This window comes from Dysgonomonas sp. GY75 (assembly GCF_015234155.1).
GTDB lineage: Bacteria > Bacteroidota > Bacteroidia > Bacteroidales > Dysgonomonadaceae > Dysgonomonas > Dysgonomonas gadei.
Window position 1 is genome coordinate 115,343 of record NZ_JADCLQ010000052.1, and the last position, 57,671, is coordinate 173,013.

General features: G+C 43.1%; 38 protein-coding genes (2 of these 38 running past the window's edge). 10 read left to right on the forward strand and 28 right to left on the reverse strand.

What is annotated here, in order from left to right; genetic code table 11:
* From IR083_RS19860 to IR083_RS19870, 3 genes are all read right to left on the reverse strand, one after another.
* Positions 1-6,377 carry the 5' end (the start) of an LPD38 domain-containing protein gene (locus IR083_RS19860; RefSeq protein WP_194225610.1) on the reverse strand. Its footprint begins 8,500 nt before the window's first position, so the window shows 6,377 of its 14,877 coding nt (coding positions 1-6,377); it begins with the start codon at positions 6,375-6,377; its stop codon lies off the left edge, out of view.
* A gap of 14 nt (positions 6,378-6,391) precedes the next feature.
* The gene (locus IR083_RS19865; protein ID WP_194225611.1) at positions 6,392-7,867 is read right to left on the reverse strand and encodes a hypothetical protein; all 1,476 of its coding nucleotides are present in this window, start codon (positions 7,865-7,867) and stop codon (positions 6,392-6,394) included.
* Between the two features lie 241 nt (positions 7,868-8,108).
* On the reverse strand, positions 8,109-8,687 hold the full coding sequence (locus tag IR083_RS19870) for a hypothetical protein (protein ID WP_194225612.1): 579 nt from the start codon (positions 8,685-8,687) through the stop codon (positions 8,109-8,111).
* A 197-nt stretch (positions 8,688-8,884) separates the two neighbouring features.
* On the opposite strand from IR083_RS19870, the gene IR083_RS19875 reads away from it, so the two are divergent.
* Positions 8,885-9,196: a hypothetical protein gene (locus IR083_RS19875; protein WP_194225613.1), complete on the forward strand. Its 312-nt coding sequence runs from the start codon at positions 8,885-8,887 to the stop codon at positions 9,194-9,196.
* Positions 9,197-9,210: 14 nt separating this feature from the next.
* Here the strand turns inward: IR083_RS19875 and IR083_RS19880 are convergent, their stop codons facing one another.
* The 6 genes from IR083_RS19880 to IR083_RS19905 are packed head-to-tail and all read right to left on the reverse strand — an operon-like array spanning position 9,211 to position 12,865.
* Entirely contained in the window at positions 9,211-11,019 is a 1,809-nt protein-coding gene (locus tag IR083_RS19880; protein WP_194225614.1) for a bifunctional DNA primase/helicase, read from the reverse strand.
* A gap of 5 nt (positions 11,020-11,024) precedes the next feature.
* The gene (locus IR083_RS19885) at positions 11,025-11,849 is read right to left on the reverse strand and encodes a DUF6291 domain-containing protein (RefSeq protein WP_194225615.1); all 825 of its coding nucleotides are present in this window, start codon (positions 11,847-11,849) and stop codon (positions 11,025-11,027) included.
* Positions 11,842-12,126 carry a hypothetical protein gene (locus IR083_RS19890; RefSeq protein ID WP_194225616.1) on the reverse strand — a complete coding sequence of 95 codons (285 nt, stop codon included), beginning with the start codon at positions 12,124-12,126 and terminating at the stop codon, positions 11,842-11,844. Before IR083_RS19890 ends, IR083_RS19885 begins: the two co-directional genes overlap by 8 nt.
* A gap of 20 nt (positions 12,127-12,146) precedes the next feature.
* Entirely contained in the window at positions 12,147-12,386 is a 240-nt protein-coding gene (locus IR083_RS19895; protein ID WP_194225617.1) for a hypothetical protein, read from the reverse strand.
* Between the two features lie 7 nt (positions 12,387-12,393).
* Positions 12,394-12,621: a hypothetical protein gene (locus IR083_RS19900; RefSeq protein ID WP_194225618.1), complete on the reverse strand. Its 228-nt coding sequence runs from the start codon at positions 12,619-12,621 to the stop codon at positions 12,394-12,396.
* Positions 12,622-12,628: 7 nt separating this feature from the next.
* Positions 12,629-12,865: a hypothetical protein gene (locus tag IR083_RS19905; protein ID WP_194225619.1), complete on the reverse strand. Its 237-nt coding sequence runs from the start codon at positions 12,863-12,865 to the stop codon at positions 12,629-12,631.
* Between the two features lie 203 nt (positions 12,866-13,068).
* On the opposite strand from IR083_RS19905, the gene IR083_RS19910 reads away from it, so the two are divergent.
* Positions 13,069-13,713, forward strand: coding sequence for an XRE family transcriptional regulator (locus tag IR083_RS19910; RefSeq protein ID WP_194225620.1), 645 nt, complete (start codon positions 13,069-13,071; stop codon positions 13,711-13,713).
* 111 nt (positions 13,714-13,824) lie between these two features.
* Here IR083_RS19910 and IR083_RS19915 read toward each other — a convergent pair whose 3' ends face one another.
* The 6 genes from IR083_RS19915 to IR083_RS19940 form a co-directional block, all read right to left on the reverse strand.
* Entirely contained in the window at positions 13,825-14,280 is a 456-nt protein-coding gene (locus IR083_RS19915) for a hypothetical protein (protein ID WP_194225621.1), read from the reverse strand.
* 120 nt (positions 14,281-14,400) lie between these two features.
* Positions 14,401-15,000: a hypothetical protein gene (locus IR083_RS19920; RefSeq protein ID WP_194225622.1), complete on the reverse strand. Its 600-nt coding sequence runs from the start codon at positions 14,998-15,000 to the stop codon at positions 14,401-14,403.
* Positions 14,997-15,695, reverse strand: coding sequence for a hypothetical protein (locus tag IR083_RS19925; RefSeq protein WP_194225623.1), 699 nt, complete (start codon positions 15,693-15,695; stop codon positions 14,997-14,999). Before IR083_RS19925 ends, IR083_RS19920 begins: the two co-directional genes overlap by 4 nt.
* 189 nt (positions 15,696-15,884) lie before the next feature.
* The gene (locus IR083_RS19930) at positions 15,885-16,439 is read right to left on the reverse strand and encodes a hypothetical protein (protein ID WP_194225624.1); all 555 of its coding nucleotides are present in this window, start codon (positions 16,437-16,439) and stop codon (positions 15,885-15,887) included.
* Between the two features lie 22 nt (positions 16,440-16,461).
* On the reverse strand, positions 16,462-23,736 hold the full coding sequence (locus IR083_RS19935; RefSeq protein ID WP_194225625.1) for a glycohydrolase toxin TNT-related protein: 7,275 nt from the start codon (positions 23,734-23,736) through the stop codon (positions 16,462-16,464).
* A 19-nt stretch (positions 23,737-23,755) separates the two neighbouring features.
* Positions 23,756-24,178, reverse strand: coding sequence for a T9SS type A sorting domain-containing protein (locus tag IR083_RS19940; protein ID WP_194225626.1), 423 nt, complete (start codon positions 24,176-24,178; stop codon positions 23,756-23,758).
* A gap of 829 nt (positions 24,179-25,007) precedes the next feature.
* Between IR083_RS19940 and IR083_RS19945 the strand changes: the two genes are divergently transcribed.
* The 4 genes from IR083_RS19945 (at position 25,008) to IR083_RS19960 (ending at position 28,112) form a co-directional block, all read left to right on the forward strand.
* Entirely contained in the window at positions 25,008-25,706 is a 699-nt protein-coding gene (locus IR083_RS19945; protein WP_194225627.1) for a DNA alkylation repair protein, read from the forward strand.
* Positions 25,703-26,926, forward strand: coding sequence for a M16 family metallopeptidase (locus IR083_RS19950; protein ID WP_194225628.1), 1,224 nt, complete (start codon positions 25,703-25,705; stop codon positions 26,924-26,926). Before IR083_RS19945 ends, IR083_RS19950 begins: the two co-directional genes overlap by 4 nt.
* Positions 26,927-26,958: 32 nt before the next feature.
* Positions 26,959-27,663, forward strand: coding sequence for a porin family protein (locus IR083_RS19955; RefSeq protein WP_044216837.1), 705 nt, complete (start codon positions 26,959-26,961; stop codon positions 27,661-27,663).
* A gap of 143 nt (positions 27,664-27,806) precedes the next feature.
* On the forward strand, positions 27,807-28,112 hold the full coding sequence (locus tag IR083_RS19960) for a hypothetical protein (RefSeq protein WP_006801476.1): 306 nt from the start codon (positions 27,807-27,809) through the stop codon (positions 28,110-28,112).
* Positions 28,113-28,157: 45 nt separating this feature from the next.
* Here IR083_RS19960 and IR083_RS19965 read toward each other — a convergent pair whose 3' ends face one another.
* The 3 genes from IR083_RS19965 to IR083_RS19975 all read right to left on the reverse strand — a co-directional run bounded on the left by IR083_RS19965 (position 28,158) and on the right by IR083_RS19975 (position 33,118).
* Positions 28,158-29,939, reverse strand: coding sequence for a L,D-transpeptidase family protein (locus tag IR083_RS19965; protein ID WP_194225629.1), 1,782 nt, complete (start codon positions 29,937-29,939; stop codon positions 28,158-28,160).
* 303 nt (positions 29,940-30,242) lie between these two features.
* A complete protein-coding gene (locus IR083_RS19970; protein WP_194225630.1) occupies positions 30,243-32,336 on the reverse strand; it encodes a M3 family metallopeptidase in 2,094 nt (697 codons plus the stop codon).
* A gap of 143 nt (positions 32,337-32,479) precedes the next feature.
* Positions 32,480-33,118: a nitroreductase family protein gene (locus IR083_RS19975; protein WP_194225631.1), complete on the reverse strand. Its 639-nt coding sequence runs from the start codon at positions 33,116-33,118 to the stop codon at positions 32,480-32,482.
* A 266-nt stretch (positions 33,119-33,384) separates the two neighbouring features.
* Here IR083_RS19975 and ruvA point away from each other — a divergent pair, with 266 nt between their 5' ends.
* From ruvA to IR083_RS19995, 4 genes are all read left to right on the forward strand, one after another.
* Positions 33,385-33,966, forward strand: a complete 582-nt coding sequence (ruvA, locus tag IR083_RS19980; protein WP_194225632.1) for a Holliday junction branch migration protein RuvA — start codon at positions 33,385-33,387, stop codon at positions 33,964-33,966.
* A gap of 74 nt (positions 33,967-34,040) precedes the next feature.
* Positions 34,041-41,534, forward strand: a complete 7,494-nt coding sequence (gene sprA, locus IR083_RS19985; RefSeq protein WP_242052492.1) for a cell surface protein SprA — start codon at positions 34,041-34,043, stop codon at positions 41,532-41,534.
* A gap of 158 nt (positions 41,535-41,692) precedes the next feature.
* Positions 41,693-43,273, forward strand: coding sequence for a sensor histidine kinase (locus tag IR083_RS19990; RefSeq protein WP_006801483.1), 1,581 nt, complete (start codon positions 41,693-41,695; stop codon positions 43,271-43,273).
* A 22-nt stretch (positions 43,274-43,295) separates the two neighbouring features.
* The gene (locus IR083_RS19995; RefSeq protein WP_006801484.1) at positions 43,296-44,009 is read left to right on the forward strand and encodes a response regulator transcription factor; all 714 of its coding nucleotides are present in this window, start codon (positions 43,296-43,298) and stop codon (positions 44,007-44,009) included.
* Positions 44,010-44,059: 50 nt separating this feature from the next.
* Here IR083_RS19995 and IR083_RS20000 read toward each other — a convergent pair whose 3' ends face one another.
* From IR083_RS20000 to IR083_RS20045, 10 genes are all read right to left on the reverse strand, one after another.
* Complete coding sequence (locus tag IR083_RS20000) at positions 44,060-44,962, reverse strand: DMT family transporter (RefSeq protein ID WP_194225633.1); 903 nt, start codon at positions 44,960-44,962, stop codon at positions 44,060-44,062.
* 2 nt (positions 44,963-44,964) lie between these two features.
* A complete protein-coding gene (locus IR083_RS20005; protein WP_194225634.1) occupies positions 44,965-46,338 on the reverse strand; it encodes an aminopeptidase P family protein in 1,374 nt (457 codons plus the stop codon).
* A 488-nt stretch (positions 46,339-46,826) separates the two neighbouring features.
* Positions 46,827-47,321, reverse strand: a complete 495-nt coding sequence (locus IR083_RS20010) for a hypothetical protein (RefSeq protein WP_006801487.1) — start codon at positions 47,319-47,321, stop codon at positions 46,827-46,829.
* A gap of 187 nt (positions 47,322-47,508) precedes the next feature.
* Positions 47,509-48,093 (reverse strand): hypothetical protein, encoded by a 585-nt coding sequence (locus IR083_RS20015; RefSeq protein WP_194225635.1) that lies wholly within the window; start codon positions 48,091-48,093, stop codon positions 47,509-47,511.
* Positions 48,094-48,158: 65 nt separating this feature from the next.
* On the reverse strand, positions 48,159-49,457 hold the full coding sequence (locus IR083_RS20020) for a phenylacetate--CoA ligase family protein (RefSeq protein ID WP_194225636.1): 1,299 nt from the start codon (positions 49,455-49,457) through the stop codon (positions 48,159-48,161).
* Positions 49,458-49,464: 7 nt separating this feature from the next.
* Positions 49,465-51,126 (reverse strand): C45 family autoproteolytic acyltransferase/hydolase, encoded by a 1,662-nt coding sequence (locus IR083_RS20025; RefSeq protein ID WP_194225637.1) that lies wholly within the window; start codon positions 51,124-51,126, stop codon positions 49,465-49,467.
* Positions 51,119-52,606, reverse strand: a complete 1,488-nt coding sequence (locus IR083_RS20030) for a phytoene desaturase family protein (RefSeq protein WP_194225638.1) — start codon at positions 52,604-52,606, stop codon at positions 51,119-51,121. Before IR083_RS20030 ends, IR083_RS20025 begins: the two co-directional genes overlap by 8 nt.
* The gene (locus IR083_RS20035) at positions 52,599-56,459 is read right to left on the reverse strand and encodes a trifunctional MMPL family transporter/lysophospholipid acyltransferase/class I SAM-dependent methyltransferase (RefSeq protein WP_194225639.1); all 3,861 of its coding nucleotides are present in this window, start codon (positions 56,457-56,459) and stop codon (positions 52,599-52,601) included. Before IR083_RS20035 ends, IR083_RS20030 begins: the two co-directional genes overlap by 8 nt.
* Before the next feature lie 225 nt (positions 56,460-56,684).
* The gene (locus IR083_RS20040; RefSeq protein WP_317174775.1) at positions 56,685-57,017 is read right to left on the reverse strand and encodes a hypothetical protein; all 333 of its coding nucleotides are present in this window, start codon (positions 57,015-57,017) and stop codon (positions 56,685-56,687) included.
* Between the two features lie 51 nt (positions 57,018-57,068).
* Positions 57,069-57,671, reverse strand: partial view of a DUF2062 domain-containing protein gene (locus tag IR083_RS20045; RefSeq protein WP_006801495.1) — the 3' portion only. It continues 597 nt past the right edge of the window; only the last 603 of its 1,200 coding nucleotides appear in the window; its start codon lies off the right edge, out of view — the gene reads right to left on this strand; its stop codon occupies positions 57,069-57,071.

Sequence of the window (57,671 nt, forward strand, 5' to 3'; positions counted from 1 at the left end):
TCCGGCATCAGCCCGAAAAAATTTCCCGTGCCGAGTGCAGGCTCCAGTACCTTCCCGCCTTTAAATCCCAGCCGTCCGGCCAGCTTCCACATTTCACCGGCAATACCGCCGTCGGTATAATGGGCGTTGATGGTCGAGTTTTCAGCTGCCGTAAATTCTTCGGGGGTGAGTAAGGATATGATTTTATCATGGTACTCCCCGTATTTGTCCTGCCAGGAGGAGTCCCCTTTGCGCGTGGTGTTTAAAACTTCGGCCAGGCCGCCCCAGCCGGAGTATTGGGAAAAAATTTGCTTTTCATCATCCGTGGCATCCCTGCCTTCTTCTTCGAGCTTCTTGAGCAGCCCGATGGCCTTTATATTGGCCCTGATCTTTGAAACGACCCCTTTGGGAACGATATTGTCGGTATCGCCGATCCGGAAGTTATTCAGGTTTAATACAGGAAGATCTCCAGGTATTCCTCCACTTCCCGTATCTTCTCGTGGCTCAGCGGTTCGCCCTCCGGTTCCGGCTCTTCCGTCTCCGTCAGGTCGTAGGGTAGTCCCACTTTGTTGATTGCCAGGTACTCGGCTTCTTCCGGGCTCATGCCGCTGTTTATCATCTGCCTTTCCGCCCTCATCCCGTCCTGTCCGATTTTGTTCAGGAAGCCTTTCAGCGTATCGTCCTGCATCATCCGGTACAGTTCCTCCGGCTGGTGCACGATCATCCATTCCACCCGCGCTTTGGCGCATACCGTCTGGTAATCTTCCAGCGTTATTATTGTTACTGTCTTGTCTGCTTTGTACATTTCTTTCAGGTATTTTTCCAACGACAATATGATCCTTTATAAAATCGTTGTTGTTTAATATATCTGTTCCGTTCAGCGGCTTTTCAGCATCAAAAGCGGGAGCAGGCTGTTGCCCGCCAGCCGGACGAACGGCTGTTTCCGCCTCCGCTTTCTCTGTATCCAAGCCGCTTCTAAGGTAATAATTGTTCAGCTCTTTTACAATAATTCCCGCAAATTCTTTTGCCGTAATACCGGGGTTTACATAGTGGTTGTCCAATCCCCTGTATTTATCCTGCCGGGTGGTCAGCCGCCATAGCATCCGGTTCATAAAATCGAAGCCGTTCGCCGGTTGCGGTATCCGGTAGTTGTCGTAACCATTGCCGCCATAATCAGGCCGGTAGGGGATGGATACATAGACGCCAATACCGGGATGCAGCCTGCTCCACAGGATAAAGGTTACCTCACCGCCTGCCGGCGCGATATTGACCCGGCAGGTTTCTTTTTTGCCTTTCCGGTCGGTATCGAAGTCCAGGTTAGCGAATTTAGCGATAGCCTTGACAAACTTTTCGACATCTTTTTTGATGTCCCTGGATAGGACATCTATGGGATAATCGGCGGTAATCCCCTCTGTCGAATAAGGCTTGTCGTTAAGCCTTGTATCTGCCTCTACAGGTTCGGCAGCCGCGGTATTTCCTGTAACGGGTTTTTGATTTTGTTTTTTATCTCCGTATCCGTCTAAAAGTGATCTGACCCTGTTTTTTAACTCACGGCTAAAATCTTCATTCTCTACGAATTGTTTGTATAGAGGAATATGCTCTTTCCGGTGGTTCAGCATGGCAGAACCGAACATCGTATCAAAGGCTATATCCCGTTTCTGTCCGTCATTATTGAAATATTTTTCAATATTGTCCGGAAAGGATAATATTTCATCCGCCAGTACCCCGGCAAATGAATCCGTTTCATCCGGTCTGATTGGAATTTCAGCAGCCTCTTTCCCGATGCTGTCCACATCAAAAGAGTTTACCGTATTAAAACTATCCATTTCCTCACGCAATGTCTCCATACCCGGCATTTGCCGTGCGCCTTCATAGAAGGACTTTAGAAAAGGACGGATATTGCCGCCCAGGTCTTCTATCATCCTGCCTGCGAAATCTGCAAATTTCCGCGCTCCGGCTTCTATATGGTACATGGCCATTTGTGTGCCGATGGTGAATAGTTCCGGATCGAAACCACTGTTCAGGTTATTCAGCTTATCACGCATCCGCTTTTTAAGCTCTTCGTATTTTTCTGTTGGGATAAGCGTATTGGATGACCCGTAAGCGAGAGCAGATTCTTCCTGCATTCCCTGTTTCCTGTCACCTGCCGCTTCAATAACGTCCCTGTAGTTGCTTAAAGACGGTATATTGGAAACAGATTTTAATAAATCGTTCATACGGATGTCAAACAGTTCATGCCTTCCGCTTTTTAGGCTCCGCATAAACCAGTCTAACAGTCCGGCTTGCTCCTTTAGCAACTTCCCGGCCTTATCGTCATTCCATATCTGCCGGATGATAGCGGATGCCTTGTTGAAGTCATATGCAGGATGGGCGGATGATCCGGTTTCTTCCTGTGATTCGGTGGGATTAGTATTGGTTTCCGGTTCGGCTATTTTATCAGGTACGGAAATATTTCCGGGATTGAAAGGCTTTTCTCCTAACTCCTCCCTTTTCCTGTTATAGTATTGTATTAATTCCCCGTCGCTGTTATCCTGAGTTGTCAGCAGGGGCGTACCGCCAAAGTACCATGCTATTGCCTGTTGTTTCTTATCCGTATATTCTCCGCTCAACGCATATTTAAAACTTCTGAAATCAATATCGGAGAAAGGATGCCTTTTAACAAACCCTACCCATGCCGGTATGTCCCACAAATAAACGGGCTGATCCCTTTTTAAGCGTATTTCAGCCCCGGTTGCCTCCGTGTAATACCTGCGGTCATTCGGGTTTGTAGTTCTTGTTTCTCCTGTCGCTGTCTCCCGCAGGGTCGATAATCCCCTTCTTTCAGGCTCTATTATCTCATACTGGACACCGGAATATATGTCTGTAATGACATCCCCTTTTTTCCGGTTGCTTATGGAATGCAGGATGATCTGGTTTTCTGCCTCTAACGGTTCAACATCTTTTGCAGGGCTGACATTTACATCTGTCTCCGCTTGTGCAGGTGTTACAGGAATATCAATACTGCTTTCTTCTACGGTTTGTTGCACCTGAACCGGATTCAATCCTCCGGCAGTATTCGATTCAGATATATCGGAAATAGTTACACTGTTATTTTGCCCCGGTACTTCTGTTGCTGTATTATTTGTTCTTTCATTGTCTATTGGAGTTTCCTGTCCGGATAATTGTTCCGTAATCTGTTGCTTAACAGGCTTCCCTGCTTGTATAGCTTTCCTGACATCCTGCCAATACGAAAGACGGCTGTTCAGTTCTTCCAGTTGTTTGTTAGCTGCGCGTTTATTGGCAATGTCTTTATTAATATCCCCGGTAGGCTTCGGAGATTTAGCCTTATCAATCTGCTTACCTGTATTACTTATCGTAGCATCCACTACACCCAGTAATTCGACAATATCGTTATATACCTCACCCAGTACCCTGACCGTTGCTTCAACCGGAACCTGCTCGAATAATAGGTTGCCTTTTTCATCTTCCGGTATCCGGCCTGTTGGTAATAAATTGTCCTGTTCTTCCGCTGTAACATCCCTGTTCTGCTGCCCTGTTGCTTGCAAATTGTTCGCATTTTCCGGGGCGGTTGCTTTCAGATTGTCAGATTCCTGTGCCGGCTGTTGACTGCTAACTGTTAACTGACCGGACAATCCGATAACATCAGTAACAGGCACAACATTCCCGTCAATATCCATCATTCCCTGCGGACGTAATCCGTAAGCATCATTAACAGTACCTTCCACCGTTTCGCCTTTCCCATTCCTGTATTCGACAAGGGAGCCGTTCTCCACGCCCCGGATATTGTCCTGGTCGATTATCCGGCGGGGTTCTGCTTCTACCTGCTCCCCTGTGGTCGGGTTTACGATGATATAGTTGCCTGATGGGGTTGTACCTGTTACCTCTCCTGTAAATGTAATGCCGTTACCCAATATATCCGCCGTTACGGTTTCTCCGGGTTGGTACTCCCTTATTTCCTCATTCTCCTGCCTGGAGAGGATATTTGCGGTTTCCATTTCCGTCAGCCGGGCAACCGCATCCTGTACGGGGATATTCTCCGCTATGCCTTCAACAAATCCAATTGCCGTTACCTGCCTGTTTCCCTGCGCATCTATATAGAATACCTGTTTGTCCGATGCTTCCCGGTCTATGCTTCCGTCCTCCCGCTGTACGATATTCCCGCCAACCAGTTGCACAGGGCTTTCATTGCCTGCAATCGTAGCGGACACAACGGCATTCATTTGGGGGTTGATATTCTCCCCGACCAGTTGCGTTATCTGTTGCCCTACCTGTGCTATATCTTCCTGCTTTGCTTTGTTCAGTCCCGAATAAGCGGAGTAGGAAGTAACATATTCCACGATGGCCCTTTTCCCGTTATCGTCCAGCCGATCATCTTCCAAAACGGAAAGAAGCTCCCTTTTGAGTTCCTCTTCACTGCTGTTGTCAACAAGGTTGCTGAAAGCAAGCGCAGCCTGCCCTGCATCCTGGCCGAAATACGCGTTCAGGTTATCCGCCGACCTGTCATAAGCCCGGCGTATGGCGCGTTTTGCCTGCACATCCCTTATTTTTCCTATTCCATAGCCTGTGCCGCTGATAGCGGAGAAAGGTATCTGCATAACGGCAACCGCCCCGAATGTCTCCAGGTTTTGACGCGGATCGAGGAAGCCTTCTATTGTTTGTTCGCCCCTTACTATGTTTGCCAGGTCTGCATACTTTTCCTCCGCATACTCTGTGACAGGCCCCTGTATCCCTGTCGCGCTGCCCAATCGTTTAGCGGCATTAGTCTTCAGGAAAGCAGGGGCAGGTATCTTAAATTTCCGGAACAGCTTATCCAGGACAACTTCACCGAGTACCTCCGACTGGTTTTCGATAAATGCGGAAGCCATACCGTGTCCTGCTGTCTTTCTATTACCGAACAGGATATTTCCCTGTCCGTCCCGGCTGGCAGCCTGTCCCTGCATTTCCCGGTAAGCCATTGCATAACTAGAAGGTGAGAACATGGTTTGTACTGCCGGACGAACACTCAGGTCTATCGCTCCTTTTGCTAAATTGCCGGCAGTACCGCCTATGCCACGGGACAATAACAGGTTGGCCCCTGTCTTTGCAGCCAATGCGGATGCCCCGCCTTTCACAACATTTGCTGCCGCGCCGCCTACAGGGGCAGTCAGGATAAAGTCACGCATAAAAGGAAGCGACTGTTTTGTAGCCTGTCCGATATTATACCGGCTACCCGGATCGACACCTGCGCTTATCTGGCCGGTGATATATTTAGCCTGTATGATAATCTTTTCTTCTTCACTTAACGAGTCCGGATCTTTCTGGTATTTATCAATAACCCGGTTCAGGGCTTTATCATTGTAAAAGCTTTCTGTCAATACGGCCAGCTCCTTCAGGTCTTCATTTGTCATGTGTAAACCTTTCAGGAAACCGCCGCCCTCCCTGTTGGCGGATAACAACAGCTTCGTATTCTTTAACAGGTTCGAAGCCTTATCCAACAGCGCATCATTCCGGTAATTAGTGCCCTTCAGGCTCCATGTGTTAATATTGTGCCTCTTTGCATATTCTTCCCTGTTTTTCCCCGATGTTTCCCTTATGGCTTCTATCTGATTCAACAGCGGGTTTATTTCGCTTTCAAGCCCTTCTATAAACTGCCTGTGTGCCTGTGCATAGCGTTTTCCTTCCCCGCTGTTGGCGATATAGTCTTTGATAAATGCAATCTGTTCCGGCGTGTTCTGCAATACATCCGTATAGACCAGCTCATTTTTATTCCTGTCATATCCCGAAGCTATTTTATTTACGACCTTGTTCCTTTCCAGCCATTGTTTGGCGGCAGGGGGAAGGTCTGTATCTTCTACCGTTAAGCCGGAAGTACGGATATTGTTTTGATAGCCGTTGATAAGGGATTGCTTTACATTTTCGGATACGGTATTGTCACTTTTTATCCGGTCGATATAGTCTTTCTCCTGCCTGTACCTGTCAACCGACATCTCGAACATGGCTTCCTCACCGGCAGGCATTTTCTGCATCGTACTGCCAACGGTTCCGGATAAGGGTTTGCCTCTTTTCGGAGGCTCCATTCCGGGTATAACATCCAATCCTCCCTGTGCCGGAACAGGATAATCCCGAATCCCGGAATCCAATCCGGGAGTTCCGGCTGTCAAACCGGTACTGTTTTGAGGGATATTCCTTGTTAAAGGCTGCTTTCTTTGAAATATATCCGGCCGGTTGCCCGGATTAGTCTGAATATCCGTTTCCCCTGCGGTTAAGGACTGCATTTTTGCGCGCCTGTCCTCAAAATCGGACAATTCCTTGCGTGTGGCTTCCCGTGAACCGGGGTATTTTGACAGGAACTTTTGTTCCTTGCCTTGCGGAACCAGGCGCAGGTGGTTGTTATTGTCAATGTAATATTTATCAGGCATAACCCGTTACTTGTTTAAAAGTTAGACATATTGCCAAAATCGGGGAATTCTTCGTCCTCGTCATCCTCCGGTATTTCTGCTTCCTGTATCCCTGCCTCTTCCGCATCTTCTTCCTGTACGGGAAGGTTAGACGGTACTGTTGGCTGTGTAACAGGAGAAATATTGTTACCAAATCGGGGGAGCCAATAGTCCTGCTCCCATTGTTGGTATACCGGGCTTCCCCCTGGCGATGGAGTAGCGTAATCAGGAACAACAGGTGTTTCTGTAAAGCTGTTGTTATACTGTTCCTGCAAATAAGCGGCGGCTATATCCGTCCTTTCCTTTTCCGTGAATGATTTGGGTGCCTCGCCCAACAATCCGGGCTTGCGGTCGTATTGCGGATGCCCGGCTTTAAACTGCGGATCGGACAGCGCTTCCCGTGTGTACCGGTCTATTTCTCCTTTGGACATTTCAAAGACCCTTACATTTGTTCCCAGCTGGTTATCCCTGACTGCCTCCTTATCATCCGGATTGGCTTCGATCACCATCCGGTAGTTCGTGTTCTTACCGCTGGCGGACGAAGAAGCCTTTTTCACATAAGCCGACGTCCTGTTGCGTGAATCGGCAACCCTTGACCAGCCCTGCGCCTCCAGTACCTTACGGTGGCGGTCGAGGTTTTCGTTATTCTGTTTCCTCAATTCTAAATCTTTATCTTTGTTTTGCTGTTCCTGCGCCAGCTTATCATAGGCAAAGCCTTGCTTTTCTTTAAATTGTTCACTTGCCTGATCCAGTTTTTGTTTTGCCGCCAGAACGCCTGAAAGACCCTTCCTTCCGGTATTGTAATCATCCAGTGCATTCCGGAAATCCTTTAACCGGGCATTGAATAAACCGTCATTATACCGTGTCGACTGCTGTATATAGCGGTTCTCCAGCTCTTTGGCCCTACCTGTGACCTGTGACAGGGCAGATTGGTTGTAGTCCCTCTTTTCCACATGGGCTCCCTTACCATACGTGTACATTTGCGATAACAATCCTATTCCGTCAGCAATGGAAGCTATAAGTTGTGCGTTCCTGACCTTCTTTTCATCCGGTGCGGCTGGTTTAGGCATAACCGATTCGTAGTAACGCTGCAATACATTCTCCCCGCCATTTGGATCGAAAGGGGCCGTAAAACGGCTTATATCTTCGGGAGGGTAATATTTAAGCAGGTGTTCGTACTCGCCGTCATTCAGTCCCTGCGGCTTGTCCGGGTATTTAACAACCGCCGGGTTGCTGCCGATTGCTGTTAAATTGCTTTGTTTAACTGCCGCAATACCCTCATTTTGTTGCCCGGTTGCTTGCAAATTAATGGCATTTTGTGGGGTGGTTGCTTGCATATTGTCAGCTTCCTGCGTTAACCGGTGACTGTTGACTGCCTGCATCCCCTGTTCATCCAAATTGTTTTCTGCAACGGGCAGAAAGGAGTCCGCTCCCTTCTTTTTATCCTTACCCAGTATGTCGTCCAGTATCATGTTTTTTAATGTGCTAATATGTAAATATGCCGGTTCAATGTGATGGTTTAATGTGCCGATGTGCCAATATTTTTAGCTGTTAGCCATTAGCTGATAGCTTGTTAGCTTTTGCCGCTTCGCGCCATTGCCTCGCCTTCGCTTCGGTGATTGTTAATTGGCATATTTCCAAATCAGCACATTGAATTCATTCGCTAATTTGCTAATTCAATTGGCACACCGGCACATTAAACCATCGGCACATTCATTTCCCCCACATGCTTAGCAGGCTTCCTACTGAATTTCCCATCATATTCAGGCCGTTGCCTTGCAGGTTCTCCCCCGACTGGGCCTTTCCCTCCATCATGCTCATGCGTTGCCCCGCAATATTCGCCTTACGCGCCATATAACGGTCGGTTACCCGGTCTTTCCACTGCTGGCCCATTGCCCCAATGTTTGAATAAGTATCGGATATCACCTTATTGGCCTGCTCTTTGGCTACCGCCTGCTGTTCGGGAGTAGCTCCCGTGACAACGGCTGTATTGGCTGCTATCCTGTTCTGCCTGCCCAGGTTGTCCCTTAACTGCTTCATCAGGTTTTGGGTATCGGTACGCTGTGTATAATCGGATAAAGCATTCGCATTGTAAAATGCCTTATTCTCCGTATCCTGCCCGTTCAGGTAATCCTCCATCAGCTTACGCTGTTTGGCTGCCTTATTTCCTCCAAGCAGCGAAGCCCCCAGGCCGATAGCCCCGCCTATTACAGCGCCCCAGGGTCCGAAAGCCGCTCCCGCTGCCGCCCCTTTTCCTGCGCCACTTGCCGCCCCGCCTATATCTACTGCCATATATCCTGTTATCTGTAAGATTAATAAATCCTGAAAGCCCGTATTGGACTGTCAGGCCGCAAATAAAAGGTTTCCGGCTGTTTTTAGTTGCACCCGGTGCAAAAAGAAGTGTAGATGTAAATAAGTATCCGCTACGGGGGGATGGGAGCGGATACGGGCAGGCTATTTTTGTTATTTCTGTATTTAACAAAAATGATATGGCCGGAGTAAAAGGAAAAAGCGGTTTGAAGAAGGGTTTTACCAATAATCCCAACGGGCGTCCCAAGGGGAGCGCCAACCTGTTGACCAAAGAATTAAGGGATACGTTGATCGACAGGCTCACAAAAGAGGATATTATCAACAGGATCATGGATGATATCCTGGCCCTGGAAGACCCGGCCGACAGGCTCAGCCACCTGAAGAACCTGTATCCCTATATCTTCCCGCGTCCGTTGGCCGACGAGGAGAAAAACGCCCTGAATACCCAATCGGTACTGTTCAGGCGTTTATCGCAGCCGGATGAAGAATAAACCTGTGCCACAGGCTAAAAAGGCAGGTCTCCGGCTGCTGTGGTATCCGCAATAAATGCCCGCTCCAAATCTTCTACAGGCTGTGGAAAGTCGATGGACGGCTGGCTTTCGTATAAGGTATCCAGGTAATCCGTATCATCGTCCTTTCCCTTTTTTCCGTTGACATACGGGACATACCTGCCGTTGGCATAGTTGTAGCTGAAGTAAGCCGCCCCGCATTTACCCAGGTGCTTGAACTTGACCTTATGCACATCCACGCGGACATGGCCTTCTCTGTAATCCCGGTAGACCGTAAACCCGAAGTCGGCCTTGTTGTAGAAGTTGGCCGAGCCGTTCACATCGTAAAGGTTGGGAGCTACGGGAACGCCGCCTTTCATTTCCATCTTGCGGGGATGGGCTACCAGGAAGACCAGCACGTCTTTCTGGCGGGCAAATGTTACCAGCTTGCTAAGCAAAGCAGAGATATAGTTCGTTTCATTCATGCCGGGTGGTATCTGGTGTTCTATCGCATTGTAGGGGTCGATAACAAGCCCCCTGATGCCTTTCTTCCTGACCAGGCAGGAAGCCTTCTCCAGGATATTGTCAATACCGAAGTCCTCTTCCGGGTAAATGAACGAGAAGTTATCCCCGGTATGGGCGCAGGCCCTTTCATATGCGCCGGGGAGTAAAGCCTCCCTGTCGAAGCGTTTGCCCGTGAATTTGGATACCAGCTTGGCGGCCAGGTAGGGCAGCGGATGGTTCTCCGGCGAGAAATACGCGAACTTCAGGCCGTAGTTCAGGTTCAGCCGGACGGCTATCTCATCGACGAACTCGCTCTTCCCGTGCGAGGGTATCCCGGTAACCACACACAGGCGCCCCGTCTCAAAGCTCAGCAGCCTGTCGAAGTCGCCGTGTCCCGTGGTCATTCCCGGATGCAGCCCCTTCCTGTAAAGCAGGTCGGCCTGCTGACGGATATCCGAAAGGGAAAATATCCCTTCTATTTTAATCTCCGCTGCATTGGCGACGGTTATGCGGAGCGATTCCGGGCCATACTTCACCAGGTGTTCGTTCGCGTCCTTGCATCCCGGCCCGTAGGTTACGATCCTGCATCTTTCAGGCCCGAACCGCCGAACCAGCTCATCCCGGAGTATTATCCCTTTCCTGTCGGTATCCACGGCGATATAGACCGTTTGCTTATCGTCGAAATACTCCTCGATGTAATTATCCAGGTAAGCCGTGCCGTTCGCGCCGTTGGGTACCGAGACAACCGGGTCGAACCCGCATTCGGCGAATGACATGCAGTCCAGCTCCCCCTCCGTAATGATCACCTCGTCCCGCCCTATTGTAGAATCCAGGTTGTACAGGATCAGCTCGCATCCGGCTTCGATAGCCCAGGCCTTATCCCCTGTCCGGTACTTTACGTTGACCACTTCCCCATTCAGGAAGTAGGGGAATTGCAGCGTATTGCATTTTTTGCCTTTGGCCGGGATATAATGCGGGCCTTCCGACAGACGGAACTTCTTTACGGTAGCCTGCGACAGCTTCCTTTCGTCTTCAAGGTAACGCACCAGCCTGTCCGACAGCTGCGTGTTGTTGTGCCATGCTGGCTTGCGGCAGGGCTTTTTCTCCATGCCCGTGTTGTTGTAATAATCCTTCTTCCCGTTGATGCTGCCGCAGAAACCGCAGTAATGGCACTTGTACAGCCCATCGTCCAGGTTGACAGAAAGTGATTTGTCCTGCTTGTGCCGCCTTGACCCCTCCCGGCATTCCGGGCAAAGCGTTTTTACCTTGCCGGAGGTACGCCCGGAAGGTATTTCTATTCCTATATCTGACCAGTTGACCATAACACTCACATAAAACGGGGTTGGGACGGGTCATCCGACATCATATCGCTTTTGTTGATATACAGTTCTATCTTATCGCTCCTCGTGAAAAATTCGGGCGTAAGGTAGGTGAAGCCCGTATTCTTATGATAGTCCGTTGCCATTGCATTCCTGAGCGCCTTCAACATATCCTCAACCGTAAAACCCTCCCTGATCCTTGCATTAAACTGCCTTTCCACTTTGACCGTAGGCTTATACCCCGAATGTTTTACATCGTTAAACGAATTGATAAAATCAACATATATATCTTTATATATATTATTTTCCTTATCCTTATCTACATCCTTATCCTTATTAGGGGTTGTTTTGGGGTTGTTCCGTTTGTTTTTGTTATTGTTATCATCTGGAAATGAATGATTTGCAGTATAGGCAATATTTTCATTTTCAAAACAACCCGGGGGGTAGGTTGTTTCAAGGTTGTTTTTTAAGTTGTTTTGGTTGTTTCCTTTCAGATGATCCACAGCATCCGGATGGTATTCCGTTCCGGTTGTTCCGGCCTTGTTTTGGGCTTGTTTTTTCGAAGCGTTTTTATTTCCGGCAGGAGCGCCTCCTTTTTTCCCGTATCCTCCCCCTTTCTTTCCATTCTTCCAGCGTTTAGTATTGGCCTCAAGGACAGGACGGATCAGCTTGAACATAGCTGCGGGAGTACCCTGTATTTCCGGCTCGGTTTCGTCCAGTGAATAGACTGTTATCGCTTTGTACAGTATCAGTTGTTCCGCATCAGGAAGGCAGTCAATAGCCTCGAAGAAGCTGCGGTAAAAGACGAAACTGTCCCTCTTATCCTCATGCATTCCGGCCTCCTTTCTCCGAACTGAATGCTAACAGTTCGATATATTCAAGATTCTTGTCCGTAAATAATTCACCCGTCAGCGTTTTCATGTATTCAATACCCGTTATTCCGATAATTTCATTCCTGACGGCTATCACAAAGCCGCAGTCCAGCGGTTTTCCGCCGAAGCTGCAACTGACGGGACGTTTGGTTATCCGGCGGTTTTGTATCCGGCTGTAAGGGATACCCCATCTTTCATAAATGTCCGCAGACAGTTGTACAATTATTTTCTTTACCATTTTTTTCGTTTTATGATTAATTATTCCTGTTTCCCGGATGCCTGCAGTTGCCTGATAACGGTATGCAATAACTCATTCTCATTCCTCAGCGCCCTTATTACCTCGTCTTTCGATTCCAGTTGTCCGGCGACAAGCGATCTGACGTCTATGTTAAAGTTGTTTACCGTCATGTTGATGCTGCAATTGTCACCCGTCTGGATTGCATCCGCCTGTATGATCATTTCGGTATCCTTACCGCCTTTTGACAATGTTCCGCCCATAGCCGCTTTATTTGCTATACACCAGGTAAGTATAATAATCCGGCTTGTCCTTCCCGCTGTTATAGCCGGACAGGATTTTTATACAGGCCTCTTTCACTCCGCAAAGGGACAATATCTTTTCTTCCGGCAGTTCCGGCCGGCTGATAACGGCCATATCCGGCATTTTGAAAAAGCCGTGAACCATCTCCCCCTTTGTCTCCTGATCGCTTGTAACGTATATCACTTTTGTTTCCATTTGCCCCTCATCCGTTTATCCCGTTTTCCTTCATAACGTTGGCAACCTCACGGCTGACGGCTTCCTTCAGGAACACCCGTTTCTTACTGGGCAGGATAAGCGTATCACCCGGACGGTTAAACTTCTTTCCCTCGCGGATATGCTGCTGGAGCGTCGAACGGGCGATACACAGGCACATCAGGCATTCTTTGTATGACATGTAGTTGTCTTTTAAGTAGTTGTAATCTTTTTCCGTTAAAGCCATAATGTATATATTTATAAGGTTATTATTTGGATACTTAAACTCCTGTCGCTACTTTTGCGGTGAGTGAGGCCGTTAAGGTTTATGACGGTTGTTTTATATCCGTTTATTTGCTTTTATGATGCAAATATATTCCAATAATGGATTTTATTTGGATTAAAAGCATTATATTTGTTCTATCATTAGAATAAATTAACTTTTTACAGATGAAAGACTTTAAGATGCGGTTAATGGACGCGATGGAATTGAGGCGCATAACCAGGTACAGGCTGGCCAAGGACTGCAACCTGTCCCCTACGACCATCACAAACTGGCTGACGGGAAAAACCCTCCCTGACAAAACAAAGATTCAGGCGGTTAGCGAATATATGGATGTCGATCCGGTATGGCTGCTGACAGGCGAGGGGAATATGATTGCCGTAGCTTCCGGTACGGATAAAGATGATAAATGTACCTGTAAACGGGAAACCCGCCCCCGTGTCCCGCTGAATGCCGCGGCAGGGGCTTTGACCTGTGCGATGGACGGGGTCAGGATAGGTGATTGCGAACAGATTCCTGTAATAAGCACATTCCCGGAATATGACTTTACCATGCTCATAAAAGGGGACAGCATGTATCCCCGGTATGAGAGCGGCGATGAGATAGCTTGCCGGAAGATTAACGGCTCGCAGTTTATACAGTGGGGAAAAGTCCATGTGCTGGATACTTCGCAGGGCCTTGTCATCAAAAGGATATACGATGCGGGGGAATGCATCAGGTGTAACTCGTTTAATCCCGGTTACCCGGACTTTAATATACCGAAAAATGAAATTTATTCCATTTCTTTGGTTGTGGGGTTATTGAGGCTGTAAGGGAATTGGTATTGTATTGGGTTAGGCAGGAAGGGTTTCCCGCAAATCCTGCATCAAAACCCTTCATATTCTAAAAATTAAAATCTATTGCCGCTGAAAGGCCTATCCGGTTTATTTCTGCGGGAATCTGGTATAACGCCATTTTTTATATTCATCGTGTATAGGACGGCTATCTATAAAAACAAGGGAATCATTGCTTAAATTTTCAATGTACATACTGTATGTCGATCTGTTATCTGTTGATATGTCTACACTTCCGTCTTTATTTAGATAATAAGTTTCCGATGTAACAGATAGTTCCCGGTCGGACACGAAATATATATTATCCATCTTTACAGAGAATTTTTCATTATATATTTCTGTATCCGTGTACGTTATATATAATGAAGTTCCCGTTTTATCAGCATTGAATGTATAGATGACTTTTTCAACCGGAAATTCGTCCGTTTCTTCAATTACCGGATACCATACACCGAGAATATTGTTATTAAAATCAACCTCGTCCTTTGAACATGAAGATAAAACAAAGAATGCGGACAGAATAAGAAGTCTGATAATGTATTTCATTTTTTAATTTTTTAACTCCGTAAATATATGAATAAATCAAAAGTCTGTAACATAGATTGTGAAATTTAGAATAATTATAAACTATTCTAAATTTCAGCAACCGTCAGGTTAGAATGTCCTTTATTCAGCAGTATCCCACGTAATATACATATCAGGTGTAACCGTTGTCATCTTTTTACCTTTATCTTTCATTTCATAGTATTTCCGCATTCGCTTGCTAATCCCGCCTTCTGTTTCCGTATCGTCCTCATCCGTATCCTCCTGCTCACTGCCCGTAATTAAATACTCCCCGCTTTTCTTTTCCATGAAATCCAGAAACTTCCTTTTTTCTTTTTCATATTTCTTATCTGACTTATCCAGCGGTACAAGCGCTACCCGGCCTGACATGATACCCATTTTTATTTTTAAATCCAATGCGTATATCCGGCCTTCCTCCAGATTTGCATCTACATAGAATGTATTTTCCCCTTTCGCTATAAACACATGCTCTCCCGCATTACATTCATATGCAAAATATTTTTTCGCCGCGAGGTTGCCCAAAAATAAATCGCCATCGTAAATGCCGAATCTCACTAACAATGCGGCTGTTTCACGTCTGGCGATATACACGATACATTTACCTTTCCCCGGTATGGAAGGTATTTCATTGGTTTGATCCGGCTCCTGGGCGGAAATGCCCATAGAAGAGAAGACCAGTAAAAAAAGCAGTAAATTCTTCATTTTGTTCTAAAGCTTATAAATCCTGTTAATATTAAATTCGAAACGCTTAATTTTTCATCAAGTCCATCTATTTTTACCATACCTGAAGTTATTGCCACTTTCAATCCTGCACCTGTATTCCTGTTGATACGGCGTTCTCCTGCTATGCTGCAATAAATTCCGGCTGTCGCCTTATTGAGTTCCATCCGTCTTCCTGCCACTTCCCCTGTATTGGTATAGAGTATAGGGCCTAATCCATAATTTGTATAAAAGCCCCATTCGTCATTTTCATATCGGAATACACAGGAAGCCCCTATATAGACCAGTTGGTTGGATTCTTTATAATTGGTTACTTCTCCTACGTTCGGGATATTTAATACCCCATGCTCACTATTGCTTTGTTTGATATAATTCCCGTTAAGGCCGATGCCTATATAATCATGAAAGAAATACTGGGCTTCAACGTCGATATTATATCCGCTTCTGAGGCCGGATGAGAAATCATCGAGTTTTTTATTTCCGGTTTTCATGAGCTTTCCCAGCCAGTAAGAATAACCGCCGCCTACTGTAAACCTGAAATTTTTAAGGGTTTCATTTTCGGGAGTGTCTTTCGGATCGATTTTCCGGGTAATAAGCTTTCCCTGATTCTGAGCCTGTGTAGTTTCCAAAGGAAGCATCAGAAACAGCAGGATAATAATTAAATACGCTTGATTCATAATGTTTAAAAACTATTTAAATTGATAACTTTTTATTCAATATCTTATTTTATTACAAACATCATAAAATCCCGCTTCAAAATGAAGCGGGATTTACTCTATTTAATTTAAAGATTAATATCTTTTTCTTTAGCCCATTTTACAGTATATTCCAATTCATTATAAATGAATACACAAGCATCATTTTCATTATTGAACATAAAAATAAGCTTTCTCAAAATCCAATTTTTGTAAACAATATTTATATAGAAAATTACACATTGTATCTTCATGTATAAAGGTTTTTATTAGCATTTCTTTATTATTCGAATATGATAAATATTTTATATAAAGATTCCATTTCTGGTTCTCATTGCGTAAGACTATTGATTCTTGAAAGAAAAAAATTTCTAAATAAGTTAATTCACTCTTAAAACGTAATTTTAATTTGTTTAAATCTTGTTCTAAGTCTTTAATAGTTTTTCCTTTCCAAGGAGAGTTAGCATCAAGTTCTGATGCTAACTCTTTTCTTCTTTCGTCACAATCTTTAACTAGTAATTCATATAAAAAATTACAAGCCTGTTCTTCTTCGTCAAATAGACCTAGTTGTTTTCGACTTCCTCTTTCATCCATATAGAAAATCTCCCATTTATTATAATTTTGATATAAAATTATACTATCCGATTTCAATTCTCCATATAATGAATAATGTAAATCATCAATTCCTAATTCTTCTATTTTTTTTTCTAACTCTTTTACACGCATTATTTTACGTCTATAATTTAACTCATTTTATGTACCCAATTCCTTTTAACTCTTTTATTGTAAATGGCAACTTATATTGAATTCCTCCTCCTGGTTGTCCAAACGCTGGTGCAATTGTTGACTTCATAACTGGTATTGGTTTCAATATTTCATATGTATTATAAGTTCCACTATTATTAGGTGGTAGAGCCCTCATTGGTATAGGGGTACCTGGTCTACTTACAAATGTTCCATATTCTGAACCAAATCGATCCACAATATCTCCTACATTTAAGTAGTCATATTTCCAACCGGCACTAGTAGCCCCATTGTTAGAAGGATAATATGGAACTATAGCATCAGTTGTCTGTCCTGCAATCCTACTATCCAGAAAATTACCGACGTTCTTATTTCCAACCCTTTCCATCAGAGCAGCATCCATATCATCCGCTGCTGCCATTGGAGCTTTCAGATTTTCATTTATCGCCGATACCTGCGCATTGTATAGCAGTGAGCTCTCGTTTATGCTGCCGTCAAGAAAATTACCGCCCTGCGCACTGGCAGCCAGTCCCTGTGTAAGCCCGGAACCTAAAACAGATAATCCGGCACCTAGCATGTATTCTTCCGGGGTAGGCATCGGGTCTCCAAGCATGTAATGGTTACCGGCATATAGTACCGGAGAGGAAGCCATATAGCTGAATAACCCTGCGCCTGCTCCGGCAAGGAATCCTCCGCCTCCCACAGCTCCCAGGCTGGTAAGCCCTGCACCTGCAACGCCCATCGCACCGAGTCCCACGCCAAAGGTGGCAGCGCCTATCGCTCCGGCAGCCGCCCCGATACCGAAGGCTTTCAATCCTTCCATATCCATTCTGAAGCCATGTGCGCCCCAGTTTATCACCCCTCCGACTAACGCACCGATGGCGATATGTATCCATTCCCCGTCAGGGTCGTTAAACCTCAGCGGATTATTCCAGCAGTATGCATACCTGTTAAAATTCTGGCTGAACAACGGCGATTGCACATAAGGGTCGGGAGACAGGAAGCGTCCCAGTACCGGATCGTACATCCGCCCGTTCATGTTTATCAGTCCGAACTCCGCCAGGTGCTCATGCCCCGTATATCCCCTGTGGAATGCGAAGCTGTTGTTAGCTATTACCTGCCGTCCCCAGGCATCATAAGAGGCCTTAAAAACTTCGGTTCCGTTGGCGTCCACCAGCTTGATGATACTGCCCAAGTGGTCGGTGCAAACATAATATATCTTATCCGCCTGTCCCGCCTGCTTCACATAGACAGCCGCCAGTCCGTCGCCTCCGGAAATATAATACAGTTGCTTCGTCGTTCCACCTGCGGTTACGCGCTCGTAATCCCCTGCAAATATAATTGTTTTCTGCAAGGAATTATTCTTTTTGAGTTCCGTTTTCCAGCGTTGCATATCAGGGCCGTAGGCAATATCCAGCCTGTATGCGTCATTGCCTATCGAATCGGTCAGTGCATAGGCCTTATTAAAGCCGTTATAGGCTACCGTTTGCAGCTTGTTCGATACCAGCTTATTATAGGTTGTTACAATCGGATTAACCGGGTCTTGTACCGGCTCGCCCGTATTGTCTATATAACGTATGGCATGCGGTTGGGCCGTATGATAGGTATAATTACCCAGGCCTGTCTTGGAGGTAATATTGCCGTTCGCGGCATAGCCGACACTCATAGTGGTAGCGCTTCCCAGTTTTACGGTGGTCAGCCTGTCCATATTGTCATAGGTGAACGATTCGGCTTGCGGAAGCATCCCTGTGCGTGATGTCAGGTTACCTGTCACCCCGTTGAACACATAGTCCATATTGTGCAACACAGTCGAGCCTTTGACCGTTTTCATATTCGTCAGCAATCCCTGCGCATTTCGGGTCCGGGTAGCCGTCAGCGTACCGCCGAGTTGTGCGGTTGTTACCAGGCCTGTTTCCCCCGTCCGTTCCCAGATGGTTTGCGTACCCGCCAATACTTTCGATAAATTGCCGTAGGCATCGTATTGCCTGTTTAGCTGCAAGCTGCCCGGATAGGTCACGAAGCTTAGTTGCCCCTGCGCATTGTAGCTATACCCGAACTCCAGCAAACCGGATTCGCCCGCCACCTGCCTTTTTTCTGTCAGCGTGCGCCCGTAACGGTCGTAAGTATAGGCGGAGTAATTGCTTCCTGTCTGTACCTTGGTCAGGCGCAGCAGTTCATTGCCCGATGTACCGTAGGTATAGCTGGTTGCAACGCCGTCGGTAGTGGTAGCTGACAGCATTCCCAACGCATTATAGGTATTGGTTGTCACCTTACCCCTGCCGTCCATCTGCCGCGTCAGCCTTCCCGCCGCGTCATAGGCAAAGGTGCTTGTTCCTGCGTTGGGGTCTGTCAGCCCGGTCTGGTTTCCGGCATTATCATAGGCCATGGTAAAGGTGGCTCCCCCTGTCGTAACGGCTTGCGGCTTGCCCGATGATTTATAGGTATAGGTTACGGTCGCTGCCGGATCGACGGATGTTTTGATACTTCCCCAGGCGTCATAGGTTTTCGTATATGTCCGCCCGTTGGTAACAGTCGTTTGCGTGCGGTTGCCGTAGCTGTATGTGCTGCTTTGTCCCGCGCTGCTGCTCTGCCCGGCTAGCCTTCCCCTCGCATCGTATGTAAAGTTTTCTGTTAGGGTCAGGCTTCCGGTCTGAACCTGTTTCTGGGATACTTGCCCCTTCATGTTATAGCTTGTCGCCTGCCGGACAGCCATGCCTTTTTCCCCGGTGCTTTCCACCAGCACCTCACGGCCCTTGTTGTCGTACCAAGTCTTTATCCAGGTCTGTCCCGTCCCCTGCGTCAGGACAAAGTAACGCTTCGAGGAATTATTGTTCCATCCCCGTTTTACCGTCGTTTTTTGCCCGTCCGGGTAAACGGTGGAAGTCCGGTTTCCCCAGTTATCATAGGTATGGGTTGTAGTCAAAATGTCGGAAGCGTTCGTTTCGTCCTTTTCGGTCAGTACATTGCCCCACCTGTCATAAGTAAAGGTGTTTACGGCTGAAGCCGGGGATGTATAGGTTTTGACGACAAACCGCTTGGTCGCATCGTAATTATAATAGTTGGTAACCGGCGTAATGCCCGAACCTGTAGCCTTGGATGTCAGCACATTGCCGAAGGTGTCACAGGTATAATCGGTGGTCAATGGCAGGGAAGAGCTCTGGTTTTCAATCACCTGTGTCCGGTAGCCCTTGGTAGCATTGTATGTAATGGCCGTCTTTTGCGTAAAGGCGGAAGCGTCGTCGCTATGCTTCTGTATGGATGTTATTAACTGCGGCTTATAGCTTCCTCCGGCAAGGATATAGTTACCGTACTGTACGGTCTTATACATATTACCGCCGAAGTCCGCCTTTTCCTCGGTCATATAACCATAGGTGGTATTGAACTGATAAGTTGTCGTCACCGTATTTCCGTCAGGGTCTTTCTCCGTTTTGGTGGAAGGGTAGGCGAAGTATTTCTTCGTGCCCTTGTCGACAACCGTTATTGTCCGGTTTGTCTCCGCCGTCTTGCCGTCCATTGTCACCTTTGTATAGGTCTGCGATGGGACATAAAAGGCTGTGTTCCATGCCTTGACGCCCGTTTCGGTCACTATACCCAGCGTACTGCTTGTCGTCTGTGAAGCCATCCCCAGTATGCCTCTTCCCTGTAAGTGGACTTTCAGCCCCTTGTATTGATAAGCGGTCGTCATTGTGCCGGCAGCCCCGTTGCTTGTTACAACCGTTTTGACGGCATGGAGCGGTACGGTATAATCCGCCATGGGATAAGCGCTTCCCGTTTCCCCGGTATAAATGCTGTTATCCGTTAGTGGAGCGTAAACAGGGCTTGTTGTCCCGTTAAGCTGGTCGGTAAAACCGCGTACCTTGCCGCTGGCGGAAGAATAATTAGGGTTCCTGTACAAACGCCAGAGAGGTTCGGTATTTGCGTTGACGCTGCTGTGGCAGTTATAGCCGTAGTTTATCAGTTCCACCTGCCCGTCGCCGTTGAAGTCGCCCGGTATATAACGTGACCAAAGGGCGTCTTCTTCCCTGTTGGAAGTAGCCGAGGCTACCTGCGTAAGCGCACTGCCCGTCGAACGCATCCAGTAGGTGTATGTCTTGTTAAATTCGCCCCAGGTCTTGAACAGGTCGGATTTCCTCGTATACATGGCTTTGGTGATAACCACGTCCGATTTGCCGTCGAAGTCGAAATCATAAACTATACAGTCAAACTTGTCGTCATCCTTGCTTGTAAAATCCTGGTCGTAAATACTCAGCGTGCAGGCCAGCGATTTGGTAAATGTACCGTCGCCGTTGTTCATACCGAAGTACCAGCTGCTGTTACCCGTATCGTTTATTAAGAAATCCATCAGGCCGTCGCCGTTGAAATCCCCGGAACGGATCATCGTCCAATAACCTGCGCCAATGGCGGCGTTTGTTTTTTTATTGCTGTCGGAGAATGTGGATGTGGTGATGCCGTTGCCCTGGTTCCAGAAGATAGCATATCCACCGCTGTAGAATACTATGATGTCATTCAGCCCGTTGCCGTTGAAATCCGAGATGAACAGCTTTTCCGGTGCTGCGGGAAGGCTGACGTTAAAGTCGGTCCGGCTGAAGGTAGTCCCCGTATCATGCCTGAAGATTGATCCGCCATACTGGCCGTTGCTTTGCCCCTTTTTCAGGATAACGGCCTCGCCCTTGCCGTCGTTGTTGATATCGGCTGCGGCATATAAAGGCATGTCGGCGCTTCCCAACGGGCAGATAAGGTATTTTCCCTCTAAAGCCCCGCCGACGAAATGGAGCCGCAGGGCATTGTAACCGTAGAGGAAAGGAATCAGCAGGTCGTTGACGCCATCCCCGTTGAAATCGTTTACCATAGTGGCCCCCCTTTGTTTTGTAAAATCCAGTTCAAAATCCGAGAGCAAGGCATATTCCTGTCCTGTTGTAAACTGTACATTCCCGTTTGTATCCCGTGAAGCCCAGTAAATATATGCATAACAACGGGAGTCCCCTACCGGCCGGCCGGAAGCGCTTTCGGTAACAGGCTGGCTGTCGTGTATTCCTGCTAAATCGGCAAGCCCGTCCCCATTCAGGTCGGCGGAAACAAGTTTCTGGCTGCCGGGGGCTGAACCACGGATTGTTACGGAAGATGCGGTCTGGTAGAAGGTGGGCAGATGCTGCCAGTTCAGTACGAGCGGCTTCATGGCCTCGCCCGCTGCGTTCTTTTCAGTTATGTTTACCAGACGGGAGAATTTCGTGGCCGTACCGTCGTCTGTATCATTATATTGAAGTTCATAGCGACGGTAAGTGATGCCTGCCGTACGGCCCGTAATGGCTTTTAGCCGCCAACTTACCTGTCCCTTGATTCCTTCGATGACAAAAGGGGTTATATCGTTCCGGTATTCATATTCGAACAGGATGGTATTTCCCAGCGTACCGGACTCGTTCTTATTGTCCCCGTAAGAGATCATGTCGGGATAGACGAAGTTGCCGGAATGATAATAGCGGTATGTCATCCTGTTGCCAAGCGGGTCTTCCGCGTAATCCAGGTACCAGGCATGTATCCTTGGCTGGCTGCCCGCGGTATAATCCTGCCGCCCGTTATCCGTGCTGCCGTAGTAATACTTTATACCGTCGGAGGACTGCACCTCGAACCACGAATTGGCTGTCGCCGTGTTGTATGTCCCGTGGACAATTACTTTGGTGAAGGGGTCGGATTCCGGGTAATAAACGGCTCCCTCCTGGCCTGCCGTACCCGATGCGTAAACCAGCCGCTGGCCGTCCAGCAGGTAGGCCTCATCCGCCTGGTTTGTTATTCCTTTAGCCGTGCCGTCATGGTAGATATCCTTCGGTGCACGCGTGATAGCCGACAGGCCGGAAAGGTTGCATCCCCAGCCCGCTATGCCGTTGCCCGCCTGGCTGTTGTAGGTAATGGACAGGGTGGGTTGCAAGCCGTTTACGCCTTGAGGAATGTTAATCGGGATGGAATAGACTGCCCCGCCCATAGGTGACACGCTGAATGTTCCACCGGGGGAAGCAACCACTTCCTTGTCGGAGCTGTAAGCGTCAGGGATATCCGGGTAGCCGAACTCATCGGAGGCATAGCCGGTAATATTGGTTGTGATATTCCCGCTTTGGCTAAAGCCCTCCGATACCACGTAATAGGTTCCGGCATCCAGCGGCCTTTGTATAAAGGAATGCAGCGAAGAGGAGCACGCGCCGTCCCCCGAATAGTCGTCATCCAGGGTGATCTGGTTGCCCGATGCATCCAGCAGGTACATATAGGTATCACTGAGGGCTGAGCCGCAATGCGTCATGGTGACCAGCATTTTTCTGCCCAGCGTGAACCTGTAATAGACATCACTGGCAGCGCGTGCTGTATGCCGGTTGGTAAAGTTAGCCGTATTCTTTGTATCGGAATACTGGAAATCATTGCTGAATGTACCTGCTATGATTGGGTTCTGGAAGCTGTCGCCCTGTATGTTGGCGACCGTTGCGGAAACCTGCGTGGTGATATCCCCGTTCTGGCTGTAACCCTCCGAAACAACATAATAGGTTCCCGGGGCCAGGTTTGTCATTTTCAGATAGGACTGCGTGGAGCTTGGACATTGCCCCTCCCCGCTGTAATCGTCATTAGAATCGACAATTCCTCCCGAAGCGTTCAGCAGGTGGACATATGTGTCCCTGACTGCCGAGCCGCAGTGCGAGATAACCACATCCATTGTCACGGTAGTTGTAAACCTGTAAAACACATCGTTGGTGGAGCGACCAGTGTAACCATTGGTACAACTGGTAGTGTTCTGTGTATGGGAATAGGTAAATGAGCCGCTTTTTGTGCCCATGTCGTATTCCACCCTGTTAGCACCGCCCATGATCTGGGTTGTGATGTTCCCGTTCTGGCTGTAGCCTTCCGAGACAACGTAATAGGTTCCTGCCGCCAGGTTGGTCATCTTCAGGTAGGACTGGTAGGTCGAGGAACATTTGCCGTCCCCGCTATAATCGTCATTGTAGGCAATCCTTGTGCCCGAAGCATTCAACAGGTGCACATAGGTATCATTGACTTCCGAGCCGCAATGGGAAATTGTTATATCCATTGCGGAAGTTAGCGTGAACTTGTAATATACATCGTTGGAGGACTGGCCCGTGTAATTATTGGTATAACCGGTTGTATTCCGGGTATCCGTATAGCTGAACAGGCCGCTTTTTGTGCCCAGGTCTATCGCTGTGGACTGTGTATTGCCTGTCTGTGCATTTATAACAGCCAGGTGAAGCAGTACTGATAGTATGATGAGTAAAATCCTTTTCATATAAGACAGGTGTTAAGTTTTACTTCTTGATAATTTTCCACGACGTGTTCTCGCCGTCGATATTGATTTGCAGCACATACAACCCGTTAGGCCTGCCGCTGATATCCAGGTCGCAAACGGACGATTCCATCTTACGTTTAATTACAACCTGTCCCTGCATATTATAAATGCTGAGGTTTACGGATTGACAGGCTTCGAAATCAGATATTTCAACTTTCAGGTGGCCCTCCGTCGGGTTCGGATAAATTTTGATTGTCCTTTCGGCCAGTTCCTCTGTAAAGACCGTGGCCGGGCTTTCCGCCGATTTGGTCAGTACGATTTCCTTTTTCCGGGATATCCGGTTGCCCGATGCGTCGTAGCTGTATTCGATGCGCTGCGCGTAAGCGTCTGTACATAGGAATACAGCTATGAACGGTAATAAAATAAGTATATGAGTTTTCATATCCTATTAAGGTTTAATTGTTTTTATTTATATTTTAATATGGAAATTAGTGTCAGACCGGAGAAATGGTTTGACAGGCAATTAACATACGGCTTGTTTGCCGTAAGCGCATAAAGGCAATAAGAATCAGCTGCTATCCTGAAAGGTATCCGTTTGTCGCAAACGGGAAAAAATTATTGGAAGAACAGCCGTAAGGCCGGCGGTAGTTTCCATTGGGTTAAGTATATCCGGCAGTTCCCGCAACCGGAATATTAAGGTTATATAAAAAGAGGCATGGGAACTTCTATAACTTATTTTACATAAAGGCTCTGACAAAGCCACTTGACGAAATGAGCAAGAAGTCCCACGCCTCTCGTATATAACAAGAAACGTGGAACATTTGTTACCATCCCCGTCAAGAAAAAATTGTCAGATTTTTATGTAAGGATAGCTATAATGTCTCTCTTATGAGTTCAAATAAATAGAACCGGGTATTCGCCGCTCGCGATATAAATCCGATACTGTGATAAAAGTAAATGTTATTTTTTAATTTTGAAAGGTTTTTGTTAATTTTTATTCATCTTGATACGAATATAATAACCATCTTTATGATTGTCGTTTTTTATCACTCGACTATTGCCTGTATAATGATGTCACGGAAAGGAAAAGACTAGTAGTTGCTAATATCGGAAAAGAAAAGTATCTTTACAGACAGCAATCCACTGGGCTAATGTTGTTTTCTGCATTTTTGTCACTGGTTTGTTACTCACTATATTTTAAAAGAAGGGTTGCATGTTAATTATTAGATGTTTAGAAAAACAATTTACCTTTGTTACCTTTTCTAAATACAATGACTGCAAAAGATATACAAAAAGAACTCGAATCATACTCCACACAGGAGAAGAAGGAATTTCTGCCTTACTTTTTCAAGACAGGGAAAGGGCAATACGGCGAAGGTGACAGGTTTATCGGGGTTGTGGTGCCTGATACCCGCAAAGTGGCGAAAAAATATAAGGATATTCCATTCCCGGAAGTTACCAAGCTATTGGAGAGTGAATATCATGAATGCCGTCTTTGTGCATTGCTTATTCTTGTAGAACGCTTCAAGAAGGCCAGAGAAACAGAACGTAAAGAAATCTGTGATTATTATCTGTCGAAAACTCGATATATCAACAATTGGGACTTGGTAGACCTGAGTGCAAAAGATATAGTGGGAGAGTATCTTGTGGACAAAGACCGCTCGCTACTTTATAGATTGGCCGAGAGCGCATTGCTTTGGGATCAGCGTATTTCTATTCTGGCTACTTTCGCTTTTATCAGGCGTGGAGATCTGGACGATATATTCGCTTTATCTGAAAAATTACTGTGCCATAAGCATGATCTGATGCATAAAGCCATTGGCTGGATGCTGCGTGAAGCCGGTAAAAAGGATAAAGATAAGTTGTGTTCATTTCTCAATCGTTTTCATAAGGAAATGCCGCGGACAATGTTACGCTATTCTATAGAGAAGTTCCAGCCTGAAGAACGGGCATATTATATGAAGAAATGATCAATTACCATTCGCATACATTATCTAACGGTCTTCGCATTGTACATAAACCAATGGAAGGAAACGTCTCTTATTGCGGCTTTATCGTGAATGCCGGGACACGTGATGAAAACCCTGAAGAGTATGGCATGGCTCATTTTGTGGAGCATATGTTGTTTAAGGGGACAAAGAAACGCCGTTCTCATCACATAATCAATCGTATGGAGCATGTAGGGGGAGAACTAAATGCTTATACGAATAAAGAAGAGACCGTTGTTTATGCCATATTTTTGGAACAGCATTTCGAACGGGCGTTTGAACTGTTATCCGATATGACCTTCCATTCCCGGTTTCCTCAGCAGGAGATAGATAAGGAAGTCGAAGTCATTATAGATGAAATACATTCTTATGAGGATAATCCGTCGGAACTGATATTTGACGAGTTTGAGAATCTTGTTTTCAATGGTTCCCAGATAGGACATAACATCTTGGGAGAACCCGATACGCTGTTAAACTTTGATACACCGAAAGCAAGAGCCTTTGTTGACAGGTTTTATGTACCGTCCAATACTGTTTTCTTTTCGTTGGGAAATACAAACTTTAAGAAAGTCGTGTATCTTGCCGAAAAGTATCTGTCCGGTCTTTCCGGCGCTGTATGTCCGAATGGACGTCTGGTTCCTGCCGAAATAAAGCTGGAAAAAAGGACTGAAAATAAGGAGACATCTCAGGTGCATGCTTTGATAGGCTGCCGTTCGTATTCGATGTTTGAACCCGATAGGAAAGTCTTGAACCTGTTGAATAATATATTGGGAGGGCCGGGTATGAACAGCCGCCTGAATATTTCGCTTCGGGAGAAAAAAGGGTATGTATACAGTGTCGATTCTACTGCGACGGCTTATACAGATACCGGCATTTTAACTATTTACTTCGGATGCGACAAGCGTAATGCTGATAAATGTATAGATCTGGTACACAAAGAACTGAAGAGGATAAAGAATGATAAACTTAGTACATCGCAGTTGTCAATAGCCCAAAAGCAGCTTATAGGACAGATCGGTGTAATGAGCGATAATCATGAAAATATGGCGCTGTCGCTTGGAAAGAGTTTTTTCCATCACAATCATTATAATACCCTCGAAGAAACATTTCGTAAGATTGAATCTATAACAGCAGAACAGATACAGGCTGTGGCAAATGAAATTTTTGAGGAAAATAGACTCTTTAGTTTATTATATAATTAATTCTTTTAACTTTGTGGAACGATATAAGCTTTATGAAAACAGTATCTAGAATATTTTTACTTGTCGGCTTGTTAGTTTTGGTATCTTCCATTGCGAATGCTCAGACTATAAGAAAACGTTTGACCACAGATCTCCTGTTCGGTTTCAACTTTGCTACAATGGATATCAAAGGCGCCAACATGTATAAAGAGCCTAAGGTTGGTTTTACGATAGGTGCTAATGTCAACTTTAAAATACTGCATAATATTCAGCTACAATCAGGTCTCTATGTAACGAAGAGAGGGCTTAAACAGCATATCCAGAGAAGTGAGTATAATACAGCTATGGATGTTGAATATTATGGCGATACTCTTCGTAATACAGCAGCAGACTATTTGCAGATTCCATTAGGCCTTGGATATGAGGTGTATCTGACAAAACATTTTGCAATAAATTTCAATGCCGGAGGCTACGTTGCGTACGGCTTTAAAGGTAAGAACCGGGGAGAGGCCTATGCTACAACTATAAAGGATGGTGTTGTACAAGGTACACAAATTACAATACCCTCATATGAAGAAGAAACATTTGCTTTGAGAAAATGGAATCGATGGGATTACGGAGTCTTGGGACGGGTAGGATTGATATATGATATATGGACGATAAACCTGACCTATGAATATGGTTTTCATAATGTTGCCGATGATGGACGGGACTTGAAAAACCGTAATATGTCGGTGGCACTAGGATTTCGCTTCTAAAAATATAGATAGTGTGACTATCCCGGAGGAACTGATATTCAGTTCTTTCTTTGTTTCTATCAGGTTCCTATGATGCTGCAAATCAGAACTTTTATCTGTTCATTTTGTTTTATATTTACAGAATAATCAATAATAAGTACGATATGGAAGATTTGGTAAAGAGACTTCAGGTTGAAGTCGGACTCACAGAGGAGGAGGCAATTAAGTCTATATCAGTAGTAAAAGACTATATGGATAAAGAAGGTCTTGATATAGATTGGGAGAAATTCTTTAAAGGTAAGAGTGAAGATTTTATAGAGAAGGCCAGAGAGTTATTCACAAATGTCTCGAAGCAAACTCAGAGCTATACGGATAAAATAGTGGATAAAGTGGATAGCTTTGCAGATAAAGCAAAGAAAAGCGCTCATGACCTGAGCCAGAGAGCTGCAGACTTTTTTGATGAAAAGTGATCCAGGCCTTTAATAAAAGGCTGAAATAAGGTAAGAGGAGAGAATCTATTTATCCTCCTTTTTCTTTTCTGCGGTTTGGTTGGGATTCAGAGCGTCCAATATTAGCTTATCGTATTCATAGATATCATCGGCGTAATACAGTGCCTCGTCGTCAGGATACATAAATGCAGTATAATAATCAATGAATAAGGATATCTTATTGTCCTTATCGATATTGATAATATCGGGTAGTTTCTTTAGTTTCTGCTCTTTAAGCAACTTCTTACCTTCATCAGATACCGGAGGCTTATTTATGCTATGGTAAAGCTGGTCTTTATAAACCTCAGTTACAGGTGAAGCGCAGAAAAATGCAAGGTCGAAAGGCTTCTGTACTCTCACGCAGCCATGACTAACGGCCCTGTTTTTTCTGTTGAATGCGAGTTTACTGGGAGTATCGTGAAGATATACAGAGAATGCATTGTTGAACATGAACTTCACCAGGCCAAGTGAGTTTCCTCCTCCCGGATCTTGTTTGATAGTATAAGAAAACTTACTGGGGTTGACATCTTCCCAATTGATTGACGATACATCTACTTCCTTACCGCCCTTGTATAGTTTCATGTTATGTCGTTTGATGTAAGTAGGATCTTTTTTCTGCAATACAGCTACTTCTTTTTGAGCAATACTTGTCGGTACATTCCATATGGGATTGAGGTTCATATAGCTAATATCGCTTTGGAGAAGAGGGGTTTTATTCCTTACCGAACCAACGCATACTCTGGATATCAGAGGCAGGCTGTCATTCTTAGTATTATTGGCAACTAACATGGCAGCAGCCACATTTACCTCTATATGTTTATAATGTTTTGCTTTAGCCCGTTTCCAGCGATACCTTTCCATATTTGCCCGTATCTTAGCAAGGTAATATTCAAAAGGTCTGTTTAGTGCGCTTATAGTTAGTTTACCAACTTCTGCTTCTTCCGGATATGAATTCCTTCGTCTGAAAGTATTTATTGCAGCAAGCAACTCTTCATCCAGCTTTATGTGGAGACTGTCACTACTTATCGAATCTGGTTTATATTCTCCGGTCAACATAAGCCTGCCTGCAATGTCTTTAATGTGTTTACTCTTATCACCGAGTTTATAGGTAACATCACCTGAAGTTATCTCTTTAAAGCCTGTTTCTTGTATGGTTCTTAAAAGCTTATACTCTTCTCTCAACCTTAGATAGATATCCTCTGACGGCTGTGAATTGAGTACAGCCGAAATGGGATCCTTTTTTATCTCAGCATATAGATTATTATAGAATAAAGAATCGGGAGCAGAGGTAACGATATCATAATCTTTCTTGTACAGGTTTTTGGGATCGGTAAAGCCGTATTTCATCCCTGTAATATACTTTATGGCAGACCTGGTCGATGTCTCTTCCAAAGCGATCATTATCTTATACACTGTATCCAGATTATTAACAAAGGTGCCAGAGTCTATTGCATCTGCCATCATTTTTATTCTTGACGAAGAAAATAATTCGGGAGACAATCCATGCTCTTCAACCTGATTCAAAATATCAATAAACGTATATAATCTTTTTGTATCGAGTGTGTCATGTATCCATACGGGATTGAACTCTGTAGTAGTATATATTGATTTTAATACGGAATCATTAGTCGTATGGGCTTTTAGTGACTCTTGTAATATGCGGAGATCAAACTCCGGATAGTTTCTTGCAAATTTGGATTGGAGAACCTCTTTTTTGTCAGATTCGCTGACTTTTGTATGTTCTTTCTTTTTACAGCTAACTATAAAAAATGAGAATATAAGGAAAGAGAACCAAAGGAAATACTTCATGAAGGCTGATGATGTGTCAAGTGTGTAATTCGTTCTATTATTTCGACACAAAAGTAATAAAACTTTATAAAATGACAATATACAAAATAGGCTTAACAAAGTAAAGTTGTAATCAAATCTTGAAATATTTATCTATAAGTAAACAATCAGAAAATAAGGGTTGTTGATAAGGAGTTCTTTGAAAAATTTATATGATACCATTTACAGTAAATAGTAGTTCTTTTTTATAAAAATCCACATCAGCCGGATAAAAGCAAAAAGGCTATTCCGTGTTGAAATAGCCTTTTATAAAAACAAAAATTATTATTTTTTCACACCGTTGCGAATCAACAATGCATCCACAGACGGTTCTTGTCCCCTGAATTTGACATACAGGCTCATCGGCTCTTCTGTATTTCCTTTTTCGAGGATATTTCTACGGAACGATTCTGCTGTTTCTTTGTTGAAAATTCCGGTCTCTTTGAACAAGGCGAAAGCATCTGCATCAAGTACCTCAGCCCATTTGTATCCATAGTATCCGGCTGCGTATCCGCCCGAGAATATATGTCCGAATGAAGGGGACATAGCGCTGCCATCTACCAGAGGCAGAAGAGCGGTCTTAGCCATCGCTTTACGTTCGAAGTCGATCACATCGCCTGTATATGGCTGTGTAAGTGTGTGCCAGGCCATATCCAGATATCCGAAGGATAGTTGACGATAGCACAGGTAACCTGCATTGTAGTTAGCTGCATCCACAAGTTTTTTTACCAGTTCGGCCGGTATTTTCTCACCTGTTTTATAATGTACGGCAAACTTATCCAGATATTCTTTTTCTGTCAGCCAGTTTTCCATTATCTGAGAAGGCAGTTCTACAAAATCGTGCAAAACATTGGTTCCGGATAAAGATTCGTAAGTACATTTTGTAAGCATACCGTGCAATGCATGCCCGAATTCATGTAGGAATGTTTCTACTTCATCAAAAGTAAGCAGAGCAGGTTCTGTACCGGCAGGGCGGGTAAAGTTCATTACAATAAGCACCTGCGGACGGGAGTCTTTATCTTTTTCTATGTATTGGCCTTTAAATTCAGTCATCCATGCACCCTGTCTTTTTCCTTCACGGGGATGGAAATCTGTATAAAGCACGGAAAGGAAGTTGCCTTTTTCGTCCAATACATCAAACGCTTCTACTTCAGGATGGTAAACGGGAATTTTTGTATTCTTTCTGAAAGTGATGCCATACAAATCGGTAGCCAGGCCGAATACGCCTTTCTTTACATTTTCCAGTTCGAAGTATGGACGTACCAGTTCGTCACTGACACTATATTTGGCATCTTTCAGTTTTTCGGAATAGTATGACCAGTCCCAAGGCTGAAGATCTATATCTTTATTTTCCATGCCTACAGCGAAACCTTCGACCATTTTCACATCTTCGCGGGCAGCTTTGGTATAGGCATCGAACAGATTATCGAGCAGCTCATATACATGCTTCTTATCCTTAGCCATTTTGTTGCGTAATACATAAGTTGCATAATCGGAATAACCCAGCAAATTGGCGATTTCCATACGGGTTTTGGCTATTTCTTTTACATTTTCCTGATTGTCGAATTCACCGCCTGCAGCACATTGGGTCGTATATGCCTTATATAGCTTTTCCCGGAGATCGCGGCGTGAAGAGTATTTCATAAATGCAATATAGCTTGGGGCTGATAAGTCAAATAACCATCCTTCTTTATTCTTAGACTTGGCTTTCGCTTCAGCTGCATCTAATGCTATTTTAGGAAGTCCGGCTAGGTCTGCTTTATCGGTCAGCAACATTTCGAATTTGTTGTTCTCTTTCAACGCATTTTGTCCGAAAGTTAGAGTTAACTGGCTCAATTTAGAAGATAATTCCTTATAGGTATCCCTATCCTTGCCGGTGAGCGTAGCCCCTCTGTTTTCGAATCCCTGATATGTCTTTTCCACCAGACGGATCTGCTCAGGATTAAGATTGGATTCGAATCGTTTGTCATATACAGCTTTCACTTTCTGAAACAGCCCTTCGTTCAGATTGATTTCATTCGAGTGCGCCGAAAGCTTCGGTTGTACCCGTTGGGCTATTTGCAGCATTTCGTCATTGCTTTCCGCACTCAGCAGATTGAAGAACACTGATGTAACACGGGACAGAAGTTTCCCTGATTCCTCTAGTGGTACTATTGTATTCTCAAAAGTAGGGACAGCCCTGATCATTACTATCTTGTTTATCTCCATAGTATGGTCTTTGATACCTTTCTCTATGGCAGGTTCGTAATGTTCATTTTTTATTTTATCGAACGGAGGTGTATCGTAAGGCGTTTTATACGCCGAAAAGAACGGGTTTTGAGCTTGAATTGTTGTCATCGCTATTATTAATAATAAAATAGATAATATGAGTTTTTTCATATAAATCAGGGGTTTTAAAGTTAAAAAGTAATAGATAGGATTAAGTTATATATCTTCGGTACGATTTAAACTGTTGCTAAATTGGTCTGTGACTCTAGCCTTGTTGTAAACTGTTATCTCTTATAGATTGTTCACAGTATAAATTATCTCCATTGAGTAACTTCATCTACAGAGAAACGTACTGTATCTTTACCTTCTTCGGCAGCTTTCCCTATAGATAAAAGTAATATGGGAATATATCGTTTCGGATCAAGTTCAAGGGCTTCGGTCAGCTCTTTACGCAAAAATCCACCTATAGGATTGGTGTCATATCCGTAATTTTTAGCGGCAAGCATCAGTTGCATTGTCACAAAGCCACAATCGAGCAGGATGGAATTTCTTAACCTTTCTTCTGTATAACCTGCACCATAAACAGTCATTATTTCCAGCATTTTGTCTTTATGTTCCTGTGTCATTAAGTCATATTCCACATTGGCCGACAGTATTTTATCGGCAGAGGAATAATTGTCCATGTCGCCATAGATGGCTATTATAGCAGACGAGGTCTCCCATAGCAGCTGGTTAAACATCATATATGGCTTTATCAATTCTTTGCCTTCTTTGCTGTCGAAGATGAAAAAACGCCAGGGTTGCAAGTTAAATGACGAGGGCGCAGTCATTGCATCTTGTAGGATATCGGACATTTCCTCTTTACTGATTTTTATCGACGGATTATATTTTCTGATTGAAGTGCGTTCTGTAAACAGATTGTTGGCCTGATTCTTAACTTTCTTTAATTGCATAGCTCTCTTTTCGAATTAATAGACTAAGACAAAGGTATAAAAACTAATCTAAAAACTTTATCTTTGCCCATTAAATAAGATAATTGCGGGGACTGAAGGGCTTGAAAAAGTTCTCTTGCAGGATATACTTTTTTTTATGTTTTTTCGTTATTAATTAAATTAAGTAACAGATATGATTTAATGTTATGTTTTCTAATCATAACTGATGATTGTAGCTTTACTTATCAAAACAATAAATAGGTCAGCGACCTTAATATAATAGAGTTATGATTGACTATATAAAAGGTGAAATCACGGAATTAACCCCGGCCTCAGTCACCCTTGAAACCTATGGCGTAGGATATTTTATAAGTATATCGTTGAATACATATTCAAACCTGACAGGTAAGAAAAGTGCACAACTTTTTATTTACGAAGCTATAAGAGAAGATGCTCACCAGTTATTCGGTTTCTTTGACAAACAGGAACGAGAGCTGTTTATGTTATTAATAAGCGTTTCGGGTATCGGAGCCAGTACGGGGCGTATGATATTGTCTTCGATGAGTACACAGGAACTCGCGAACGTTATTGCTTCAGGTAATTCTGATATGTTGAAAACCGTTAAAGGAATTGGTCTGAAGACGGCACAACGTGTGATAGTAGATCTGAAGGATAAGATAAAAGTAAGTGGGATAGAGCAGGTTGATATGTTTGCATCGGGACATCCGTCAGGGGAAGAAGCGGTAGCAGCATTAGTTATGCTCGGGTTTACCCAGCAGGCATCTCAAAAAGTTGTGGCTAAAATATTAAAGGATAAGGCTGATAGCACAGTCGAGCAGATTATAAAGACAGCGTTGAAGATGCTCTAAGTATGTAGTGTATTTTAACTTAGCAAGGCAATAGATAGGTTTGTGACCTTATTATCTATTATTTATTTTTAGAGTTGAAAAAATATATAAAATATTTATTTGTAACTACGCTCCTCATAAGTTCTGTGAGTTTGTTTTCCGGTATCACCGGTAAGACAGATTCCTTTTTTGCTTACGCTGACCAACTGCAATCACAGGATACAGTGCCCCGTTATCCGGTAAAGAAAACGCAGATAACTACATATAAGGATCTTAAAGATAATCCTCCTGCCGATCTCAAAACTCCGTCTAATATTGAGACGTCGGTAGAATATGACCCCAATACAAAACTGTACATCTTTCGCACCAAAGTAGGAGACCAGGAAATATCAACGCCTTTTTCACTTACCCCTAAAGAATACATGGACTATACGTTGAAGCGTTCTATGTTCAACTATTTTAAGGGAAAGAATGTGGAAACCTACGACAATAAGGATGAAAAAGATGAATTTTCATTGAAGGATATAAAGTTGGATATCGGGCCGGCCGAAAAACTCTTTGGTCCCGGAGGTGTAAAGGTGAGGACACAGGGATATGTAGAGGCTACGATGGGTGTCAAGCATACAAGTACGGATAATCCTACTCTGTCGGAACGTAACAGGAGTAAAACAGCCTTTGAGTTTAATGAAGATATACAGATGAATGTAACGGCATCTGTTGGCGATAAGATCAATTTCGATATGAATTATGATACAAAGGCGTTGTTCGATTTTGATTCTAAAAAACTAAAATTGGCATATGAGGGAAAGGAAGATGAGATAATAAAACGTATCGAAGCCGGCAACGTAAGCATGGCAACGACCAACTCACTCATCAACGGAGGTACATCACTTTTCGGTATCAATACCGAACTACAGTTTGGCAAATTGCGTGTCAATATGGTCGTATCGCAACAAGAGTCCGAATCTCAAACTACAAGTTCGAAGGGTGGTATCCAAACCAATGAGTACGAATTCAAAGCCGACCAATACGATGCCAACAGGCATTTCTTTATATCAAACTATTTTCGTGACAATTATGATAAGGCAATGTCTAAACTGCCTTTTATTCAGTCGCCTGTCAATATCACTAATATTGAAGTATGGGTGACAAATAAGAGGGGAGATTATACGCAATCCCGTAATATAGTTGCATTTGCCGATATAGGTGAACATACAAAAATCAAGAATAATAAATGGACTGCAACCATAGGAAAACCGGACAATCCTGATAATGATGCAAATAATCTATACACTACCATTAAAATGGAAAAACCCGGAGCCAGGGATATATCTCAGATCACAGGCCTGTTTAGCGGATATATAGAAAGCGGCCTCGATTATGAAAAAATAGAGAGTGCCCGGTTGCTGACTCAGGCTGAATATACTTTTAATCCTCAATTGGGTTATATATCGCTTACCTCGGCCTTGCAAGCCGATGAAGTGCTGGCAGTAGCTTATACATACAAAGCCAATGGCAAAGATTACAAGGTGGGTGAACTGGCGACTGACATTGTGGATAAATATGATTCAGGTAATCCGAAATCCGGGGCATTGTTTGTAAAGCTGGTAAAGCCTGTCTCTCTTTCTCCTCGTTCCTACACTTGGGACATGATGATGAAGAACGTATATAAGGTGAGTGATAATGCTGTTCAGCAAGACCATTTCATGTTGAATATATCTTATCAGTCAGACACTATAGGTACTTATATAAATTACATTCCGGAAGGTAATATCAAGAATGAATTACTGTTAAAAGTAATGAATCTCGACAGGCTCGATTCCCGCAACAATGAAGTAACGAATAAAGAAGGTGCTAAAGGTGACGGTATCTTTGATTTCGTTGAAGGATATACCGTTAAGTCGCAGAACGGACGTGTTTTCTTCCCTGTGGTCGAGCCTTTTGGCTCTCATTTGAGACAGAAGATAGGAAACAATTCCATTGCCGATAAATACGTCTATCAGGAGTTATATGATTCCACATTGACTGTCGCCCAGCAAATCGCAGAGAAGAATAAATTCAAAATATCAGGTTCGTATCGAGGATCGGGTTCCAGTAATGCCGAGATAGACCTTAATGCCACCAATATACCTCAGGGCTCTGTGAAATTAACCGCAGCCGGAGCTACTTTGGTCGAGGGTGTGGACTATATAGTCGATTATATAGCGGGAAGGGTTACTATTATCAATCAGAATTTGCTGGATTCCAATACACCGATACAAGTTTCTTCCGAGGGGAGAACTTTTAATATGCAACGAAAAACTTTGCTGGGACTTAATCTGAGTTACGATATCTCAAAAAATTTCAATATTGGTGGTACTATTATGCACTACTATGAGAAGCCGCTGACGATGAAAACACAGATTGGAGACGAGTCTGTGAAAAATACTTTGTGGGGGCTGAACACATCCTACAAAACAGAATCGATGTGGCTGACAAATCTTGTAGATAAGTTGCCATTTGTAGAAGCGACCCAGCCATCTCAGATTTCGTTCAATGCCGAGTTTGCTCAGATGATACCCGGACATTATCAGAGTAAAGAAGCGGGAGGATATTCTTATCTGGACGATTTCGAATCATCGCAATCGCGGATAGATATAAAAAATCCTTATGCATGGACTTTGGCTTCTACTCCTTTTGGTGCTAAAGGTAAGGATAATAAGGTATTATTTGAAGAGGCGAAATTGAGTAACCAGATAGAGTATGGAATGAACCGGGCTATGTTATCATGGTTTATGATAGACAATCTTTTTACCCGTAAAGGCTCATCTCTGACACCTAATCATATAAAAAATGATCAGGACCAATTATCCAACCACTTTGTACGGGAGATCAATATGTACGAGATTTATCCGAATAAGGATGTTCCCTATAATGAATCGGCGACTCTCCCTGCATTGAATCTGTCTTTCTATCCTAATGAGAGAGGTCCTTATAATCTGGATGCAACAAATATAGATTCGGACGGAAAACTGAGAGATCCGGAAACCCGTTGGGGAGGGATTACCCGCCGTATGGATGTACGTGATTTTGAAGCGTCGAATGTAGAGTATATAGAATTCTGGCTGATGGACCCGTTTGTTTATGACAAGACGGCAAAGGGAGGCGATTTATATATAAATCTGGGTGAAATATCAGAGGATGTTCTTAAAGACGGTAAGAAATTCTTTGAAAACGGACTTCCTGTCAATGATGATCCCGATGCTGTGGAAACTACGGTATGGGGTAAAGTACCAAAACGCCAGTCGACTGTTTATGCTTTTGATGATAATGCCGGAAGTGATGCCCGCAGGAAGCAGGATGTGGGACTGAACGGGTTGAGCACAGAGGAAGAATTTATATTTGGTACATATAGTAAATACTTACAGGATTATGACGCCAAACTATCAGCAGCAGCAAGAGAGAAATTAAAGGCTGACCGGTTTTCACCACTGAACGACCCTGCCGGGGATACTTACCATTTTTACCGTGGGGCAGATTATGACCGGGATGAGGTAAGTATACTCGATCGTTATAAATATTATAACAATACCGAAGGAAACTCCCCTGATACCAAGCAGACTTCAGAGAGTTATTCTACCGCCGCCCGGCCTGTACCTGATGTGGAGGACATAGATCAGGATAATACATTGAATGAAACAGAAGCCTATTTTCAGTACAGGATAGAGCTTGATCCTAAAAAAATGAATGTCGGCGAAAATTATATAGCCGATAGCCGCAAAGTGGAAGTTCCGCTTCGTAATGGTACGACTGGAGAAGTGACATGGTATCAGTTTAAAGTACCTGTACGCCAAGGTGAAAAAATAGGGAATATATCGGATTTTAAGAGTATCCGCTTTATGCGCATGTTTATGACCGGTTTCAATCAGACCACATTCTTGCGTTTTGGTACATTGCAATTGGTTCGTGGCGATTGGCGCGCATACGAACAGACCCTAAATAAAAATAATGAGCCATCGGGAAATGGTACTCTCGATATTGCGACAGTAAATATAGAAGAAAATTCGGACCGTAAGCCTGTCGGTTATGTACTTCCTCCGGGGCTCAGCCGTGTCACCGACCCCGATCAGGCACAGATGACAAAGGAGAATGAGCAATCATTGTCTATGCGTATACATGAGCTGAGTGCTGGGGATGCGCGTGCGATTTATAAAAATACATATTATGACCTCAGACGATATAAACGCTTACAAATGTTTACCCATGCAGAAGAACTTATCGATGGGGAGAAATTAGTAAGAGGCGATTTCACGATATTTATCCGCTTGGGTTCCGATTATAAAAATAACTATTACGAATACGAGATACCGTTGGTAATAACTCCGGAAGGCTCTACTGACAGGAATGTAGTATGGCCTAACGAGAATATGTTCGACTTCCCGTTAGAATTACTGAAAGATGTAAAATTACATCGCAACAGGGAGAAACGAAAAGCCGGTTCTACAGTTTCATATACAACACTCTATTACGAGTATGACCCCGATAAACAAAACAACAGGGTAAGTGTGATTGGTAATCCTTCATTATCCGAGATCAATGTGATAATGGTTGGGGTAAGGAATAACAGCACAGTGGTCAAGTCGGGAGAAGTCTGGATAAATGAGCTTCGCCTTACCGACTTTGATGAGGAAGGCGGATGGGCTGCACAAGGAAATCTGAACGTTGCTCTATCCGACTTAGGGACAATAAATTTATCGGGACGGAAAGAAACTGTTGGATTTGGAGCCTTAGATCAGAAACTGATGGAAAGGCGTTCCGACGATTATCATACATATAGCATCGCTGCTAATATAGAATTAGGTAAATTCTTTCCGGAGAAAGCGAAAGTAAGCCTGCCTTTATATTACTCATATTCTAATCAGACAACTACTCCAAAATACGATCCATTCGATCAGGATGTTACACTTAAAGAGGCATTGAGCATAGTGGAAACCAAGGCCGAAAAAGATTCAATAAAGAGTCTGGCGCAGGAGAAAACCACAACGAAGAGCATCAGTGTGAATAATGTTAAGGTCAATATTCAGAGTAAGACTCCCATGCCATACGATCCGGCAAACTTTAGTTTCGGCTATTCATATAGCCAGAGTGAGACGAAGAATCCAACTACGGTATATGATGTGACTAAAAATTATCGGGCGACATTCAATTATGCATATAGTCCGATGGTGAAGACTTGGGAACCATTCAAAAATGCAAAGAGTAAGTCCGGGGCTGCGAAGTTTGCCCGGTCATTAGGCTTTAATTATCTTCCGTCTCATATCGCCTTTAATTCCAATATTGTACGATACTATACCGAAACAGCCTTGCGTGATATAGAAAGCTACAGGCTTGGCGGGGGAACATCCAGCGAATTTTTATCATGGAGCCAGTCTTTCTTATGGGACAGGGATTTTAATATCGATTGGGATTTTACCCGTAACCTGAAATTCTCTTTTCAATCGGGGACCAGAGCCGAAATAGAAGAACCATACCTGCAAGTGAATAAAAAACTGAACAGGGACGACTATGATACATGGAAAGATGCTGTTATGCGTAGTTTGAAAAGCCTTGGAGACCCGCTATCATACAGGCAAACAGTAAAAGTTACCTATCAGCTTCCGTTCAAGAATATTCCGGCTATGGATTGGGTAACGTCTAATGCCGGTTATACGAGCGGCTATCAGTGGGATCGCGGAGCTAATATAGATAGTGTAGAGATTGGCAATACCATAAGTAATACAATGACACTGGATCTGACAAACAGATTCAGTATGACCGCGCTGTATAATAAATCTTCATTTTTGAAAAGAGTAAATGACCGTTTCGATGCGAAGAGAAGACCGCAATCTCCTAGCCAGCGTGAACGGGAAAAACGTGAGCCTGAAAGGCGTCGCTTTACACAGAATGTATTGCTACAAAGAGATACAACTGCAACAATTACGCATGGACTCAATACAAAAAATATACAGGTAACCGCAAGAAAAGACGGAAAGCCATATACCGTGAAATTTAAAAAGGTAGATGAGAATACAATCCGGATAAATAATAAAGACTCTGCTGATATACAGCTGAGTATTGAGGGAAGATATAAAGAAACCGGAACGTCGAAACTGTTACAGGATATAGCAGAATATTCAGCGCGTGGGCTAATGTCGGTGCGCACATTAGGGTTTAATTACTCAAGGCATAACGAAACGTATATTTCAGGTTTCAAACCGGGCATAGGTGATGCATTCGGTCAGAAGGGTTCCGATTATGGAATGGTTCCGGGACTTGGTTTTGCTTTCGGACTAGAGGGCGGTGATGATTTTATACAAAAGTCGATAGACAGGGACTGGCTTGTAGGCAATGTTATGAATGTCTCCCCATCGGTATTTAACACGGCCGAAACATTCGAGTTCAGAGCGCAGATAGAACCGTTTAAGGACTTCAAGATAGAGTTGAATGCCAAACATGAGAATAATAAACGGACTGAAGTTCAGTATACTGTTTTAGAAGATGGTACTCCGAATACCTCGAGAACATTCGGCGGCAACTTTTCTATGACTACTGTGGCTTTGTCTTCAGCTCTTAAAAGCAGCAATGCCGGAAATGATTACTATTCGGCAGCTTTTGAAAAATTCCTTGTAAACAGGTATCGTATAAAAAACAGACTTGAGGCTAAATATAGAAATACTTCTTATCCCGGCGGGGGCTTTATCAGCGAAAATACTCCGGGCCTTATCGGTCAGCCTTATTCGGCTGCCACAGGCGAGGTCGATGTTAATTCCGCAGATGTGCTTATTCCGGCATTTATATCTGCTTATACAGGGCGTAGTGCAAATAATATCGCGCTCACGGCGTTTCCGTCCTTGTTATCTATACTGCCTAACTGGACAGTGGCATATGATGGGCTGACCAGCATCCCGCTTATAAAAGAGAAATTTAAGAATTTACGGCTCAATCACGCATATACCTGTTACTATCAGGTAAGTAATTATAATTCTTTCTCAAATTGGGTGCAGGCAGATGACGAACTTGGATATATACGTGATATCCTCAGTGGAAATCCGGTGCCGTCTTCACCATACAATATATCATCGGTCGGTATATCCGAAGTGTTTAATCCTCTATTTGGAGTCGAGGGTACACTGAATAATAATATGACAATCAATACACGTTATAATAATGCACGTACTTTAACCTTAAATATGTCATCTTATCAGATCATAGAATCTCTGCAAAAAGAATTTGTAGTCGGATTCGGATATCGTATCAATGAGTTTAACCGCCTGATAGGATTGAGCCAGAAGTCAATAGGGCAGTTCAATAACGATTTAAATATAAAAGCAGATCTGTCGCATAAAACAGTTGAAGCCTTGCTTCGTAAGATTCAGGAAAATTTTACGCAGGCAACAAGTGGCACGACTATTGTAACGTTAAAAATATCTGCGGATTATGCAATGAGCAGGTCTTTGACTTTGAGAGCGTTCTATGATCGTATCCTCAACAGGCCATTAATTTCATCGTCGTCATATTCGACAACAAACAGTAATTTTGGAATAAGCTTAAAATTTATTTTGCTACAATAAAAAATATTTATAAGCTTGCATAGAAAAAATATTTCCTTTATGTTTATTTTTTCAAATGTTAAACAATATCTTTGTGTTAATTGTTAAATAGTAAAATCGAGACCTATAAAATTTATTTAATTAAAGTAAGCAAGTCTTGGTAGAATAGAGAGGCTAAAATGAAAAAATCAACAATATGGATACTCGCCGGAATAATGGCATTTGCGTTCTTTGGCCTATTGTACTTACAAATAACCTACCTTAGAGAATCGATAAGGATAAGGAGTGATCAGTTTAATGAAATTATAAACAGAAGCCTTTTGCAGGTTTCTCGTAGTTTGGAACTCGATCAGACACAGAAGTATCTGAATGAGGCATTTCTCGAGAATCAGAAAAAACAGGCGGCCGCTTATAACAGATCATTATCTTTGCAGAATCAGATGCAGGAAGAAACAGTAACGCATCAGCAAAGAGTGAAGATGACAGCTCCCGATATGGAGATAAACATGGAGTTGAATATGTCGACCACTACTCAAACTCCGAAGAGTCAGATTTTCCAGTCGCCGAGTAAAGGTGGGACGAATGCTATATCGAAAACGATATTCGGTATGCAGGATGAACAAAAAAAGAAATATCTTTACGAGAGCGATATAATGAACGAGGTATTGAACCGTATTATAAATACGGCAAGTAATATACCTATAGCAGAACGGGTGAATTTGAAATCGCTTGAGGTTCTTATCAGAAACGAGATAAAAGGGAATGGGATAGAGTTGCCATTCCAGTACGAAGTGGTGGATAAAAACGACAAGCCGATATATCAGCAGCCGTTTTTTACGATGCAAAACAGGAAGGACTATTATTTGCAATCGTTGTTTCCTAACGATCCGCAGGATAAGGTTACATACCTGAAGGTATATTTCCCGGATAAGGATAAATACTTGTTTAGTGAAGTAAAATTTCTATATCCGTCAATTTTGTTTACCTTTATATTGCTGGTAACATTTATTATAATCATTTACATCACATTCCGCCAAAAGCGTTTGTCGGAAATGAAGAGTGATTTCATGAATAATATGACACATGAACTGAAGACGCCTGTGTCAACAATCTCATTAGCAGCACAAATGCTTAAAGATGGCTCCATCACGAAGTCTCCGGAAGTTTTCAAACATATATCAGGCGTGATAAATGATGAAACCGAACGGTTAAGTTTTCAGGTAGAAAAAGTTTTGCAGATGTCTCTTTTCGAGAAGCAAAAAGCAACACTGAAAATGAAAGAACTGGATGCCAATGATGTTGTTGTAAGTGTAGCTAATACTTTCCAGATAAAAGTCGAAAAATTCGGAGGTAATCTGGATATCGATTTGGAAGCCACGGAATCAGCTATTGAAGCAGATAAAATGCATTTTACCAATGTGTTATTTAACTTGTTGGATAATGCAGTGAAGTACAGAAGAGAAGATGTACCGCTGGAATTGATGATACGTACATGGAATAGCAATAATAAACTATATATCTCAGTAGAAGATAACGGTATAGGTATAAAGAAAGAATTTGTAAAGAAGATATTTGAACGTTTCTATCGCGTATCTACAGGCAACCGGCACGATGTGAAAGGCTTTGGTCTGGGATTGGCATATGTGAGGAAAATAGTTGAAGATCACAAAGGAACTATAAAAGCTGAGAGTGAATTAGGTAAAGGCACCAAATTTATAATCTGCCTGCCTATAATGAAGAATAATGAGCAACTCAAATAAATTGTATGTAAATAAGTAAGTTATGGAAGAAAAATTGAAATTATTTTTATGTGAAGATGATGAGAATCTTGGTATGCTGCTAAGAGAGTATCTTCAGGCAAAAGGTTATGACACTGACCTTTACATTGATGGGGAAGTTGGATACAAAGGTTTTGTAAAAGAAAAGTATGACCTGTGTATTCTGGATGTGATGATGCCTAAAAAAGATGGTATCACTCTGGTAAAAGAAATCAGAGCAATCAATACCGAAATTCCGATCATATTCTTAACAGCTAAGAATATGAAGGATGATATCCTTGAAGGCTTTAAGGCCGGAGCTGACGACTATATTACAAAACCGTTCAGCATGGAAGAGCTTGTTCTTCGTATCGAGGCTATTTTCCGTCGTGTAAAAGGAAAGAGAAGTAAAGAACAACAGGTTTACCAATTCGGTAATATGAACTTTGATACTCAAAAGCAAATCCTGACTATCAATGGTGAAAGTACCAAACTAACAACTAAGGAAGCAGAACTATTGGCTCTGTTATGTGCTCATGCTAACGACATATTGGAAAGAAATCATGCCCTGAAACAAATCTGGGTCGATGATAACTATTTCAATGCCCGCAGTATGGACGTATATATCACAAAATTGCGTAAGCTGTTGAAACCGGACCCAAGTATTGAGATCATCAATATCCACGGTAAAGGTTATAAACTGATTGCCCCTGTGAACGAGGAAGAAGGAGCTGAATAATATCAGTCCGAATATAGAGTAAAAAGCCGGTATTAACCGGCTTTTTTTATTTAGTCAATAGCCTTTTTCCGCAAATACTTTGTCAGATATTCATTGAATATGATACCAAATACGATCAGGAATAATCCCAGATATGTAGTCACGTATATTTGCTCCCCTAATACCAAATGGATCAGGAAAAGGGAAATAAACGGCGATAGATAGCACATCTGATTCACCAGAGCCGGATTATTCGTTTTCCTTATAGCCAATCCGAAAAATATAAATGGTATTCCCATCTCAAAAGCGCCTACATAGATACTCGATAATACTCCCGGTACAGAATTCAGACTGACTCCTGCAAATAAAGCTCCTATCAGTAGATATACCGACCCAAACAGGAAGCTGAGGAACAATGCGACTATTCCATCCACTTTTTTATTCTGATTGTTTACTATCCAATAGCTTGCCCATAAAAATGCACTTAAGAAAGCGAGTAGTAATCCTGTAATAGGTAAACTCTGTCCGCTTATACCACCCGAACCTAACGATATAAGAGCTACTCCTCCGAGAGATAGTGCCATACCAATATACTTCATCTTGGGTATTGGCTGGCGGGCAATAATAGCCAGTAAAACGAGTAATACAATCGGCCAGGCATAGTTTATCGGTTGTGCCACTTGCGCAGGCAGTAAAGCATACGATTTAAAAAGGACCAGATAGTAAGCCACGGGATTCAATAAACCGACCAATGCAAACCATCCCCACTGTCTGGCAGGGAGAGTCTTCAGGTCAGTCCATTTTTTCAGTATAGTCATTGCTATGCTGAATATGAGCAATGCCGTAAAACTGGCAACCAAAAGCATCTCAAAATGAGAGAAATACTTCAGTGCCATTTTAAACATCGTAGCTACTGTAGACCAGCTTAATACGGCAATGCCACCATAAATAAGCGCTTTATTGCTATCCTGCATCGTTATCTTAATGCTTCTACTTCTTCGGTAGTCAGTGGTATCTTTTTACCTAACCTGCGGGAGCCTGTTTCTGTAATAAGGAAATCTTCTTCGTTACGCAATCCGCCAAAATCCCTGTATGCCTCCAGCTTGTCGTAATTGATAAATTCTTCGAATTTCTTTTCACCTTTCCATAAGTCTATCAGTTCGGGTATAAAGTAGACGCCCGGTTCGATAGTGAGTACAAAACCCGGTTCGAGTTTCCGTCCCAGACGTAACGATTTTCGTCCGAACTGTGTACTTTTGGGCTCTCCGTTGTAACCTACCCAAACTTCACCCAGATTTTCCATATCATGTACATCAAGCCCCATCATATGTCCCAGTCCGCACTGGAAAAACATCGCATGAGCGCCGGCTTGTACAGCTTCGTTCATATCACCTTTCATCAGGCCGAGTGATTTCATCCCTTCGCAAATAACCTTTGCCGAAAGTTCATACACTTCTTTGAATGGAATGCCCGGCTGTAATGCTTCTACCGATGCAATATGTGAAGCTACCTGAATATCATATACATCTTTCTGGCGGGACGAGAATTTCTTTCCGGCAGGTATGGTAGACGACATATCGCCTGCATAACCCATTTCGGTTTCCGCACCGGCGTCGATAAGGAACATATCGCCTTCTTTTACCGTGTTTCCGTGATAGTGATTGTGCAATGTTTGTCCGTTTACTGTGGCGATAGTAGGGAAGGAGAGCCTTCCTCCGGCTGCATAGGCTACTTCTTCCAGTGCTGCCATCACCTCATATTCTTTCATTCCTACACGGACTTTCTTTATCGCGGTAATGTGCATATCGGCTGTAATATCACAGGCCTTTTCTATTTCAGCGATTTCTTCTTCCGATTTATAGATACGCTGATTTACCACACCCTGAATAAATGGGAGGGAGGCCTCTTGTTGTGCAGGTTTAAGACCAGTCCAGTCCATTAGCCTGAGTGTATGTTCCGCCCTGTAAGTTGGCAGGTAATGTACTTTCTGTCCTTTAGTTGCCGCTTTTGACAGATAACTGCCTAATGACGGATACGGTTGAATATTTGCTACTCCGATTCTTTCACTTTTTTCCTTCAATGTAGGCTGTGTGCCCATCCATACTATCTGGTCGATTGTAAGCTCATCTCCGAAGATAATCTCCTTATCTTCATCTATATTGATAACGGCTGCTAGTCCGGCATATGGAAGCCCGAAGAAATAAAGGAATGTGGAATCCTGACGGAAAGGGTAGGTGTTATCTTCATAATTCATTCCGGATTCGTCGTTTCCTAGGAACAAGAGAATGCCCGAACCTATTGTTTTTTTCAATTGGTTGCGGCGGCTGATGTAAGTTTCTTTTGAAAACATAATATTATTATTTTATATTGATTACTAATTTATAATTTTCTCACCGGGTTAACAAGGTATGAGTTAATAAAAAGCTGACAAACTTTACTCATTTTTACAGTCATCGGTAAACAGTTAGCAGAAATACAGTTCTTCAACTTATTACTCATTACTTGTTAAAAGGTAACAAAGGTAACACATTTGTCAGCTATTAGTTGATAGCTTTTAACCAATAGCTTATGTACAAAACCTGACAAACTTGACACATTTTCCACTATTTTCTATCTGTCACTTTTTACCCTCATTGTAAGGTGGGGGATTGAGGGGGCTTATTCATTTTTTCAAAGAGCTATCAGCTGACAGCCAAAGGCTATCGGCTAATAATATAGATAAAGTTTTCAAATACTGATCGGCATAATATATGAAACTTATATTTCTTTCTGATAAATTCTTTTTGTAGCTATATATTTGGCAGAGATTACAAATGTTTGCCAGCGAGGGTATTCATTTTATTTAAGTCTGCCTTTTAACTTTTCAATTTCCTCTTTCCAATGTCTCCTGCCGTTAACAACAAATTTTTCTGTTTGTCCACCCATCGTTATAATTGCAAGTCCATTGGGCACAAGTCCCAGTGTATTATAAAAACCTACTTCTTTTATTTGTTCTATCTCTATGATGAGTCTATGGTTTTGAATGTTGAATTTATGAGATTGAAACTGAAGTTTGTCAGTCAGTAAGTAAAGTTTTCCACCAACAGCTTCTCCTTTCATAAAGTGATTAGCATCTCCGGAATGAACAATTACTCTGCCATCAGAATCTTCAATCTGTGTTTGTCGTTTAACTGTCTTAGAGGTTACAAAGAAATACATTCCTGCTCCAAAGAGAAGTGCTGCAATAGATGCTGTAATTAAAGCGTGATCAGCGCCAAACAGAAATACAAAAAAAGCTCCAAATAAAAGCCCAAAGGCAAGTCCTGCCAAAATGGTGTTTTTAATTCTTGTCATATTTTATCTTTGTTTCTAAACCGTTCTTAATTGTTTATATGATGGGCTGCCGTTTCCCCCCGGTGGTATAGCTTATAGATTATTCTATAAACGATTTAAATCTTTCAAGATCAATGCCTGAAAGATTTAAATCGTTATAATTAAGTTCTGTTTAAATGCGTATAGACGGTTCTCTGGTGCCGGATTCTTATTTCAATGCCGATTCGCTGAATTTTAGAACTTCACGTACCGAGTGCGCCCAGAAATTGCGAAGGCCGAATCCCTGCGCCTTACCATCAGCTTTCCAGCTATCGATAATATTCCGGGTTTTTATATCAAAAAATACAACATCGAAGTATCCTCTGTTCTTTGCCTTACTTAATCTTTCGGCTATAATGATAACTCCGGTACCATCACTCTCTTTTACCGAAAGGGATTTTACAATGTCTTTTATTGTATTGTCCTCCAGTTGATATGCGGCATCTGTAGTAAAAATATCATCGGCTTTGAGGTCTGATATACGTGCTTTAACACCATCAATATAGACACCCAGAACTCGTTTTTTCAAATATTTTGCTACATCGTATTTCTTGGCTTCTGTAATGAATAGATTGTTGATATCCTGAAAAGCATATTTGAAATGTTCACCGGATTCTTTTGCACCATATACCTTCGCATGGGAAAAGTCAACGCCATAAAAATTGATGGCTTCAATGTCTTTTAAAAGCTCTTTTTTCTGGGCAAAACTACATACACTAACCAGTAGGGCAATAACTAAAACTAATTTTTTCATATAAATAAAATTTTATTAGTGATTTTATACCAAATGTAAGAAAAAGCCTTTTCTTATCAAAAGAATTACCGTAAATCTATAAATTTAATAGCTTTCCGGCTCATAGGCGGAGTCTGAATCTGCGCGATATATTCAGGAGACTCGAAACTGATATTCGGGGCAACTCTTACCTTCGATCTGAACAGGTCTTTGATCTCTTTTATAAAAGCTTCGCTCCTGTTTTCATCACAGCCTACCCGCACTAATATTTCATCTGTTCCCAGATCGTTGGTGAATACTTCAACTACATAATTCTTGATATGCGGTATATTGTCCAGTATATCGAATAAGGCAGGCGGATAAAGCGTAGTACCCTTATATTTTATCATCTGTCCCCTGCGTCCCAATACGCTGCTCAGGCGTGTGGTGTTTCTGCCGCAGCTACAAGGTTCGGTATAGTGGTAGCATACATCCCCTGTTTTAAAGCGAAGGAGGGGCATCCCTTCCACACCCAATGTAGTAATGGTCACTTCTCCCGACTCACCTTCTCCGACAGGATTGTCGTTGTCGTCCAGAAATTCCACGATAATCAGCTCCGGCTGTAAATGACCACCGCAAAAGCAGTCGCATTCAGTGAATGATGCCTGCATTTCGGTAGAAGCATATGTGGAATATAATTGCAGGGAACTCCATTTTTCCTGAATACGTCTGCCTAAAGTATTTAGTTCGAAGTTCTCTTTGCGTAAAGATTCCCCTATGCAAAGGCATTTTTTGATGGAACTGTTATTGTAATCGATCTTATTTTTTTCGGCAAAATCTATCAGTTTTATAAGGAATGAAGGTACTGCTATCCCGCAGGTTGGCTGTATCCGTTCTATTGTATCCCATTGAAGTTCGGGTATCCCGTTCCCTACACGGGCAACGCCCATACCCAGTTCACGCGCTCCGAGGAAATAAGCCAGTCCGGCCATGAAACGGCGGTCTATAGTTGTCATCAATTGCATGATGTCCTCTTTGGTAAATCCTGCAGTGGTAAAAGACAGGTACTCGTTATAGGCGAGACGGTCGAGATCTTTATCGGTGAGGACAAATGTGATGGGGCTCCCCAAAGTTCCCGATGTTGTTACATAATCGATGATCCTAGACTTTTCTACACAAATAAAATCTTCACTGTATTTTTGCAGGTCATTCTTCGTGGTGACAGGCAATTGCCGTAGATCTTCAATCGTCTTGATCCCGTCTATGTCAATATTCTGTTCTTCGAACATCCTTTGATAAAAAACAGAATGTTCCTTTAGGTATTGCAGAGCAGCCTGTAGTTTCGTTTCCTGATATTCTTTGATCTTGATGGCAGGCTGAAATTGTATGTCGGGGTGTTTTTCCATTACGTTGTTATTTACTTTTTTTCAATATCCGTTCCTTTTCGGAGACTTTCGGTATTTCTTTTGTCAATGCTTTTTGCCAGTAATTCTTTGCCTTTTCTATTTCTTCTTGTGACAGGTAATAATCCCCGACTATTTCGTACATATGATAATATTCGGGATTAGAGGCTTCGTATTTATTTAATATTCCCGGAGATACGGAACTCTTCTCTTTTGTCTTAGCTTTTATCTCTTTCGTCAGGTCCTTATATACCATGAGGTTATTGAAAATATCGCCATGTATCAACGAATCTTCGGGAATAGTGTATTCCGGGGAATATATCTCTTTCCTGAAATCCGTATCTTCGCCGAATATCTTATTCAGGTCATAGGCCACATATTTACCCATCTGCCAGGGGTGGGTAGATACCCATATTATCCGCTGTTCGGGTTTGAATATGACCGAATGGTGCGCGATAAATTGATTGATTGCCATTTCATTTGTCAGTCCTATTTCCTTGTCTCCCGATCCTTTGGTGTTGCGAAGGATAGAGGCTGCTTTTGTTACATCTAAAGGTTTGTTTTTATCGAGGAGTTCGGTCAATCTTCGGAAACGGTATTGGCTGTCTGTCGTACGGATATTTTCGAGATTCCGTTCGTCCTTGGCGAATGTTTCGGATTGGAAATGATTGGTACATATAATTTGTTCTCCATCGGTAGTAAACAAGCCTATCTTATCAGCCGATTTTTCTATAATAGCCGCTTTCTTGTCTTTGGCAGAACCTATAAGGATGGATTCGGAAACGAAAGTCTCTCTCTTTTTCGCAATCTCATACGCTTCGTCAATTGTTGACGCATATTGCAATATCTCTCTTGTAAGGATGGATATTGGCGTTTTGGCGGACGCAGGCATGGTTGATTTTGCGGCATTGATTGTTACAGTCAGTCCTTCCTCATTCATGCCCGACAATACACCGGTCATTCCCGGCCAGGCTACAGATACGAATTTATAACCTTTTTCGGGCGCATAGAATTGTACTTCTTTATTTTTTGCAAAATCATCCCCTACATAAAAATCGAAATTGCGGCCGATTACCAATGTTGAATCGGCGCTTGCCGTGCCCCATGTAGCAAAGGAACTGCATCCTACGAGCATATAGTCTTGCATGGCATGTCCTAAATCATGTGCAGCGTGGTAGTTTAACTGTCTTTCGTAGGGAGTGCCGATATAACTGAATTCATCGGAGCAGGAATGGGATATCCCGTAAATTTCACGCCTGTATTCCTCCGGTATGTTCTTTCCCAGATTACGATTGTACAGGATAGTGAAGAAGCCGAGGAACCGCAGGTAATTTTCGGATGGGACAAGTACCTTTATCTGGTCTACAAATACTTTTTCCTGATAATATAGCAGGTCTTTCGACATCTCTCCTATAGCGATGCCCCGTTCATAATCGCTGCCGGATACTTTCAGTTCCCACAATCCGCTTTCACTCTTGCGGAGATAATTGTCGCCCCACTGACGGTAATCAGGCTCTTCTGTCAGTTTATAGGCGGGAACTTCTTCCGTTATTTCGGGGACACACATGTCTGCTGAAAAATACATGTAGCCGGTAATTCCTCCAAAAGCAAGAATAAATATCAGCAGTACATATAATCCGGTTTTCAGACCTTTTTTCAGCAATTTATGCATTTCCTACTTTTTTAGCTAAATATTCCTGACCTACAAAGTCGGCGCAAGTGAACATGGATGTGAGCGTTACACCTAAAGCTCCGTGCACATTCATATTCTGGCCCGTAAAGTAAAGGTTTTTCAGTTTCGTTTTTGTAGAAATAAAACCTAATTCGGGAAACTTACAATCTTTTACGATACCGTATGCCGAGCCGTGAGGCGTTCCCGTATAGTCACGGTAACTTAACGGTGTGGTGCTATATATGCTTTCTATCTTACCGGAGAAATCGAATCCTTTGCCTTTCAGAAACTTGAGGACTTTATTTGAATAGGTTTTCTTGAAAGCGATGTAATCATCCCCCCGCTTGCCTACAGTGGTGTTTTCCCATTCTTTCAGTTCCGACATGTACATCGGTGTCAATACGGAGATTACATCCGTATAGTCACTATTGCTATTGCATTGGAAGCAGAGCAGGGCGTTGTTGATCTTATCCCGGGACGAATCGTCATTATACCATACATTATCAGTTCCATGCACATAATAATTACTGTTGATATATGGTTGAGATTCCGGCTTCATCACCAGATATGTAGTGAAGACTCCGAATGAATTAGGCAAAGCATTGATGCGGGATATATAAGCGTTTTTTATATAGCGGCTCTTTTCCAGTATCTCCAGTGTGCGTTTGGGGTGGATATTGGAGATAAAATGATCGGCCTCGAATATTTCTTCGTTGTTTACTTCCGCAGCTGTAACCTGATTGTCCGTTACTATCAGCCGGGTAACTTCCTTATTGTTCAATACGGTACCTCCATTCGCCCGGATAACGTCTATCAGCCGTTCGGCTATCTGCATGGTTCCGTCTACAAAACGGTAGGGGCTTTCGATATACGAGTTATTGGTCATCGCATGATGGTAGAAAGTGGAACTATTCTTTATTCCTCCATACAGCATGGATGTAGCGGCTAAAACGCTCCTCAGTGTTTCATCCTTAACCGTATCTGCTATCATCTGAGTAGCCGAAGCATAAAAATATTTCATGCCGTTCTGTGCTATACTCCCTTTTTTCAGGTTGTCCACATCTATGAGCCTGCTCACATCTTTAAGGATAGAGGTATATGCTTTGAGGTTCTCCCGTTCATGGGGAAAAGATTGGGCCAGCGTATCGGCAAAATGATCGTGGCCAACCGCGTAATTATATACTTTATCTTTATAAAATATGGTATCGAAAGAGTCGGCGTCGAGACGTTTTATATTCAGCTTATCCATTATACCGAAGTATTTGAAATACTGGTTCATTATCTGCCCCTCGTCCAGACTGCCGATATAATGAATCCCTGTATCGAATTGATGCCCTTTCCTGATGTATGTTTGCAGGCATCCACCGAATAGCACGTTCTTTTCAAGCACGCATACATTGTATCCCTCTTTGCTCAGGATGGCAGCGCATTCGAGACCGCCCAATCCGCTCCCGGCTATGATGATATCGTATTTACCCATTTGTTTTCTCTTCTTTTTTCCTAAATAGGAAAATAGTATTAGACGTATATTTATCGTTTTTGAAGCTCTCTACAGTCATATTGCAACTATCAGCTATTTCATATAGTTTCTCAGCCGAAGTAAAACAAAGTTCTTCTTTTGTTTTATTAAAACCAAATATGCGGGTAGAGAATATCTCTGATAACTTTGTCAGTTTTTGTTTTTGCTTATCCCGGCTATCTCCGTCACGAACGATGATCAATCCGTCGTCACGAAGATTCTGTATGCATTTTTTTAATAACGATTCCTGTTTCCGGCTATCCATATAGTGCAACATGTCATTCAATACAAACACATCGCTTTCGGGTAGCGGATATTCCAAAGCGTCGGCATATACAAAAGCGGTATTCTCTCTATGTAAATATCCGTACCGGGCGACTTCGGCCTTATCTTCGTCATAATCTATGCCTAATACCTGCCTGTCAGGCGATAATATGGCAAGCATGTATCCTAAAGTGCCATACCCGCAACCGATATCTGTGATTTGCCCCCTTTCAGGTATCAGTTCGTCGAATATTTTATAGCTTCTTTCCATTTTCACCTTTATGCGTACATACCATTCCATCACCGGACCTTTATAGATGTAGTTTTTTACCAGCATATGATAGAAATATGGATTGATGGGCGTATTATATTCTGCGCAAACTTTTATATATTCGGATGCGAAATAAGCCGCCGTATTTTTTGTCCTTTCTTTATACGTGTTTCCGAACGAACGGTCTTCATAAGTAATGCGGGGCAGGATTTTAGTTGCTATTATTCCACGTTTCAGATAGAATGGCTGTGATTTGGAAATAACCATTCCTGTGCCATATAATATGATGGGGATTATATCCAGTTTCAGTGTTTCGGATAGATAGAATGCGCCTTTGTGGAAACGCTTCAATCTACCATCGTATGAACGTGTGCCTTCAGGGAATATGACAACGGAGTAGCCTTCATCGATTCGCTCTTTGATGTGCGACACCGAATTTTCATATCCTTCGCCTGTATAAAAGTAGCCTGCATACCTGATTACTGCGCCGAAGAACGGAGACCTCCATACCCATTCGTTTGTAACCATTACCATCTTAGGATGGAGCGTGAGTAACAGGAGTATATCGAGGAAAGACTGATGGTTGGCTATGATAATGGCGGGTTTCTTAAACGTTTCACCACCGGCATTTACTTTCTTTTTCTTCAGTATAAATCCTGCAAAGCAAATGAAGCGGCAGTTGAGCATTATCAGGTAGCACATGAATTGCCGTTTTTTACTCTTCTTTACAGGAATCAGATACAATAGTAAAATCGTTATGCGGAGGAACAGGCATCCGGCAAGGAACAGCCCGTATATAAAGGCGGTGATCAGTATAGAGGCAAGTGTATATGGCGGTAGCCCTTTTGTTGTCTGTGAAGACATAAAGATGCGGAAGATGACAGGAGGGATGGTATATGAAACCAGAACCACAACTATCATTCCAAGGATGGACATTAACGAAATAGACTGCAAGGCGGGATGCTGCGCGAAAATCAAGGCTCCCATTCCTACAATAATGGTGAAAGCCGAAAAGAAGATGGCAGTTTTATGCCCGTTCAGCGCAGGTTTATTTGTCCGGTATTTATTTTGTAAACCGTCCATAATAAATATACTGAAATCGTCCCCGATACCAAATATGAAAGTGGACAGGATGATATTGATGATATTGAATTCTATCCCGGATATGCCCATGATGCCAATAATGATAATCCAGCTGATAAACATCGGGGAGAAACTGATTAGTGTCAACTCGATACGCCCGTAAGATATAAGCAGTGTAATGAAAATGAGGAATGATGAAATGAATAATATCAGGTAAAAGTCATCATTGATAGCGGATACCCACTTCTTAGTAAAGAAGGAGCGGTCTAAAATCACAACTTCATTGCCATTATTGAAGTGTTGATATACTTCTTCCTTATTTTTATCGTCGAGCTGTACTTGTGAAATAAGCAGGGTAAGGCCCGGAACAGTGTTTTGCCAGTCGTTCAGTATCCGGCTTGTCTTCGTAATATCTTTATGCGGAGTAAAGTCAGAATCTATCCATTTATAGAATGGGGCAAAAGCGTCCTGACGAAAATTAAATGTTGTAGACTCGCTTTTCAGCGTTGTTTTCAAATAATCTTTCTTCCCGGCAGTCCAGTAATTATTCCATTTTTGCAGACGTTCTTGCTGAACATCCTCGGGAATAAGGAAGTAATCGGCGGACGCAAAGTTTTTGATCAGGCCTTGTTCTTTTAGTCCTGATAATTTTTTATTGGTCGCATTATAGTTTTGGATCGCTTCATCGGTATTTTTTCCGACACTTACGAACAGGATATTTTTTTTATCGTTATCTACGATCTCCGCCAATTTCTGTTCGGCTTCTTTCAGATGTTCCGGTTCATAATTCATATGCATCATGTCGGCATCGAAACCCACATTGCGTGACGTAAATACACAAATAACCGTTAATACTAAAATACCGCCTACAAGCCATTTGTTTTTATCGAAGCGGTAAGCATTGAAGCGTTCTATAAAGCGGAGCAACGCGCTTCTTTTCTGATGAACCCTTCCGTCGAGGAAATGAGGTAGGTATATGAGGCAGAAGATAATTGTACCTATCAGCGTCATGGATGCGAAAAGCCCGAAGTCTCGTAACAATTCCGAACTGGTGAAAAGTAACCCTAAGAATGCGCCTATTGTTGTAAAACTGCCGACAGTAAGAGGGTAGGTGAGTTCCTTTATCAGTTGCGTTACAGATGCCACATGGCTCTGGTGTACAACCATATGTATGGAATAACTCAGGGCAACACCCATGATTATGGAACCGGAACCGACGGCTATAGATGAAATACTGCCTTTCAACAGTGAAATCATAAAGAGGGCGAACAAGCCCCCGAATATAGTCGGTGTGATGATCTGAAAGATCGTCCTCTTTTGCCTGAAGGACAGCAGGATGAAAACAATGATTATAATCAGTGCCAGAGTGATTGTCAGTATGGAGTCTTCTTTTATCTGACGGGCATTATATACACCGACAGAAGGACCTCCGTAGTATTCCGCTTTTACCGAAGGGTAGTCTTTATTAATAGCGGCTATTTCCTTTTCTATGGCCGAAATCAGTTTATCGTTTTGCCCCGTACTTCCCATGCTGTATGTGGGAGTAATGAACAGCAGCAGCATGGAGCCGTCTTTGGAGAAGATGTATCCGTCTTGTTGCTCGAAATTATTATCCAGTTGGAAGTCCTGTAGGCGTTTCAGTGCGTTTCCTCCAAGGCTGAGAGGGTCTCTCATAATGTATTCTTTGAGAAAGCCTCCGGCCGGAGACAACAGGTTGGAATAGTTCCGTTGCATAACCGATGCGACTTTTTCTTTTGAAAACAAGGAATCTATACGCTGATAATCGCTGTCGCTGAGTAAGATCGGAAGATTGTCATAGACGAAATTCTGCATCTCTGTTTTCAGGCTGTCGTCTATGCGGAGGAGTATATTGTTTACATATGTTCCTTGTGTCCGGGCTAACAGGCTATCTGCGAATGAGGTCGCACTTTCTGTCAATATTGCGGTATCGTTGTCCTGTCCCTTATCCGATGACGAGAACATGACGATAATCTTGTCCTTGATACGCAGATTGTCGAAAACGGTATTGAGGTTTTGTTCGTTTTTGGTATCAGGAAAGAACTGAGTGATATTTTCTTCGAATTTGAGTTGCAGGGCAAAATAACCCATAATGGCTATACTTGCCACCAGCGACAAATAGAGGATTATCTTATGCCGGGTGAAATAATTATATAGATTGACTAAAAAGTTACTCATTTATACTCTAAGCTAAGTATTATAAAATATTTATTGATACGTTTAAATGTTCTATTGTTTAATGTAATTTTTACTACGCACAATCAAAGATTGTTTGTGTTCCTTTTGGCCAAAGCCCCAAAAGGAACCAAAAATGCTTTAGCGCCCACTTCAAAGGCCGACCTGTTAGCAGAAGAGAACGGCTAAACGAAAAAACTCGCTCTGAGGTTTGTATAGCCCGAATCGCTAGATAAGCTCAAACACGTTTTCGTTTTTTAGCCTTTCTCTTCTGACGGGTGCCCGTCCGTGAAGCATATGGCGCTGGCTGACGCATATTTTATTCTCGAAGGGGCTTTGCCTTACTATGGCGTCAGCAGACGCGCATTGGTTCCGCAGGCGGGCACCTGTCCAGTGCAGTCGGCGTAGAAAGGGACGGGGCGACAGCCCGTTTGTCACTTTCAGCCGGCAAGCTGTTGACAGATCGCCGAGGAACTTAGCGCTAGCTTTTTGCTTACTTTTGGGCAATGCCAAAAGTGAGGGCAAGCCCGGGAGGGCGCGACAGTAATGAGACAAAGTCACCAATTTTAAATTAAGATAGTCACTATACATTAAAACATGTCATTAGATTACTTAAACATCTACAGCCCGTTTCCTTTTTCGGAATATCAACAGTAAACTTGCCGAAATAATACCTGCCAGCATGCTGCAAACCAAAGCGAATACTATACTGCCCGTCAGATACTGGAACAAGACCGTTTTCATCCTTTCCAATGAAACATCGGTGATATCGAACGATACAGGGCTATTTGTAAGAAAGCAGCCTGTAGCATAGCTCCCATACAAAAGGAATGGCATTACCGGGGGAATACTGATATTGGAAGCAACCAGCGAAATTACTTTGTTCAGTTTCAGGAAATGGGCAAGAAAAACCGTTACAATCATCTGATAGCCCCATATGGGAACAATCCCCATGAAAATACCTAACATAATGGATAGTGTCATGGTTCGGTTCGAATCTTTCGACTTTAGTATTTCCTTATCGATAAAAGCGCGGATATTTGTCCATGTCAGTTTCCTGAAAAATTTCAAGGGTAGTATCCACAAGAAGGTGATTATAACAAGTATTGTATTCAGTATGCTGATGCGTGTAAAATCCCTTAACGGCCGGAAGTGCGATACCCGTTCGCCCTGTGGCGGGTAATATACATTTACAGGGATATTTTTTACATTCAC

Excerpts from the sequence above, each read along its gene's own strand:
- IR083_RS19865 (WP_194225611.1), bottom strand. The coding sequence starts at position 7,867 with ATGATACTGGACGACATACTGGGTAAGGATAAAAAGAAGGGAGCGGAC.
- IR083_RS19870 (WP_194225612.1), bottom strand. The coding sequence starts at position 8,687 with ATGGCAGTAGATATAGGCGGGGCGGCAAGTGGCGCAGGAAAAGGGGCG.
- IR083_RS19875 (WP_194225613.1), top strand. The coding sequence starts at position 8,885 with ATGGCCGGAGTAAAAGGAAAAAGCGGTTTGAAGAAGGGTTTTACCAAT.
- IR083_RS19880 (WP_194225614.1), bottom strand. The coding sequence starts at position 11,019 with ATGGTCAACTGGTCAGATATAGGAATAGAAATACCTTCCGGGCGTACC.
- IR083_RS19885 (WP_194225615.1), bottom strand. The coding sequence starts at position 11,849 with ATGCATGAGGATAAGAGGGACAGTTTCGTCTTTTACCGCAGCTTCTTC.
- IR083_RS19890 (WP_194225616.1), bottom strand. The coding sequence starts at position 12,126 with ATGGTAAAGAAAATAATTGTACAACTGTCTGCGGACATTTATGAAAGA.
- IR083_RS19895 (WP_194225617.1), bottom strand. The coding sequence starts at position 12,386 with ATGGGCGGAACATTGTCAAAAGGCGGTAAGGATACCGAAATGATCATA.
- IR083_RS19900 (WP_194225618.1), bottom strand. The coding sequence starts at position 12,621 with ATGGAAACAAAAGTGATATACGTTACAAGCGATCAGGAGACAAAGGGG.
- IR083_RS19905 (WP_194225619.1), bottom strand. The coding sequence starts at position 12,865 with ATGGCTTTAACGGAAAAAGATTACAACTACTTAAAAGACAACTACATG.
- IR083_RS19910 (WP_194225620.1), top strand. The coding sequence starts at position 13,069 with ATGAAAGACTTTAAGATGCGGTTAATGGACGCGATGGAATTGAGGCGC.
- IR083_RS19915 (WP_194225621.1), bottom strand. The coding sequence starts at position 14,280 with ATGAAATACATTATCAGACTTCTTATTCTGTCCGCATTCTTTGTTTTA.
- IR083_RS19920 (WP_194225622.1), bottom strand. The coding sequence starts at position 15,000 with ATGAAGAATTTACTGCTTTTTTTACTGGTCTTCTCTTCTATGGGCATT.
- IR083_RS19925 (WP_194225623.1), bottom strand. The coding sequence starts at position 15,695 with ATGAATCAAGCGTATTTAATTATTATCCTGCTGTTTCTGATGCTTCCT.
- IR083_RS19930 (WP_194225624.1), bottom strand. The coding sequence starts at position 16,439 with ATGCGTGTAAAAGAGTTAGAAAAAAAAATAGAAGAATTAGGAATTGAT.
- IR083_RS19935 (WP_194225625.1), bottom strand. The coding sequence starts at position 23,736 with ATGAAAAGGATTTTACTCATCATACTATCAGTACTGCTTCACCTGGCT.
- IR083_RS19940 (WP_194225626.1), bottom strand. The coding sequence starts at position 24,178 with ATGAAAACTCATATACTTATTTTATTACCGTTCATAGCTGTATTCCTA.
- IR083_RS19945 (WP_194225627.1), top strand. The coding sequence starts at position 25,008 with ATGACTGCAAAAGATATACAAAAAGAACTCGAATCATACTCCACACAG.
- IR083_RS19950 (WP_194225628.1), top strand. The coding sequence starts at position 25,703 with ATGATCAATTACCATTCGCATACATTATCTAACGGTCTTCGCATTGTA.
- IR083_RS19955 (WP_044216837.1), top strand. The coding sequence starts at position 26,959 with ATGAAAACAGTATCTAGAATATTTTTACTTGTCGGCTTGTTAGTTTTG.
- IR083_RS19960 (WP_006801476.1), top strand. The coding sequence starts at position 27,807 with ATGGAAGATTTGGTAAAGAGACTTCAGGTTGAAGTCGGACTCACAGAG.
- IR083_RS19965 (WP_194225629.1), bottom strand. The coding sequence starts at position 29,939 with ATGAAGTATTTCCTTTGGTTCTCTTTCCTTATATTCTCATTTTTTATA.
- IR083_RS19970 (WP_194225630.1), bottom strand. The coding sequence starts at position 32,336 with ATGAAAAAACTCATATTATCTATTTTATTATTAATAATAGCGATGACA.
- IR083_RS19975 (WP_194225631.1), bottom strand. The coding sequence starts at position 33,118 with ATGCAATTAAAGAAAGTTAAGAATCAGGCCAACAATCTGTTTACAGAA.
- ruvA (WP_194225632.1), top strand. The coding sequence starts at position 33,385 with ATGATTGACTATATAAAAGGTGAAATCACGGAATTAACCCCGGCCTCA.
- IR083_RS19990 (WP_006801483.1), top strand. The coding sequence starts at position 41,693 with ATGAAAAAATCAACAATATGGATACTCGCCGGAATAATGGCATTTGCG.
- IR083_RS19995 (WP_006801484.1), top strand. The coding sequence starts at position 43,296 with ATGGAAGAAAAATTGAAATTATTTTTATGTGAAGATGATGAGAATCTT.
- IR083_RS20000 (WP_194225633.1), bottom strand. The coding sequence starts at position 44,962 with ATGCAGGATAGCAATAAAGCGCTTATTTATGGTGGCATTGCCGTATTA.
- IR083_RS20005 (WP_194225634.1), bottom strand. The coding sequence starts at position 46,338 with ATGTTTTCAAAAGAAACTTACATCAGCCGCCGCAACCAATTGAAAAAA.
- IR083_RS20010 (WP_006801487.1), bottom strand. The coding sequence starts at position 47,321 with ATGACAAGAATTAAAAACACCATTTTGGCAGGACTTGCCTTTGGGCTT.
- IR083_RS20015 (WP_194225635.1), bottom strand. The coding sequence starts at position 48,093 with ATGAAAAAATTAGTTTTAGTTATTGCCCTACTGGTTAGTGTATGTAGT.
- IR083_RS20020 (WP_194225636.1), bottom strand. The coding sequence starts at position 49,457 with ATGGAAAAACACCCCGACATACAATTTCAGCCTGCCATCAAGATCAAA.
- IR083_RS20025 (WP_194225637.1), bottom strand. The coding sequence starts at position 51,126 with ATGCATAAATTGCTGAAAAAAGGTCTGAAAACCGGATTATATGTACTG.
- IR083_RS20030 (WP_194225638.1), bottom strand. The coding sequence starts at position 52,606 with ATGGGTAAATACGATATCATCATAGCCGGGAGCGGATTGGGCGGTCTC.
- IR083_RS20035 (WP_194225639.1), bottom strand. The coding sequence starts at position 56,459 with ATGAGTAACTTTTTAGTCAATCTATATAATTATTTCACCCGGCATAAG.